This is a genomic window from Brevibacillus sp. Leaf182, from assembly GCF_001423865.2.
Lineage (GTDB): Bacteria > Bacillota > Bacilli > Brevibacillales > Brevibacillaceae > Brevibacillus > Brevibacillus brevis_C.
Map to the genome: position 1 here is coordinate 230,687 of NZ_LMPN02000033.1, position 56,483 is coordinate 287,169.

Below are 56,483 nucleotides of genomic sequence, written 5' to 3' on the forward strand. Positions count from 1 at the left end.
TATTGTTGCCAGATTGTCAAATTTAAGACCTTGCCCCACCCATTTTTCTGTAGTATTACCGGAAAACGCTTTCTCTATTGCGTCTCTTTTCTATCTCAAATTGATTATCCCCGCCCGTTTTGCCACAGCTTGATGACCTCTTTGTACAGCACATCCACAGTCACTTCAAAACGCAAAGAAGATTCCAGATCTTCATCCCCTACCAATAAGGTCAGCACGCCTTCTTCCGCTCGGTCCTTTAATTGAATCTGTTCTCCGCGAAAATGAAGCAGTACTTTATAGGGGAATTCCGCCGGCGTTCGTTGATCTAGCTGCTCTTCTCCGATTTGATAGCTTAACGGAAATAGCAGAACGCGTCCCTTCAGTCGCTGCTCAATCCCGGCCGCTACATTTAATAAGTAGTTCATGCGTACAACATGCTCTTCTACTTTTCTGTCCGAGTTGTACAAATAAAGAGGGAGCAGCGCGGTATCCACAAAGGACCGCAACTCCTCCCAGTTTTCAAAATCATTCAAGTTCCACTGCATAGAGCCGTCTCCTCATTTCCTTGTTCATTTCTGGAAACAAGCGTACCATGAATGGTTGGAGACTCGCAATAACGCAGACGATTATGTATTTAGGCTTGCTCGTAAGCCATGATTTCTTTTAATTCGTCTGTCAAGCGCAAAAACAGCTCTTTGTTTTTTGATGCAAGTGCCTCATCAATCTCCTGGATTAGCGTGCGCTTGCGGTATTGACGCATTTGCTCGTCGATTACCATTTCAGATAACAAACCGGAAACCATTTGATTGTTCGTTCCGTACGCGTTGGAATAGAAATTCGGCCACTCCATACCCATCCCTCACTTCAATAAAATAGTCGTTTCGGTAAAACCATTGTATTTTCGAAGCCAAGTCTGGCTCGCATACGTTGCGGTATATAACCACTGCCCCTGTTCGTCTTGGCCGACGCGCAACAACCCTAGATGTACCATCATTTTGCATACCCGATTCACCAAGATATCAGTAGGCGAATCGTAGTAAAACTCTTTCATCCAATGGAGCAGCGTGTCCATTAGCGATTGCTGACTTACCCAGCCACCCGACGCGATCAACGGAATGAGCTGAACCAGCATTGGCAAGTTCGGGACAGCCCGTTTGTACAGCCTCATCCAGAAGCGAATGACATCATGGTACAATTGATCGTTATACGGTTGCTCCAGTCGCTCCCTCCCTGCATCCGTTACTGCTACCTTGCCGTCCACTTCTACAATCCATCGGTGATAGTAGCAGAAATCGTAGAGCAAGGAAAAACGGTCAGGGTATAAATCAAAATGCAGACCGTACCCAAAGCGCCATTTTTGCGGCAATAGCGGCTCTTCTTTTACGTACAAAAATTGAAAAAGCTGCTGCTGGTGACGTTTGTACATGCCACCTTCTGCGGTGAGCCGTACTGGCTCCTGCTGGAGAAATTGTAAAAATTGCATGATATCATCGCATAGTGCTGTTCCTTCATCCCTGTAAGCTTGCGGACCGGGATGAAGCAGTGCGTTTGACTCACGCCACTTTGTCAGCCACGCTTGCAAGTACGGCTCACGGATATCCAGCGGAATTTGATACTGCCCTACGGTTTTACTTTTCGCTGGAAAAATCCATCCTCGCTTCATTGCAGCTGCGACAAACTTCCGTCCTTCCTCCTGCTTTTTTTCCTTTTCACACTCCAGTGCCACCCCGGCTTTCGCCAACAAATCCTCAAGTGACATGACCGTACGCTTGTCCAGGAACAATTGGAGCAAAAAATGGGTTTCTGCACTGCTAAGCTGCTCAACTTCTTGAGAGATTGTCAACCTGTGCCTCAAGCTAGACAACAGCGACGTAATCAATTCGTTTTTGGAATGAGGGTTGCATTCGCATCCGTAATGGTTGGCAATCTGATGGAGCTGCCGGATATCGGTGTACACCAAGATCTCAGCCAAGTTCATCTGTGCATCCCTTCTTTACGATGGCTTACTTGTCTCTCATTCTTGCCAAAATGCGGAAAAATAAACAGGAAGCCACCGAAGTGACTTCCTGTTTGTCTATTTTTTATTGTTCCTCGTCGGATTCATGGTCCCACAGATCATGGAGCTGCTGGTATTCTTTCGCTTCGTCATAACGTCCCGCTTGCGTCAAAAGGGCAATCAGCCTGCGAATTTGATCCAAATCGAATCCGGACAAAGACACATATTGCTTCAAAGCCTCAATGGCGGCTTCTGTTTTCCCCATCGAAAGATTCACATCAGCGGCTAATGGGTAAGCAGCTACATACTCCTCGTCGACCGCTTGCAAGCTGCTGACCAGTTCTGCTGCTTCATCTAGTCGTCCTACGTGGAATGCCATCAGTGCGCATCCGTAGAGTACTTCTGGCGAACGATCCATGACCAGCGCCTGACGGAATACGTGGTACGCCTGTTCGAATTGACCGCTTTGAGCGTACGAGCGCCCCTTTGTCAAAAGCATGGACAAACTTTCATCCCCGGCTTGTTCCAGGAGCTTCATTGCTTTCTCGTCTTCTCCAATACGGAAATACAAGTTACCCAGCGCAGCCATAATATCTTGGTTGTCTGGCTCCTTTAGTCTTGCTTGCTCCAAATACTTGACCGCTACTTCATCCAAATCTTGGAGTGAATACAGATCCGCTAACAACAAGTCAAGCTGGATGCTTTCGAAGCCAGATTCTTTACATTCATAGAGAAGGTGTTGCGCCGTCTCAAAATCACCGGAATCCAAAGCAATCTCCGCTAACAGCAGCTGGCATTCTCTGCGCAAAGAGGAATCCATTTGCGGATTTTTAGCCATGACATCTGTCAGCAATTGACTCGCCTCTTCCAAATGACCGAGTCGATACCAGACCTCTGCCAAATACATCATGACATCCGGCAAATCCTTTCCATGCTCCTGAACCTTTTGTAGAGCGGTCAAGCCCAACTCCACTTCATCGTTTTCGATCCGCTTGATCGCTTCGTCTATGACATACAGCCACTTTTTCGGCATTTCTTTCACCTCATATGTATTTTGCGTGGCCTTGTTGCTCTACGTGCTTGCTGAACAACCACTCTAATAAAATAGCCACAAAAGACCGTCCGAAGACGGTCTTTTCTTTTACTCTTGATCATATACCATTATGCGCGCGTTAGCCAGCTCATTGTAAGAACAGTAATAAGGATTCCAAAAATACTAAGTACAACGCTGTAATTCGGCTTGGCTAATTCAGTAGAAGTCGGCTTTCCATCGAGCGGTACGATCGAAGCAGTAGCATGTTCCAGAGTGTCTCCTTGCGACGTATATGGCTGTGCTTCAACCACGTATGTACCGTCGTCTGTTTGCATGGAAGAAGAAATGACTTGCGCTTTTGGCGTATTAATCTCCATGACTTCTCCATTAATAACGAGCGAATTTGCATGCTCTGTAGTGCTTGTATTCACGTATAAAGTGAACGAAAAGACCATCAGCAACAAAACAGCTACACTCGCACCCATGCGTCGCATTCTCGCTGTCACGCTGAAAATTTTTCTGCCAATCGGGATCGCCCACTGCTCTTCCGATAAAATACGGGCCATCACCGCGTCTACAATGGAACGTGATGGAGTTACAGAATGGTATTCTTCTTTATCCATTTCCATCCACTCACCACTGTCCGACCAAATCTCATAGTCGGAACGACAGGCATAGCATGCAGCCATATGGTGATCAACCCGGCGTTGGGTCACCTCAGGCAACAGATTTTCGGCGTATTCAGGCAGTATTTCCTGAACTTCTTCACATCTCATCATCGATTCATCCCTTCAGCTTCATCCAAATGAGGGTCCAGGATGTAGTTTTCCAACTGTCCACGAATACTTTGCCGCGCTCGAAACAGTAGAGACTTCACAGAGCTCACTGTTAAATCCAGAATCGTAGCGATTTCTGTGTAATCCATTTGTTCGTACTCGCGTAATATCAGTGCTGAGCGTTGCTTCTCTGGCAAACTGTTGATTGCCAGTCTTACCATGCTCTCCCGTTCATTCCGGAGCAGAACTTGCTCAGGCAGTGTCTTGGGAGATGCCATAGGCACTTGCAACGTATCATCCAGATACACATCAGAATTGCGACTCTTGCGCAATTCACTAAGTACGGAGTTGCGTGCAATCGTATAGAGCCAGGTGGAGAATGTAGCTTCTACATCTCGGAAAGAATGAATGCTCTTATACGCCTTGTAAAACGTCTCCTGACATATATCCTCCGCTATATGCTCTAAATGTGCCTGACGCAAAAGATGAGTGACAAATGAGAGGATCTTTTTTTCATATCGACGAATCAGTTCAGCATAGCATTCCAGATTACCTTCTTTAATCTCTCGGATAAGCTGGGAATCGGTCATGATCAGAGATTACCTCCTTGCGATTCCGATCCCTCAGCGGCCTTTTGCATAATTAGACTGCTGGGGATGTAAAAAGTTGCGCGACCTTACGATTCTTTTTCTCGTCTGTCTGCTGGAAACCATTCACGAAAAAACCCCCAAACTGGGGTTATATGACATAAGCGTAGGGCTTCGTGTTGATTAAACACTTACCCATACCAATCAAAGAGATAAATCGCATATTTCGATATATCCATTTACCGTTCGACATAACAGATGTTGGAAGATGCATTTCACTAAAATTGAGAATAGTGGAAAGATCATTCTTTGTCAACCAGTTTTCCTTTTTCAGGAAAACGATATCAGCGTCTGCGCCAGTTGTCAAGCTTCCTTTTCGCGGATACAGTCCAATTGCTTTTGCAACATTTGTCGAAGTGAGCCTGACTAATAAGCAAAGCAATTCTTCAGGCGTACACCAGCTCTTTCGTGTATCAATCCGTACATCGTGAATCGGAGAGGCTACTTGCCAGCTCCCAAACCAATGACGATGTAATTGACGAAGACCTTGATCCGTCACTTCAGCAGGTAAACGAAAGATATGCAGGTACGGGTCATTATCTTCAAAATGAAAGGCCGCTTGCGAATCTGTAATGACTGTGCGTAACCGCCAATAACGAGTAGCGTCCATCCAAATCTGTCGAATGAGTTCCCGTTGTTCTTTTTTCAAAAACGGATCATTTTGTACCTGCATGTGCAGGATCGTATGTTTAGACGTATGAAGTTGCAAAAGCGTTTCCCATTTTATTGTGGAAATTTCTTCTGGATTTCGAATCGTGACATGAAACGAAGAATAACCATGGTTCACCCACTCCGCTAAGCGGTCACCGTGAAGATCGGCGACATCGATTTCCACGTGCCAAACATAATCCAACAAGCTGTTGAAATGCTGGGTTTGTTGATAGTGAATTTGCGGTCTGCTCATCCAACGCTCAGGCCGGAAGACATCTACCAGGCTTGTACATCCCGATCTGATGAGATTTCGCATGGTTTCTATATAAACATCTACCTCTTTGATTTTATACAACGAATGTGTCGGGAGTGCGACGAAACCGGGCAAAAGATACATACCGGTAGCATCAATTTCTTCATATAAATCGTTGAAGGGGGTTTTCGTCAAGGTATCTTTGGCAATTCGTACAATTTTCCCATGACGGATCCAAATATCTGCTTCTTTTATTCCTAGTGCTGTAACAATCGTTCCCCCACGTATGACCATCCCTCGCTCCAGCATAGCTCGTCCCCCTCCCGCTTCTCATGCACACACTACCCTTGTACGAGCTTATGCACAGAAAGGGAAAAAATTACTCATTCGAGCCTAAATGCTTTTTAAACAAAAAAAGACCGCCGTTGATGTAAGCGCATTCAAACGACGGTAGCACACACGTGCTTTCTTATATTGGATAGGAGTGGAGAGAAACCATACTGTAGTTTTATAATAAACGGAATGTAAGCGCTTGTCAAATCATTTTTGCTAAAATTCGGAACGCTTGTCTTTGCACCAAAAAAGAAGCCTGCTACCCTATAAAGGCGCAGACTTCTCTTTCATTCTTTATGATTGGCTGATTTTCACAAGCAAGTCATGGAAGCCAGGGAACGATACATCAATCGCCTCATCATTTTCGATTTTCGTCTCACCCTCGGCAACGAGACCCGCGATCGCCATCGCCATGCCAATTCGGTGATCCCCCATGCTATCGATGACTGCTCCTGTCAATCCAGCCTTTCCTTCGATGATCATTCCGTCCTCTGTAGGTGTGACCCTAGCACCGAATTTGGACAGTTGACTAACCACCGTGGCAATACGGTCTGTCTCCTTAACTTTCAGTTCTTCGGCATCACGGATAACGGTTTGTCCTTTGGCCTGTGTTGCCATGACCGCAATCACAGGAATTTCGTCAATCAGACGCGGAATGGTATCTCCGGCAATTTCAATACCGTGCAACTCCGAATGAGTCACGAGGAGGTCTGCAACCGGCTCTTCATTTACGACTCGCTCATTCAAAAGCTCCAGGCTTCCCCCCATCGCCTTGACAACATCGATAATTCCCGTACGGCTTGGGTTGATTCCGACATTTTCAATCAGAAGAGAGCTGCCTGGTACGACCATTACAGCAGCAATCAAAAAGGCAGCGGAAGAAATGTCACCAGGAACAGAGATGGCACGGCCCTTCAGCTTTTGTCCGCCTTCTACTGAAACGGTCAAGCCATCACGCACAACTTGCACACCAAATGCTTGCAGCATACGCTCTGTATGATCACGAGATAAATGCGGCTCTGTTACACTCGTCACACCTTTTGCCTGCAACCCTGCCAGCATAATCGCAGACTTTACTTGTGCACTTGCAACTGGAGATTGATACGCGATCCCTTGAAGATCCCCGCCTCGAATGGATAACGGTGTGTACTCGCCGTCTTTTCTTCCATCGATTTTAGCACCCATTTGACGGAGCGGTCCGATCACACGGCGCATTGGTCTTTTGGCAATCGACTCATCACCTTCCATCACCACATGGAAAGGCTGCGTTGCCATGATCCCTGCCATTAAGCGAATGGTCGTACCGGAGTTCCCTACATCCAAATGTTGAGATGGTTCCTGCAAGCCATACCAGCCTTTTCCTTGTACGGTTACGGCATCTCCCTGTTGTTCAATCTCGATCCCCATTCGACGAAAGCAGCTAATCGTGCTCAAGCAATCGGCACCCGGCAAAAAGCCTTCAATGGTTGTCGTTCCTTCTGCTAGAGCTCCAAACATAACTGCACGATGGGAAATGGACTTATCTCCTGGCACACGAACGGTACCTTTGATTTGTTTGGCTTGTTGTACGCGAAGCATTGCTTCCACTCCTTCTCTCTCACGCTCTCCCAGATCATCAGTCGTACTGTGAAGCGTCTTCGTTGTAAAGTGTGTTTGCATAAAAAAACTTATGTGCGCTTGTATACATTGTAATCGAAAAAGCGAAGAACTTCCTCTCCCTTTTCCAACTCTTGTTGCGAATGGAACGTAATCCGTAGCACCCCATATACGTCTTCTCGTGTCTCTCTGATTTGAAGATTCGTGATGTTGATATCTCTTGCTCCCAATAGTGTCGTAATTCGGCCAATTTCACCCGGGTTGTCGGGGATATCGATATACAAATCGTTCAATGGAGGCAATGCACCCGTTTTGCGCTCAGGCAAGCTGTCGCGGAATTCTCGTGCCGTTTTGAAGAAATGCTCGATCCCTTCTGGATCTCCCTGTTCTACAAGGTGAACGACATCTTCCAATGCGTTGGCCCAATCTTTTGCAATTTTCAGGATCGGATCACGGTTTTGCAGCAAAATGTCACGCCACATTTGAGGATTGCTCGATGCAATGCGCGTAATGTCTCGGAAACCACCAGCAGCAAGCGTTGCATGCCAAGCATTTTCCTCTTCGTACCCTGCCACCAGATTGACCAGAGCAGAAGCGAGAATGTGCGGGAAATGGCTGACGGCACCCACGACCTGATCATGCGAAGCCGCGTCCATTTGCACGACTTTTGCGCGCGTCAGTGTAAGGAGTTCAGACAATTGTTTTACTTTTTCTTCAGGTGTTCCCGGCGCTGGTGTCAAAACATAATAGGCGTTTTCCATAAGACGGTCTGAAGCAGCTTCCACGCCGGATTTATGCGAGCCAGCCATCGGATGTCCACCAATAAACGTAACATGATCGGGAATGACATCCACCGCTTGTTTGACAATACCTGCTTTTGTACTGCCAACATCCGTAATGATGACACCTGGCTGCAGCTCCATTTCCACTAACGAGCGGATGGTTGCAACGATTTGCTCTACAGGTGATGCGAGGAAAATGACATTTGCTTCTCGAACGGCGGTCTGCAAATCAGTTGTGCCGGCATGAATGACGCCAAGAGTCAGTGCTTTATCCAAACAATCCTGACGTAGATCGTAGCCGACTACCCGAATATTTGGATCACGTCGCATGGACAGCGCGATTGAGCCGCCAATCAACCCGACGCCGATTACAGTAATGGTGGTTTTTTTCATCTCCACTCTCTATCCTTCCTTCATCTCTCTTAGACAAAGATGCCGAGGCATGCCCGGCATCTTCGTCCTCTATTTCAATGCTCCAGTCACGATTTCTTTTAAGACAGAAAGGATCTTATCATTTTGCTCTTTGGTCCCGATCGTAATACGTTGAAAACCTGGGAAGCCTAGTGCATTACCAGAGCGAACGATGATGCCTTGAGAGAGCAGCTTTTTGAATACCTCGTCGGAATCCTTTTTCAAATCAACCAAGATGAAGTTGGTTTGTGATGGATAGTAGGAAAGCCCCCACTCGTCAAAGGAATCGGTAAACTGCTTCATGCCTTCACGGTTACGATCGCGGCATGATTTCACAAATTCCTGGTCTTGTAACGCAGCACGTGCAGCTACTTGGCCAAGTGTGCCTGTATTGAACGGCTCACGCACATGTTCCAGAGAGGAAATGAGCTCTTCTGACGCAATCCCGTAGCCAATACGAAGCGCAGCCAGACCGTAGATTTTGGAGAACGTACGCAAAATAATCAGGTTTGGATACTCCGCGAGCATCGGTACTGTTTGTGGATATTCTGGATCAACCACATACTCGTAGTAAGCCTCATCCAAAACGACGAGCACATTTTTAGGAACCTTTTTCATAAAAGCTTCCAACTCGGCTGTCGTTACAATCGTCCCAGACGGATTGTTCGGGTTACATACCCATACGACCTTTGTTTGCTCGTTGACGGCAGCCGCCATCGCTTCGAGATCGTGAACGCCAGCTTTCAACGGCACCTCAATCAAGTCTGCTCCTTCAATAATCCCATTTGAGCGATATTGCGAGAACGTTTGCGTCGCCATGACTGCATTTGTTCCTTCACTCAAAAATGCACGAGAGATCATCAACAGAATTTCATCAGACCCGTTGCCGAAAAACAATTGGCCTGGTTTGACCCCAAGGAAGTCAGCAAGATCCCAGCGTAGATTAAGGCTTGCACCGTCTGGATAAAGGGCCAAATTGTCCAACTGTTCCGCAATGGCGGCTTTGGCCTTCGGTGAGGAACCAAAAGGATTTTCGTTGGACGCCAGCTTGATGACTTCAGTCAAACCATATTCACGTTTCACATCATCAATAGGCTTGCCAGGTTGATATACCGGGGCATTGAGTATGCGTTGTTTCGGTTGCATCCACGTTCACTCCAGTCACATTTTTCCCACTATTGTAGCGCACTGGCTAACTGATGTACAAAGGTTTTTATTTTTTCTACAGCTTGTGGCATCTGTTTTGGGTCTTTCAGCTGCTCAGCATGTTCCTCGATTTGCTGAACAATGGCACTTCCCACAATGACACCATTCGTATGGGCGGCTACTGCTCGTACCTGATCCGGCGTGGATATTCCGAAGCCTACCGCCGTAGGAACCGATGTGCTGGCCTTTACTCGTTCCAGAAAATCTGCCAAATCCTCTCGCAGGTCCGCGCGGGCACCCGTCACACCGAGCGACGATACACAATAAAGAAATCCGGTTGCTTGCTCGCCGATCGTATTGATTCTGGAACTCGAAGTTGGGGCCACGAGCGAAATGACATGAATGCCATGCTGTTTTGCCGCGGTTACTGCTGGACCATTTTCCTCAATCGGCAAATCAGGAATGACAACACCGTCAGCACCATAAGCAGCGAGATCGGCAAAAAAGCGCTCGATACCATATTGTAAAACTGGATTGAAGTAGGTAAACAGGACAACGGAAGCCTCCATACCTGATTCGCGGAGCCTTTTGACCAATTGCAAGGCATCCCCGATCGTCACGCCATTTTTCAGTGCGCGCTCAGAAGCCCGTTGAATCGTTGGGCCATCTGCCAAAGGATCGGAGTAAGGGACGCCGAGCTCGATAAGATCTGCTCCTGCTTCGACCATCGCTTTTACGAGTTGGAAAGTTGCTTCTATGGAAGGATCGCCTACCGTTAGAAATGGAATGAATCGTTTGCGATCACGATCCGCGAATAATTGATCGATTCTATTTAGAGCTGTCGCCATGATTACTCGCTCCCTTCTGCTGTCAGCGCTTCTTGAATAGTCAGTACATCCTTGTCGCCTCGACCAGATAAACAGATAACCAGTATTTTGTCTGAAGACATCTCTTTCGCCCGTTTTATCGCTTCAGCTATCGCATGTGCGCTCTCCAACGCTGGAATGATGCCTTCCGTTTGGCAAAGCACTTGTACTGCCTCGAGCGCTTCCGCATCTGTTACGGATGTATAGGTCACTCTTCCACTGTCTTTTAGATAGGCGTGCTCGGGTCCTACCCCTGGATAATCCAAGCCAGCCGAAATCGAATGCGCTTCTTGCACCTGTCCGCATTCATCCTGCAACAAGTAAGTTAAGGAACCGTGGATGACTCCCGGGCGTCCAAGCGTTAGCGTTGCCGCATGCTTTTCGGTATCGATTCCTTTCCCTGCCGCTTCTACCCCTCTGAGCGCAACAGACTCATCCTGAATGAACGGATAAAACATGCCAATCGCATTACTACCGCCACCGACGCAAGCAACAACCTCATCTGGAAGCCTTCTGAGCATTTGCAGAACTTGACTGCGCGTCTCTTCTCCAATAATTTTTTGGAATTCCCGAACCATGTACGGGTATGGATGTGGACCGACAACAGATCCGATGACATAAAACGTTTCATCTACGTGAGAAACCCAATGACGAATCGCTTCATTTGTCGCATCCTTAAGTGTACGAGAGCCGGATACCGCAGGGATAACTTCGGCACCAAGAAGCTTCATCCGAAAAACATTCAACGACTGGCGACGAATATCTTCTTCCCCCATGAACACCTTGCAAGAGAGTCCGAGCTTTGCCGCAACGGTTGCGCTTGCCACTCCGTGCTGACCAGCGCCTGTTTCAGCAATAATTGATTTTTTGCCCATGCGCTTGGCAAGCAATGCTTGGCCCAAAGCATTGTTCAATTTATGTGCTCCCGTATGGTTGAGATCTTCTCTTTTCAAATAGATTTGGGCGCCGCCGACCTCATTCGTCAAACGCTCTGCATAGGTGAGCGGGGTTGGGCGTCCAGCATACTCGCTGAGTAGTCCATTCAATTCTTGAACAAATGCAGGGTCACGACGTGCTTCTTCAAAAGCGATCTCGAGCTCTGTCACCGCGTTCATCAAGGTTTCCGGAATAAACTTGCCTCCAAAGGCACCAAATCGTCCGTTTTCGTCAGGCACGACTCGCGTAGTTGTTTGAATGTTGTTCATGCGCCTTCACCCTCTCTACCAATGTTTTAATTTTCTCGGCGTCTTTTTCGCCATCTGTCTCTACTCCACTGGACACATCGACTATCCCTGCTCGATATTGTCTCGTTAATTCTCCGACATTCTCCGCATGAATCCCTCCAGCAATAATGCAGTCTGCTTCCTCGCATGCTGCTTGCAAAGTCGGGATTTGCTCCCACGAAAACTTTTTCCCTGTGCCACCTGCTTGACCAGGGTCATACGTATCAAATAAAAAGGCACTGACAATGCCTCGATAGGTTTGGATCTCTTGAGCAGCATCCGCTTCACCGCCAACTGCCAACGCCTTCCACACCGGTATAGCAAACCGCTCCCGAACTTGCTGGCAAAATTGTGGCGTCTCCTGTCCATGCAATTGGATCACAGATAACGGTGCCTCGCTAAGCACTTTCTCCAGCTCTTCCATCGTCGGATTAACGAACACACCAACAGCAGGAGGATGGCCCGGTACGGCTGCAAGCAATTGCCCAGCAGTTTGTGCATCTACTTGTCGCTTGCTTGGGGCAAAAACAAGGCCTACGTAATCGACTTCCAGCTCTTTTAACAGCGCAAGTGTTTCTGCTCGCTTAATCCCACATATTTTCAAACGAGTCATACACTCACCCCCGGTGCTGCTTCTCCCACGAGATCAATGACTGCGCGCTCTACGTCTGTTTGGCGCATGAAATGCTCTCCAACCAGCACAGCCCGGGCACCTGCACTTCGTACATTCTCAATATCCGCTGGCGTCGAAATCCCACTTTCGCTCACAATTGTCAATGACGCAGGCAGTTCTGCAATCAATTCATGCGTAACGGCCAGGTCAGTCTGAAACGTATTTAAGTTTCGATTGTTGATCCCGAGCAATTTGGGTTCCATGGCTTGAAAAACAAGCTCGCACTCTCGTTTGTCATGGACCTCAATCAGTACATCCATGCCTAGCTCCTCGGCAGTTTGGTTCAGGTGGCGAAGCGTTTCCCGATCGAGAATAGCAGCAATGAGCAACACGCAATCAGCGCCTGCTGCTCTTGCTTCCACGACTTGAATTTCATCCAGAAGAAAGTCTTTTCTGAGTAACGGACGATCAATTGCTTCGTGAATTTGCCGTAGATAGCTCAAGCTCCCTTGGAAAAAGGACTCGTCTGTCAAAACAGACAAGCATTCTGCGCGAGCGGCCTGATAAGCCTTCGCGATGGTTACTGCCTGGAAATCAGGTCGGATTAACCCTTTTGAGGGGGATGCTTTTTTCACTTCGGCAATCACGCTTACAGGCCGTACACTCGTCTCCAATGCTTGACGAAATCCGCGTGGACGCTGGACTTCCTTCGTTGCCAATAGTAATGCTGAAACCGTTGTTTCTGTATAAAGACGTGCGATCTCTTCGCGTTTCTTTTCTACGATTTTACGAAGCATGAATCATACCTCCTGCAATGTGACGAACGTGCTCGAGCTTTCGCATGACCAGTCCGCCGTCGATCAGTTCCGCTGCGCGTATAACCCCTGTTTCAATCGAGCTAACTCGATCTGCGAGGTAGAGGATCGCACCCGCATTCAGCAAAACGATATCGCGTGCTGCTCCACGTACGCCGGAAAACACGTCGTGAATGATCTTCGCATTCTCATTGGCATCACCGCCGCGCAACGCATCCTTTTCATGTCTGCGCAGACCGAACTGCTCTGGCTCGATTTCATATGTCAAAATTCGCCCATCCCGCAACTCGGCAATATGGCTCGTTCCCGTGACAGTCAATTCATCCAGTCCATCCGAGCCTGCTACAACGAGCGCTCTGTTCACATCGAGCTCGTGCAAGACTGCGGCTACACTTGGAAGCAGCTTGGCATCGTACACGCCCATTAGCTGATGGCTGGCGCCTGCTGGATTCGTCAATGGTCCCAGTAAATTAAACACCGTACGAATCGCCAATTCTTTTCGCGGTCCAGCCGCATGCTTCATCGCTTGGTGGTACAGGGGAGCGAACAGGAAGCAGAGATTGGTCACACGCAGGCAATCTGCGGCGTCTTTTGGAGATAAATTGACGGGCACTCCCAACGCTTCCAACACATCCGCACTACCGCTTTTACTGGAAACGGCACGATTCCCGTGCTTGGCGATGCGTACACCGTCCGCTGCTGCGACAATTGCACTCGCCGTCGAAATGTTAAAGGTATGACTTCCGTCTCCACCTGTACCGCAAGTGTCTACCAGACCTGGCAGATCGATCGGAAAACTCATCGCCCGTGCTCTCATAGCTTTGGCAAAACCGATAATCTCTTCTACTTGCTCGCCCTTCAAGCGAAGACTCGCTAAAAATGCACCAATCTGCGCCGGAGTTGCCTTTCCGTCCATAATCTCGCCCATGGCCTCTTCTGCAACCGTCCGTGTTAAGTGCTTCCCAAGCAGAATTTGTTCCAGCGCGTATGTTAGCATGACAACTCCACCTTTCTGACAAACAACTGTTCCGCTCTTTCTAACGCAGAGAGCATCGCTGCTGCTTTGTTCACCGTCTCTTGATATTCACTCGCAGGGACCGAATCCGCTACGATGCCTGCACCTGCCTGTACGTGTGCGTAGCCATCCTGAAAGAACAACGTTCGAATCGTGATGCAGCTATCGAGTGAACCATCAAACGAAATGTAGCCAATTGCTCCCGCATACAGATGGCGTGCATCAGGCTCGAGCTCTGCAATAATTTCCATCGCCCGCAGCTTGGGAGAACCAGATACTGTACCAGCCGGAAAAGCACTCAGCAATGCATCGAAAGCGTGCAGTCCCTCACGAAGCTTGCCGGTCACATGCGAAACCATATGCATCACATGGGAGTAGTTTTCAATCACCAATGCTTCTTCCACTTTTACGCTTCCGTATGCAGAGACCTTTCCTACATCGTTGCGTCCTAGATCCAGCAGCATGTAGTGCTCGGCTCTCTCCTTTTTATCTGCCAAAAGATCAGCCGCCAGCGCAGCATCTTCTTGTGGGGTTGCCCCTCTTTTCCGCGTTCCTGCAATCGGCCGCATCTCTACTTTTTCATCTTCCACACGCACGAGTAGTTCTGGTGAAGTCCCGACGACTGTCTCGCCCTCGTATTCGAGATAGTACATGTATGGGGAAGGATTCAACGTACGCAGCAATCGATATACCGCAAAAGGATCGACATCTGTCTTTACGGAAAAACGTTGGGACAACACGACTTGAAAAATGTCGCCGGCTGCGATGTATTCTTTCGCTTGCACGACTAGCTGCTCGTATTGCTCACGCGTCATATTTGGCTGTACTGTCAATGGCGCTGGTGTATCTGCTGCTACTTGAATGCGTTGATCCATTTCAAGCGGAGCCGAAACTTTGGTAGCCATCTCCTCGATTCGTTCGCAAACTTGCTTGTATTTTTCGCCAATAATGTCTTCGGTGTCACCTGGCTCCACATGGAGGTTCACAATCAATTGAATTTCTTGCTTCAAATGATCAAAGGCGATCATCTCATCAACAAACAGAAAGCGCATATCCGGCACTTCTACAGCTTCCTTGCGATGTGCTGGCAAATTTTCGAAGTAGCGCAGCGTATTGTAACCGAAAAAGCCTACCGCACCACCACTGAGACGAGGCAGTCCGGGTAGCTTCGGGCTTTTGTAGCGATCGGTTTCTTCACGCAAAAAGGAGACGGGATTTCCTGTCTGGACAAGTTTTTCACCTGTGCGATAGGAAACGGTGATTTCTTCACCCTTTGCTTCTACGATTTGAAAAGGATTCATGCCAATGAACGAAAAACGCGCCCAACGCGCACCACCTTCTACGCTCTCCAGCAAAAAGGAATCACTTTTACGAATCTTCTGATACAAGCGAATCGGTGTCTCCTGATCCGCTAACAGTTTCATGCTTACAGGAATAAGGGAATACGACGCCGAGAGGGTCTTAACCTCGGCAAGGGAAGGGAAATACATGGACTCTCATCTCCTCAATTAGTGGGAGAGAAAAGGGAATGAGGCATCCACCTTTTCTACACCCGCTTCTAGAGCGAGAGGTAGGGGGGAGAAATTTTTGTATGCAAAAAAATCCAGACAAAGAGACCTGGATTGGGTGTCAATATGTACCCAGCCTTCTCTTCTCTCCTCAACCTAACTCATCTCAACTCTGCTCAACTCATTCTCTGCTCTCAGCCGGCTTTTGCTTATTACCGGAAAAAACGAGGCGCTCTCGTTTCACTTATGGTAAAAGAGAGCGCCCTAATTGTCAACCGCGATTTGTCAAATCCGGACGTAGCTTGACTGCTTCACGCAAAAAGACGTGATGAATGTCTTTTGCTGTCTTGTCCGTATTCACATGCATCATGACACGAATACAAAGTGGCAAGCCACCCGGCACCGGGATTTCTCTTGCGCACATGAGTGGGACGTATTGCCAAGCTTCTCCTTCAAGCAGGCGGGCCGCTTGAGCAGGGAAGGTCGCACAGAGGTCCTCTGTCGTCGTGATAATGATGCTGCCAATGTCTTCGGGGTCTACTTCATTGCGGGCTACCATTTCCTCCAACAACCATTTTGTAGAGGAGACGATCTCTTCGCGCGTATCGGCTTCCACCGTGACCGCGCCTCTGATTCCTCTCATTCCCATCCTTATCCCTCCACTTCTTCTCTCATGACTCCCAGTATGAGTTCATCTTCTATATTTTTGACGACTTCAACCTGCCCGATTGCCCTAGGCAACACAAAGGCCAGCTTTCCGCCTACTGTCTTTTTGTCTCGTTTCATGGCTTCCATCACAGCTTCTGGCGAGAGATTACCTGGCCATGCCGTCGGCAGGTGGAACAGTTCCAGCATCCGTTTCGTGCGATTGTATACACCAGTCTCGGCAAAACCAATCCGTTCCGCTACCTTGGCAGCCAAACACATCCCAATTGAGATGGCTTCCCCATGATTCAGGGTCGAGTAAGCAGACAGCGCCTCAAACGCATGACCAAACGTATGACCCAAATTAAGCAATGCACGCTGCCCTTGCTCTGTCTCGTCTTGAGAAACAATAGCCGCTTTGACTGCGCAACCTTTTTCGATGGCTTTCCCTAATAATTCTGAATCGAGTTGCCATAACAAATCAGCGTTGTCTTCTAGCCAATCGACAAAGGCAGCGTCGGCGATAAGTCCATGCTTAACAACTTCTGCAAAACCTGCTGCGATTTCCCGCTTCGGTAAGCTATGCAATGCTTTCGTGTCGTAAATAACAACTTTGGGCTGATGGAAAGCACCAATGAGATTTTTGCCGAGCGGATGATTGATCGCTACTTTTCCACCAACCGAGCTGTCATGTGCGAGCAAGGTAGTTGGCATTTGAATGAAATCAATACCTCGCATGTACGTGGCAGCCACAAATCCAGCCAAGTCTCCGACGACTCCTCCACCGAGAGCCACTACAGCAGACTTTCTGTCCAGTCCGGCATCAATTGCCTCTGTCATCAATCGCTCGTAGACAGTCAGGCTCTTCGATTTTTCCCCAGCAGCGATCACAGCTGAGTGGATCTGATACCCATGCTGCCGCAAAACTTCGAGTAAAGGCTCTAAGTAATGAATGGCTACATTCTCATCTGTGACAATCATCAGCTTGCTAGTAGAAGCAATTCCTGCCTCTACTAGCAACGCTGCTGCCTCGTTCAAAAGACCCTCGCCTATTACAATCTGGTAGGAACGCTCCCCCAGCTCAACAGTCAGCTTCTCTATACTCATTAGAATTTCTCCGTGTACGCACGGTATTGACGTACGTTTTCTTCCATGTCGTCAAGAGAATCAGAAGGGAATTTTTCGCACATGGCACTTGCGATCTCCCATGCTACCACTGCCTCCGCGACGACACTTGCCGCTGGAACAGCACAACTATCGGAACGCTCAATGCTCGCTGAGAATGGCTCTCTCGAGTCGATATCCACACTCATCAACGGTTTGTACAGGGTAGGGATCGGTTTCATGACACCGCGAACCACTACAGGCATTCCTGTCGTCATACCGCCTTCGAGTCCACCTGCACGATTTGTTTTACGGCTGTAGCCAGTTTCTTCGTTCCAAATAATTTCGTCATGAACCTGCGAGCCTTTCAGACCGGCTGCCTCGAACCCGATACCGATTTCGACACCTTTGAAGGCCTGAATGCTCATCATCGCTTGTGCAAGACGTCCATCCAGCTTGCGGTCCCATTGCACATGGCTACCCAAACCAATCGGTACGCCTTCCACGATAACTTCTACAGTGCCACCGAGGGAATCCCCGTCTTCTTTTGCTTTGTCAATCGCCGCCATCATCAGTGGTTCTGCTTCTTTATCCAAACAGCGTACTGGCGATTCTTCTGTACGCGCAATCAGCTCGTCCAGACTTACTTCTTGTCGCTTCGCCACGATCTCGTTGATCTGGAGCACCTGGCCGCCAATACGGATGCCAAATTGTTTCAGCAATTGACGTGCGACTGCACCAACAGCTACACGGACTGTAGTCTCACGAGCGCTAGAACGCTCCAGAATATTGCGCATATCGCGTTGATGATACTTAATAGCCCCGTTTAAATCAGCATGTCCAGGGCGTGGACGGGAAACGCGACGCTTTTCTTCAGCGCCTTCCTCTACAGGCTCAGCACTCATGATTCCTTGCCAATGCGTCCAATCATTATTTTCAACGACCAGTGTGATAGGAGCTCCGGTTGTATATCCATGACGGACACCAGAAAGAATTTTCACCTGATCCTTTTCAATCTGCATTCTTCTGCCGCGGCCATGGCCTTTCTGACGACGTGCCAACTGCTCATTAATTTCCTCAATGGAAATCGGCAGGTTGCTCGGTACGCCCTCGATGATAGCTGTTAATTGCGGCCCGTGGGATTCCCCTGCTGTCAAGTAACGCATCTCTATCCTTCCTCCATCCTCCTGGCAGCCTGTATCCCCTTAAGGTTCTCTTTTCGGGGCGCTGTCCTTTATCACTTTTAAGCGCTATAATATCATACCTAGTACGCCGTGGAAATACAAAAGTGGGAAACGTCTGCGAAAAACCTTTTCTTCTTACAGGAAAACGCCCCTCCGTATTGGGAGAAGCGCTCTCTTTACGCTATCGCGAATGAATCAGGATTGACATACCTACACGTTAAGGAAACCTCTATCGTTGATATCTCACGGAGGAGCGAACGCGTTTTAGCGGAAAGTTTCCATGCATTCCGGAGTATATAAGCGAAGCGTTTATATATTCCTACACGTTGAAAAAAGGATTGGGGCTCAGCGGCTTGCGAGTGTGATCCACGCGTATCAAATCATCTAGTTGTGTCCTCTCCGCCCCTAATATCTGACCACATTCCTGCAGTGTGATCAGCCCTCGACGGTATGCTTCGATGACCTTGTGTTTATCCATCTGCTGCCTCCTCTTGCAAAGTAGGTATTCCTAGTCTTGGAAAAAAACAGCAGAGATATACCAAGGCCAACATGAATCAACCCATTTTTCGATAGAAGAATGTATCCTCTGTCTCCAGTTGATATTGTTGCGGCTGAAAAATTTGTTCCGTGCTGCCTACAAAGAGTACGCCGCCAGGTTTCAGCGCCCGGCTAAACTTATGATACAGCTCATGCTTTGCTTCTTCGGTAAAGTATATCATCACGTTCCGGCAAATAATCAAATCAAATTGAGAATCAAATGAGTCCGCCAATAAATTATGTTTTTTGAACGTCACTTTTCTCTTCACTTCGTCCGTGATGCGATAGCTGAGTGTATCTTTTTCAAAATACTTCGCTACGAGGTCTTTCGGACAATCTTGCAGGGAGCGGTCCGTGTATACCCCTTGCTTTGCTTTTGCTAGTGCACCCTCATCAATATCGGAAGCGAGCACGGTGGCATCCATCTTCTTGCGTAGCAAGATCAGCGAGAGAGTGTACGGCTCCTCCCCTGTTGAGCATGCCGCACTCCAGCATTTCACCCGCGGCGATTGCTTCGCCAAGCGTGGCAAAATTTTATTCTCGAGAACTTCCCATCGGCCTGGATTGCGGAAAAATTCCGATACGTTGATGGTCATCCTGTCGAGGAACTCATAGAAAAGCTCCTTGTCTTTAGCGATGGCATCGAAATACTCGGCAAATGTGTTGTACCCCCGCTTTTGTCTCAACGAGGTTAGACGGCGCTTCATCTGTGCTTCCTTGTAGAGGGCAAGATCAATTCCAGTCATTTTCTTCACACTAGCAATAAATTGGAGAAAGTCCTTATCTTCCATGCTGAATCGTACCCCCTTTGCAAACTCCCTAACTTCATTCGCTATATTTCGTCATTATCCTATCAGTTTTGACAAAGATTTTGACAAAAAAAAGAAAACCCCAATAAATGGGGTCTTCTCGATCAGTCTTAGATCCAGCGTTGGATTGTTTTCTCGAAGGAGAGAACTTCTTCAGCGGAGAACCACAGGCCGATTTCACGCTCAGCGCTCTCAGGAGAGTCAGAACCGTGGATGATGTTCATGCCAACGGAAGTTGCGAAATCGCCACGGATCGTACCGGAAGCAGCGTCTACTGGGTTTGTTTTGCCCATCATAGCGCGAGCAGTTGTGATTACGTTGTTACCTTGCCATACCATAGCGAATACTGGTCCGGAAGTGATGAAGTCTACCAGTTCACCGAAGAATGGGCGCTCTTTGTGCTCTGCATAGTGTTCTTCAGCCAGTTCGCGGCTTACTGTCATCAGCTTAGCACCTACGAGTTGGTAGCCTTTTTTCTCAAAACGGGATACGATTTCCCCGATCAGGTTGCGTTGTACACCATCTGGTTTTACCATAAGGAATGTTTTTTCCATTGTAAGTATGCCTCCATTAGAGCTATGTATTGGTGCATAGGACACCAACGAAAATTTTATCAAAAGTAGAGTGGTCAAGCAACAGGCAGACGGTCAAAATATCATTAAAATTTGCGATCAATAATATAATTGGCGATACCTGTCAAGGATGTCTTAGCTTGGTTGTTAGGCAAATCTGCGAGAATCGCATGGGCACGGCTGATATAGCGTTCAGCAAGGCGCTGCGAAAAGGCAATACCCTCATCTTCTCGCACCATACGAACCGCTTCATCCGTATGATCCCAAAACGTATTTTGCGCGATCCATTCCTGGAATTGCGCACGTGCTTTTCCATGATGAGCGGAATAAAGCGCAGGCAACGTAATGTTTCCATGCACCAAGTCGCTTCCAGCAGGCTTTCCTAACTGCTTCTCAGTCCCTGTAAAGTCCAAAATGTCATCGGTAATTTGAAAAGCCATCCCCACGTTGTAGCCGTACCAGTACATTTTGCGAATCATATCAGCTGACGCTCCGCTGGCCACTGCTCCTAATTGACAGCTAATGGCAATTAAAAGCGCAGTTTTTCGTTTGATTCTGCGCAAATACGTACGGAAGTTTTGGTCCCAGTTATTCAAATCCTTTACTTGCTCGATCTCTCCCTTGCAAACCTCAACGATTGCATTCGAGAGAATTTGGTGCAACTGCGGGATCGGAAGCTGAGAAGCAATGGCCAATGCCCGCGCAAAAATATAGTCGCCGGCGTACATGGCTACTTTGTTATCCCACTTCATCCGAACGGTATCTTTTCCGCGACGCTTATCCGCATCATCAATGACATCATCATGCACCAGGGAAGCCATGTGAATCAGTTCGAGAGGAACAGCCACATGCTTTAGCTTTTTGACATCGTAATTGCCCCACTTACCGCCAAGCAAAACAAAAACGGGACGAATCCGCTTTCCTCCTGCCTTGAGTAAGTGGGTCGAAGATAGATACAGCTCTCGAACCGGCGTATCAATTGCTTTTTCCAGTTCATCTTCTATGTATTGGACATCTTTTTTCATCTTGAAGTAAATATCGACTAGATTCATCCGTTCCACCTATCTCGTCAACGTAGTATTGGTCTGTCGGCCGCCGGCTTGCCACAGATCGACGGTTGCAGGTGCCGATAGAAGTCCCAGCTCCGCTGCGCATCGGTAATAGTACTCCAGTCCAATCCGCTGAACGTCACCGAAATCGTGCTGTAATCCTTGGAAATAGTGGATCCATTGCTCTTTCTCTCCACCGAAATGTGTGTGAACGTAGTCAATCAATGGGGCTGTATTCGCTCTTGTCTTCCTTTTGCTCTCTAAAAAAGCGGCATGGACGTCCGCGATCAAATCATAATGATCGGCAATAACCGCTCGACGAAGAGCCCAAATGGCAAAGGTCATGGAATACCCCGTAAATTGATGCCACAGCTCTCCCAAGTCATAGACATGCAGGTCTTTAGCCGTGCGCTCAGCCGCAATGGCGTCATCCCCGATCAAGAGCGCTGCATCAGCGTCCTCCAACATTTCTTGCAAAATGGGTTCCTGTGTAACGTAGGAAATCTCATAATCGTAAAACTTATGGAGAATGATTTTTAAGAGGTTCACTGTGGTAGCCGATGTGTTGGTCAAGGCTATTTTGGCACCGTTTACTTGTTCAATCGGCTTTTTGCTGAACAAGAAAAGGGAGCCTACCCTTCCTTTGGCACTGACAGACAGGTCTGCCAATGCCACGTATTCGGAGGCATGCTCTGCATAACTAAACGAAGAAATCGGTCCCAAGTCAATCGCGCCATTCGCCATTGCAGTGTTTAACTGGGCAGGAACTTGGCGGATGAATTCGATTCGGTCTTCGAATTTCGCCTGATCAAAATAGAAGTAAACCGGCAATACATTGGTATACAAAATTTGTCCAACACGCAAAGACTTTTGCATGCGTTTATTCCCCCCAACGCCGGAACAGCGAATGTGGTACATCAATTGCATCCAAAGTTTTCCCTACCACAAAATTGATCAGATCATCCATGGTTTGCGGTTTCTGATAGTAGCCTGGCATAGCAGGCAGAATCTTGACTCCCAGACGGCTTAATTTGAGCATGTTCTCGAGCTGAATCGCATTGAGCGGCGTCTCTCTCGGAACAATGACCAAGCGCCGACCTTCCTTGATCATGACATCAGCAACGCGCTCCAGCAAATTCCCTGATGCGCCATGTGCGATGCCAGAAACAGTCCCCATCGAGCACGGTACAACGATCATACCGTCACAGCGATAGGAACCACTGGCTGCGGGACAATTGAAATCTCGCAGTCCCCAATAATGTAGCTCACCCGAAAAGTCTAGTTGCAGCTTCTCCTGCAACAGAGCCTCTCTGTCATCCGTGTGCCAATCCAGTTCATCACGAAATACTTGCCAGCCGGCTTCTGTAATCATCAAGTGAACGATATGTCCAGCACGTAAAAGCTCCTGGACGACTCGAACACCATAGATAGCACCACTTGCACCCGTTATCCCGACAGCCCACTTTTGCTTGTTCATGCAATCACCAAATCAATCATCGTAAAGGTAAACATCACGACACTCAAGATTCCGTTCATATTGAAGAATGCCATATCCAGCTTGGACAGGTCTGTTGGCTTCACCAGCGTGTGTTCATAGATTAAAATTGCACCAGAAATGAGCACACCTACCAGGAACCAAATAGACAAGTCTGCGACTACATACAATGACATCAGACCAACGAAAGTAAGAACGTGGCATATGCGGGCAACCAGAAGTGCATTGGCAATTCCGAAGCGGCTCGGCATGGAATAAAGTCCTTCTTTTCGGTCAAAATCGGCGTCCTGGCACGCATAAATGATATCAAATCCTGCTGTCCAGAACATAACGGATGCAAACAATAGAAGGCCGATGCCATCTACTTGACCCGTTGTCGCTACCCAGCCACCCAACGGACCAAACCCGATGGCAACCCCGAGAACAAAGTGGCAAAGCCAAGTAAAGCGTTTCGTATAGGAATAAAGCACAAGAACAAACACAGCGAGCGGCAACAATTTCACAGCCAAATCATTTAACTGGTATGCAGCAATAAATAACACCGCGAAGGACACCACGATAAACAAAATGACTTCCACAATCGAAATGAGGCCAGCAGGAATCGCTCGTGTGACTGTCCGAGGATTTTTCGCATCAATCACCCGGTCGATGACACGGTTTAAGGACATCGCTGCACTGCGAGCGCCCACCATAGCTACCGTCACCCAAAAAATTTCCGACCAGGTAGGCCATGCATTCTCTACCACAATACTTCCCAAAACAGCTCCCATAAAAGCAAAAGGCAAGGCAAAAAGGGAGTGCTCAAATTTAATCATTTCCAAGATGATTTTTAATTTACGTAGACCCATCTATGACACTTCCTATCTAGTGAAGAAATACCGGTTTACTCCCCATATACGCGTTTGGCGCCATCGTATTCGTCAACTTATGGCTTTGTGCCCATATGCAAAGCGGATACGCCGCCCATAAACAATTTGACCTGAACCGGGTCCAAGCCTGCTTTCTGAAACATGCTTGCCAGCTCGCGACTGTCCGGAAAATTGGTCAGGGATTGTGGCAGCCATGCATACTCTTCGTACTTGTTGACTGTCAGCTTCGCGATAAATGGCAAGATTTTGTAGAAGTATAAGTAAAATAGCTTCCGGTACGGAATGAATGGGGGCTTGGACACTTCCAGAGAAACGACTTTACCGCCCGGTTTCACAACACGTGCCATTTCATTCAAAACCTGCTGAACATCGGGTACATTGCGCAAGGCAAAACCGATTGTCACAAAGTCGAATGTATTATCCTCGTAAGGCAGATTCATTGCATCTGCGTTCACTAACTTTACGTTGTTGCCAACACCTGCGTTCGCCACTTTATATGCCCCTACATCCAGCATATTTTGGCTGAAATCAAGACCAACAACACTGCCTTCTTTACCGACTGCCTTGGCCAATGCAATGGTCCAGTCTGCTGTACCACAAGCAACATCCAACGCCGTATGCCCTGGCTGGATATTCATCTGCTTCATCGTGTAATTACGCCAAGCAATATGACTGCCAAAGCTGATTACATTATTCATTTTATCGTAATCGTTTGCAATGCTCTCGAAAACGGAGTGAACGTACTCTGCTTTCTCATTCATCTGTGTCTGGTTCACTTGGCTACATCTCCTCAATTACCTTCTTCAAGCGACTGATCCGATGGGAGTACCGTGCCGTAATGGATGCAAGCATGTTTCGCGTCTCTGCCGGATGCAGCGTACGCACCATTTGCTCACACAATCCGATTAATTCGATAGCTTTCCCCTCAACGCCAGACAAAACTTGCGCGAGTGTAGCCCCGGGTTTTTGCAACAAAAAACGGGCAAAACCAAAAGGGACTTGTTCTTGCCATTTGAGCTGCTCCCATTCTCCGATTACACTCTCTACTTTGGCTGTCTCCTTCATCAGATCGCTCCAGAAACGACGGCGATCAGCGGAATCGGCATACTCCTCTACAACAGCCACGTATAAGCCCGTATCAATCGTATTTCGCAGTTCCCAGTACTCTTCATCTGATAAAATCTTGCTATCTCGCCCAGCGATGTAGAGTCTCATTTTCGCTTCGTTCACTCGTTGAATGGCTGCCGACAACACTTGAATGGCTTGGATTTCACCTGCTGAAGCCAGAAGGTGATAATAGCGACTGCTGTAATAATCACCCGCAAGTACGGTCAACTGTCGGTTTCGCTCCGCGCTCTGCGAGGAGTCGTACTCATTTTTCACGAGCTCATGCGTGTCCAGTCCCAATTGGACAAGTCCTGTTGCTGTACATAAAACCGAAGCCTTTTCCTTCGGCATACCTTGTTCCAGCAAAAAAAGGTACAACAGCTCTAGACGATTTTCCGCCATGGAAGGAACGTCAACATAATGTTCTACATAGGAATGGGTGATTCTCTTGTAGATTTGTTCGATAATGGACCGAACCTCTTCTACATTCGGGGAAAGTTCTTTGCTCATGCGTCCTCCTCCACAAGCTGCACAACCTATAGATGTCTGCCTGTTCCGTACTGTTCCTTACTCTTCGGTCTTCCTCTGCCGTCCGGTCAAAAGGCCGTCTCTACTATCATACCATACTTCTTCCATCAGGGACTAATTCGCTCATAAAAATACGACTCGATTCGAATGGGAAATGTACTGCTTACAAAGGACTGGATATCTGAGGGATCGGTCAATGGTTTGTCATGTCCTACGAGATTTCCGGTTGTCGATTGTATGGCAATCAATAATCTTGATTCTTTTGGTGGATCCGTTTCCTCCAACAAGCGATAGTACACGGGCCCGACATTGTCTGCATAGGTACGCAAGTCGTATGTCAAACGGTAAAAATCTTGATAGACGGTGTTTAACTCTACTTTTTCGGCTGGTTTCACCGCAAAATCGACATAGATCGATGGGTTTTCCCATTTTATACGCTTAATATTATAATGTGTCGACATCCTTGTAAACAAATCAAGGGCATTTTGCTCGCTTAAGTGAATGGCACGTGCCGACTGAAATGTCGGTATATCCGCTTGCATCCACTGATTTGTGGGAACGAGCGACAGCATCAGAGCCAAGAAAGTGGAAACAGCAATCGCCATCAGCAATTGGCGCGGCATAGACATCCCTCCTCTCCTCCATTGTACAAACAAAAAAAGCAGGCTATGCCTGCTTCTTAGTAAAACGACTTGTTCTTTAATCGGTCGTATCCACGACGCCATGCTGCGAGTAAATCACTGCTTTCCCTCGCACCTTAATCGCAGAGGTGTGCTCCGTAAATTGAAAAATCATGACTTCGCCTTTATCGAGCTTCTCTGTATGATGAAAGCGCGTATCAGAGCCTCTTGTTAACCCGATCACATGAACGCCATTTTCCTTCGCTTTGACTACGAAATAATCCTGATTGAATCCCGATGGTTGTGCCAATGTGTTTCCTCCTGACCAATACGGTATGCGCGTACGTCTAGTATGATGCCCCTTCTGACTCCAGTCGGCTCATGATCTTGTCTACATAGCGCTGTGTCTCTTGCGGCAATTGGTCAAACTTCGCTTCAAGCTCGTCATCACTGCTGATTCCCAGACGACTCATCCGACCTGGACCAGCATTGTAAGCGGCAAGTGCTACTTTTACATCTCCATCATAACGATCCAAAAGCGACTTCAAATATTTTGTTCCACCTTCAAGGTTTTCATCAGGGTCGTATACATTGCGGACTTGCATGGCTTTTGCCGTATTGTCCATCAGTTGCATCAAGCCCTTCGCCCCTGCGTGAGATTCTACATTCGGATTGAAATTGGATTCGGCCCTGACGACCTCTCGCACCAGATCAGCGTCCACTCCGATCGCTTTCGCTGTCTCATCAATCTTGCCCAAGATTTCCGGTGTAGGAATAGATGGCCCTTTTGCAAAAGACAGGGACTGCTCATTTTGAATACGGGTAGGGATCTTCCAGTTCCTGGAACCGTCTAGCTTGGCCAAAATCTCCTGCGAACTGATAACCCGCTGGCCGTTTGTTTCTAACTGGGACTGCAGGATGTCCGAGAAGAGCCCCTCGTCTCCATACGAAAGCGAAGAGGCGTCATAGGTTTGCGGCAATGTTTGCAAATATGGTTGAAGTGATACAGGCACCTTCATAGCTTTGAACAACCCTTCCCTAGCATGTCTACCTATCATTATAAAAAAGAAAGATCAGGAAGCCAATAGCAAAATGGCACTACTTGGGAGAGTAGGCATTTTACATTAAAAAAGAAGCCTTTGCTCAAGGCTTCTAATCGTTATATGCAGATGGTCGGAATGCAGGGATTCGAACCCTGGACCTCACCCACCCCAAGGGTGCGCGCTACCGGGCTGCGCCACATCCCGACTGTACATCCGTACTATACAATATTTTACCTATAGAGTCAATATAATTTCCTTATTCTTGCATTTTTATCAGCGAATCAAGCTAAATACTTCTGCACGGGCAGCCGCATCTTTCTCAAACATCCCACGAACAGCAGAAGTGATTGTTTTCGAGCCTGGCTTTTTCACACCACGCATCGTCATGCACATGTGCTCTGCTTCTACAACCACCACCACGCCATGTGGATCGAGCTTGCGCATAATCGCGTCAGCTACTGTTGCGGTAATTCGTTCTTGCAACTGGGGACGTTTTGCTACGGTATCAACCGCACGCGCCAGCTTACTCAGTCCTACTACACGGCCTCCACGCGGTACATAAGCGACATGCGCTTTTCCGAAGAAGGGAACCAAGTGATGCTCACACATGGAGTAAAACGGAATGTCCTTCACTAGAACCATTTCCTCATGATCTTCACTAAAGACAGTCTCGAAATACTGCTCTTCGTCTATATGCATGCCCTCAAATACTTCAGCGTACATTTTCGCAACTCGCTTAGGTGTATCCAGCACTCCTTCACGATTAGGATCATCGCCTACTGCCTCTAGGATCATGCGAACAGCTTGCTGTATTTTATCTAAGTCGACGTTCATCATTGTACCTCCTACGTAACGGCATATGCCTTGTTTCTCATCACTAAGGTCTGCCTGCTCGCAATCAAAGCCAATCTTACCATATCGTTTAAAAAAAGACAAAAAGATATACCAGAATTTCCATAGGCAAACTGTATATACACAGAAAAAAACCCACATTTTAGCAATGTGGATTTTTTTATGTAAGTGCTTCGTTCTCAAAAGAAACAACTACTTGATGGAGTCTTTGAGTTGTTTACCTGGTTTAAACGCAGGTACTTTGCTGGAAGCGATTTCGATCTCTTCACCAGTTTGTGGGTTACGACCTTTACGAGCCGCACGTTCACGAACTTCGAAGTTACCAAAGCCGATCAGTTGGACTTTATCACCAGTTTTCAATGCATCTGCAATTGCGTCAAGAACTGCATCAACTGCTTTTGTTGCATCTTTCTTGGTGAGTTCTGTGGTTTCAGCCACTTTTGCAATCAGTTCTGTTTTGTTCATTTTATTCACCTCCCCTCAAAGAACACCAAGTCCTAGCTATTATTTTTCTTAACCGAAACGAAGCGTTTTATACACGAATGGTTGTTTTTACCGATCTGACAAGCTTATAGTAATACACCGATTTCTTAAATTCAAGCCCCTCCTGTCGAAATTGAACGAAATACAAGAAAAAAAGGCATCTCGTCATGTCAGATGCCTTCCCTATATTTGTTGTTTATAGGACTTCAGAACTATTTATTAGAGTATGATCGCTATCAGGCCACCCGATCCCTCGTTGATGATTCGACCCAAAGTCTCCTGTAATTTGTATCTGGCGTTGTCTGGCATCATGGTAATTTTTGCCTGAATACCCTCTCTTACGATGGAATGGAGCGAGCGTCCAAAAATATCGGAGTTCCAGATGGAAAGCGGATCTTTGTCAAAATCTTGCATCAGATAACGGACAAGCTCCTCACTCTGCTTCTCTGTTCCGATAATCGGGGCGAATTCAGACTCGACATCCACCCGAATCATGTGAATAGACGGTGCTGTTGCTTTGAGCCTGACTCCAAAGCGCGGTCCCTGGCGGATTAGTTCAGGTTCGTCCAAGGTCATTTCATGCAACGACGGGGCTGCTATACCGTAGCCCGTACTTCGGACCATGTGCAATGCTTCCGCTACCTGATCAAACTCGCGCTTGGCGTGTGCGAATTCCTGCATGATTTTCAGCAAGTGATCCTTGCCATTTATCTCTACACCGACAATTTCCATCAAGATGCGGTCATACAGTTCATCTGGCGCGTAGAGATCAATCTCTGCAATCCCTTGCCCCATGTGCATACCAGCAAGGGAGGCTTTCTCTACAAAGTCATAGTCATTGAAGAAGCCAACGACACGGTCCACATCGCGTAACCGGCGGATGTCCTGCACGGTCTCTCGTACAGCTTCCTCGTAGTTCTGACGCAGCCAGTGCCCGTTTTCCAGCACCATTACCCAGCTCGGCAGATTTACATTTACTTCATGAACGGGGAATTCAAACAGGACCTCTCTCATGAGGAGCAAGATTTCCTGCTCTGTCATATGATCAACCGACAAGGCAACGACTGGTACATCGTATTTTTCCTGGAGCTGCACACGCAGGTTTTGTGCTTCGTCGGAGCGCGGACGCGTCGAGTTTACAACGATCACGAACGGTTTTCCGACTTCCTTCAGCTCGTTTACAACCCGCTCCTCTGCATCGATGTATCCTACACGCGGGATTTCCGCGATGCTGCCATCCGTTGTCACAACGATCCCGATGGTTGAGTGTTCCTGGATAACCTTGCGTGTCCCGACTTCGGCCGCTTCCTCAAATGGTACAGGCTCTTCATACCAAGGTGTATTTACCATTCTTGGGCCATTGTCGTCTTCAAAGCCCTTTGCCCCTTGCACCGTATAGCCAACGCAGTCAACGAGGCGGACATTGATGCTGAGTCCTTCTGTCACATGTACGTTTACGGCCTGATTCGGAACAAATTTGGGTTCGGTTGTCATGATTGTTCGTCCTGAAGCGCTCTGCGGCAACTCGTCTGTCGCTCGTATCCGCTCCGCTTCAGAGTTGATATTCGGAATGACAACTTGCTCCATAAACCGCTTGATAAAGGTCGACTTTCCCGTACGAACAGGGCCTACCACTCCGAGGTAGATGTCTCCGCCCGTCCGTTCGGCAATGTCTTTAAAGATGTCGACTCGTTCCACCATCGATGACCTCCTTCTATTTGTCTATTTTTACACTATGACCGATTTTCCGAATTATCCCTGACCGCCAGTATTTTCGTAGGGAATCTCGTACTAGTTTTGTGGACAGTACAAATATATGTATTTTTGCGTTAACTAGAACAAAAAAAACGACCCTGCGCAGAGTCGTTTTTCGTGAAGTTAATTTAGTTTGAGAAGCTTCGGTTCACCATCGACCATTTCATAGGGAAACGATTTCGCGGGTACGAACATGGAATTGCGTGCCAGCACGTATCTCGGGTCTGTTTTTTCTGGCACGGTTACTTTTGTATCCCGAAGCAATTGCGCGATATCCGAAGCATAATCAATCCCGACTTGTCCTTCAGCGTTCATGACCAGTGGTAATAAGTAAGTCCCCATCGTGGACGGCACCTGCCACGCTTTTAACCCGAGCCGCTCATGATCGATGGAATAGTATCCATTCCCCAGGTCAGCGAGAACAGGCAGCTTTTCGAAATGTCCCTTGTAACGGTCTACCTCGCTCTGTACATCCGCTACTGTACTGACAGCAGTCAAATGAATGAGCTTCACTGTCGGCTTTGTATCTACGTCAATCAGGACGTACTTGTATACGCCGCCTTTTTCAAATGCGTTCCCAGGTACATCCGGCATGTATTTAGGTATCATCTTGCGGAAATCAATCTCGTATTTCTCAAAAATAGGAGTATCGAGGGATTTCGTTACGATTGGCAACACTGCTGTGTCTTTTTGGAATTGCTCAATCGCTTTTTGTGTTGCTTCTACAAAAAAGGTACTAGGAATTTGATTTTCTGCTCTGCGCTCATCCGGGTACAAGCATCCGGATAAAAGGGAAGACAGAATCGTCAAACTGATCACAAGCTTGAACGATTTTCGCCACGATTGCCACATCTTATGTATACACCTCTTACATTCCATCTTCATTTTCTTTGCGTTGTCGCTCGAGTGCAGCCGCTACGACTGATTTCAGCTTGCTTTCTGGAATCCTGACCGTACAATCCTTTTCCGTCGTTTTTGCCTGACAGGCCAAACGAATCCCATTGGCGAGATCCTTTTCAGGCAGCTTGCGCTTTTCCAGCACCGTTGGCGGGCACAGCAGGCCATTCTCAACGACTACGCGGCACATCAGACAAGATGCGTGCCCACCGCATCTCTGCGGGATTACGACACGAGCTGACGAAGCTACACCGACCAAGGTTTGCCCTGTGCGTGTCTTCACACTCTTCTTGCTCGGGAGAAAGGTTACTTTCCCCATATTGTCACTTCCTTTACTAGTACGGCCGATGAGCTACCTTGACTGCTCCTTCTGAAACAATCTTCGTCTGGCAGCCTAATCTGTAGCCTTCTGCGCGTTCAGCCTTGCGCAATCGCAGTTTTTCTTCTGGTGTCACTTCGTTTAAGTACGCTGCCCCTTCTACAACAAGTGTACGGCATTGTGCACATACACCTCTTTGGCATGCATGGCCCCACACGACGTTGTTCTTTTTCGCAAGAGCAACAATGGATTGATCCATCTCGATCGAGACTTCATGACTGCCTGCACGAGTAAGTAGTGTGATCGTTGACATCAATAATCCTCCCTAGACAAAAATCACAATCAAAATCATGACAAGCACGACGAGTAATAGTAAGAATGCGAAGGTCTTCACAAGGAACCGCAAAAACCCATTGGATATTTTTCTGGCAAAGATCATAACTAAATTGCAGACGAACATGAGTCCAATAGCGATTAAGGAAATGTTCATCTTTGTCATAGGATCAATATACATCGGGACTGCAGCATCCTTTGCATTTTTTGCTTTATTATACCATAAATCCCCCTCTTCGTCTGACGCTTGCGAACCTAATACTAGACATTCGCATAGACTATCGTGATGAATGCGCCCATTGGAGGGATGAAACGTTGAGTAATAAAGTAAATAATCGAAAATGGCGGAATCCATATGCACCTATACCCAGCAAAAAATTAAGCGACCAAGTCGAAAATGTCTCCCTTTCCATTTCACCGAAAAGAATCCTGCCCGCGGTTGATTTGCGTACCTCTGTTACGAAAATGCGCCATAACATCAAAGGAATCGGCAGCACGATTCGGCAGGTAGAGGACACGATGGATTCGTTGTACGGGGCGATGGAGATGATTGAGAACCTCGGAAAACGCACACCCGAGCCTGAGGTCGTTGCCGAAAAGCCTGCTGCTGCTGGTAAACGCAAAGCTGCTCCAGAGCCACAAAAGGTAGCTGAAACACCACCGCAGGAATCAGGTCTAGGTAGTCTTTTGGCCAATATAGATATCGGGCAATTACTCGGTCTCCTGCAATCCCCTTTGGTCCAAAACCTGATTACCCAGGTAAGCAGCAACTCCAAGGAACGAAAAAAAGAGGGATGAGATCCCTCTTTTTTTCTTGCAATCTGTAGGTCAGCCATGTCCCTGTAGAGCCATGATTGTTCCTAGTCTTACTGTATGACGGTTTTTGTTGCAGGTAACGGGCATAATCGCCCATTTCTCTTATTTGAGCAGCTTGGTCAAGGTGGACATGTCACCTAGATTGATTTCCTGATTGCGAAACATTTCAATGACCTTATCCTCTTTTTCAGGGGTTAATTGCTTGCCGCTAAGGGTAGCAAGTGTGCGAATGATTTGACGTAGCTTGGTCTCGTCTTCAAAATCACTGCGCTTGACCTGACCCGCTAGTGAACGAAGCTTTTCTTCATCGACATTTTCCGTTGCTTTCCCTTGCAAGCGCTCAAAAAGTCGTTTGGACATATTATTCATGTGAACTCTCCTCCTGCACATGGGCTTTCACCCTATCGTATGTGCAGAAGCCTAAATCGGTGATACTTCATTCATGACTTATTCCGCATCGGGATTGAGGTACGCCATTTCAAAGGTTTTTCCGCGCCCCATCAGTTCTTCCACGCCTTGACGAGCTTCTTTTCCTTCAAACAGCATGCCATACAGAACAGAAGTGATTGGCATTTCAACCTGCTCGCGTTGCGATAAGGAAAACGCTGCATTTGTCGTGCGAACACCTTCGACGACCATCCCCATCTGTGCCAGTACGTCATCGAGTTTTTTTCCTTGTCCGAGCATATAGCCTGCACGCCAGTTTCGGCTGTGTTTACTCGTACATGTGGCAATCAAATCGCCAACACCAGCCAGACCTGAAAACGTAAGCGGCTTAGCACCGAGCTTGATGCCCAGACGGCTAATTTCCGCCAATCCACGGGTCAACAGGGCTGCCTTGGCGTTGTCTCCATACCCTAAGCCATCAGACATCCCTGCTCCAAGTGCAATGATGTTCTTTAACGCTCCAGCGATCTCAGCGCCAATCAAATCCGGGTTAGTATACACACGAAAATTCGTATTCATCAGCAAATCTTGAGAGCGCAGCATGCTTTCTTCCGAATCAGACGCCATTACCACTGTCGTTGGTTGCCTTTTGACTACTTCCTCTGCATGGCTTGGTCCTGACAACACAGCCAATCTGGACGCAATCTCTTTCGGCACTTCTTCCGCAATGACTTCTGACATTCGCTTCAGACTTTCCAGTTCAAAGCCTTTTGTCGCATGAATCAAAAGGACATCCGGTTCTAAGTACGGAGCTACTTGCTGACAGATTTGGCGCATGGCATGGGAAGGAACAACGAGAAGAACGATTCGCTTGCCTATTACAGCCTCTTGAATGTTGGTCGTTGCCACTATGTTTGCTGAAAGCGTTTCTCCCGGCAGGTACTTTTCATTCACATGCTTGCTGTTTATTTCTTCTGCCAGCTTGGTATCCCGTACCCAAAGCGTAACCTGATGCCCGTTGTCCGCCAAAACTGTAGCAAGTGCCGTTCCCCAGCTTCCAGCACCAATCACCGTAACATTTTGAATCAATACGTCCCCCTCCACTTTTCTCATGTCCGTTCGTACATTATCCCAGCTTTCGGTTGGACTTATCTCCTAGTTTCCGTTCGTTTCCTGAAAGAAGATTGCGGATATTATTATAATGACGAATGTATGCAAAGATTGCGATCGCCAAGCTCGCCCAAATAAAGGAAACAGGTTTGTCCAACAAGTAAAGGCTAAATGGAATAACCGTTACGATAACCAATGATCCTAATGAAACAAAGCGAGTGATCGCAATGACTATGATAGCCAACACGGCAGCGATCAAAAATGCCAAGGGAGAAAACCCTAACACGACACCTAGTGTAGTCGCAATGCCTTTCCCTCCGCGGAATCCAAAAAAGATCGGCCAATTGTGACCGGCGATAACAAACAAGCCTGCCACTGCATACGCTGCCGGGTCCCCTGTCATCAGGTGAGTCAGTCCCATCGCAGCTATTCCTTTTAGTGCATCAAGAAGGAGAACGGCAATGCCGGGGCCTTTTCCTAACACCCTTAGGGTATTGGTTGCACCGGCATTTCCGCTGCCATGAGAACGTATGTCAATTCCTGCGACTTTTTTGGCGATAAGATAGCTAAAGCTAATTGAACCGATTAAATAGCTAAGCACCCAGGATAATAACACCATGGCGTTTTTCTCTCCCTACGTTTTTTTCCGTGTCCAGATTCTAACTGGTGTGCCTTCAAACACAAAAGCTTCACGGATCTTGTTCTCTATGTAACGTTCATAGGAGAAGTGCATTAGTTCTGGATCGTTCACAAACAGAATGAACGTCGGTGGTTTCACTGTTGCTTGTGTCGCATAGTTGATCTTCAAGCGTTTGCCGCGATCAGATGGTGGAGGCGTGCGGATCGTCGCATCTGTTACCAAATCATTAAGAACCGCGGTAGGAATGCGCATCGCATGTGCTTGAGCTACTTCATTGACCTTCGGTAGAATCGTATGGACACGTTGCTTCGATTTTGCTGACACATACATGATCGGAGCGTAATCCAGGTATTTAAATTCTTCGCGAATCAATTCTGTAAAGCGTTGCATCGTTTTGTCGTCTTTTTCAATCGCATCCCATTTGTTCACGATAATAATGACACCACGGCCAGCCTCATGTGCGTAACCCGCGATCTTCTTGTCCTGCTCAATAATGCCCTCTTCCCCGTTAATGACAACAAGCACGACATCGGAATCTTCAATGGAACGCATCGCACGCATCACACTGTATTTTTCCGTTGTTTCATACACTTTACCACGCTTGCGCATACCTGCCGTATCTACGAGAATGTAGCTTTGGTCATCACGCTCGAATGGCGTATCGATCGCATCACGGGTCGTGCCGGCAACATCACTGACAATGACTCGCTCTTCACCGAGAATCGCATTCGTCAAAGAAGACTTCCCGACGTTTGGACGGCCGATGATGGATACACGAATAACATCGTCTCTTTTTTCTTCGTCATCCTGTGCTGGGAAATGCTGAACCACTTCTTCCAGCATATCGCCCAAGCCAAGACCGTGGCTACCCGAGACAGGGAATGGCTCGCCCAAGCCCAAGGAATAAAAATCGTAAATATCCGCACGCATTTCCGGATTATCCGCTTTGTTCACCGCGAGTACGACAGGTTTTCCTGTCCGATTCAGCATCCGTGACAGTTCAACGTCCGCATCTGTCACCCCTGTACGGCTATCTGCAATCATAATGATGACATCTGCTTCGTCAATCGCAAGCTCTGCCTGGTAACGCATCTGTGTAAGAATCTCGTCGGTCTCGCCAAACTCAATTCCACCGGTATCAATCACATGGAAAGTATGAGTTAACCATTCACCTTTCCCGTACAGGCGGTCACGGGTTACTCCCGGCATATCCTCCACGATCGCGACTCGTTCGCCAATCAATCTGTTAAAAATCGTGGACTTCCCCACGTTGGGTCTCCCCACAATGGCTACCACTGGTAATCCCATAATCAACAACACTCTCTCTCATTTTACGTTTTGACTAGCTAATCATACCATACACTACTTATGCCGAACAATGATAAGGGTATCGTCACTCACTTCATGCACCATCGCGTCCAGTATCTTTTCGAGCGTAAAAGCTGTTTGCTGCATCTTCTCCGTAGTAGACTCGATAAAAATCGGGACACCACCCGCTATCCTGTCTTTGTTCGTCGTAATCACCGCCAAGATTAATCCTCTCATGACCTACAGCTCCTTTTTCACGATTCTAGTCTTCGTTGGCATACGGAAGACGCTTTCGAGAATCGGGACTGCACGAATGACTGACGTTGCTCGTTCCAGATCTTTTTCTTGCGGCAATAAAAATACACCCAGTCTCCCTGACTGTATATCACGTTTTACCAATGGTGTTAGCGATGGCTCTCCCGTATCTGTATATACCCCGAGCTGCGTCGCGACATCGTGCAATATCGCTTGTCGCTGTCCTGGATGGGCAATCGTGACCTTGGCATTGGCATCCCTCGGTGTCAGAATAAAACCCACACCTTGCTCACGTATGATCTCTTGGGCATCTGCCAACCCGACGTTCATGATGTAAATGTCGTTCACATACAAGTCTCTTCCTTCTACTCTCACTTCCCCCGGCTCAATCTCTGCAATCAGCGACAGTGTTTTTCCAGATCGCAGCTTGCGAGAAATCAACAAGGCGATGACACCTGCAATGACACCCCCCCACCAATGAAAAAGAATGGTAGCCGTCGTTGTCACCAACGAGGTAAACATGACCATGTAATTGCGTCCTTCAAACACCATTGCAATTCCTTCGATGTAGGGACCACCACGGGGTACCAGCTCCTTCTTATCGATCTCCGTGAGCGTAGTTCGTTCCATGTTCCTAACATCGCGGAATTGCTGCGCAGCCACCGTCAAAAATGTGACTGCCGTGTAATTCTCTTTGAGCAGAGCGGGAATCGCTAACGCTCCGAGTGCGGACGCGATCACCCCAAGTGAAACGTGAATAATTTTTCCGTGGGGGTACGTTGGATATTGACGATAATCTGTTCGCAAAAGATGAATCCGACACATAATGCCGAATACGAAGCCCATAACTAACGGAAAAACATATTCATATGCTAGCAATTCCTTCAACACTCTAGCGTCACCTGCCCGTATCGGAATGAGAAGACTCTGTTTCTGTTCTACCGAGGATACGACGAATCGCAGACCAGACTATGCTGACGAGAGCCCATAGTGATATACCACTCCACAGCAAATCTTGCGCATACTCCGATCCCCAATGACAGGAACCCGACAATTTCCAAAAATATAGCGAATGTATCGCATCTGCAAGTGGCAAGGCGAGCGTGAGCTGAAACAGTTGTCCCAGATTCGTTCTGCTCATCAAAAAAATCGTACAGACTCCAACAGCGGGTACGATGATCCGCTCATCCCAAAACAGCAAGATCGGATCGGTAAAAAACAGCCAGCGCAGCCAAAATAGCAAAAGGGCCGTTGCCAGCGCACTCAGCAAGTACAATCTACGTATTTTGGTCATGAGCTTGGTGTAAAGGACAATGCTTGCGATCAGTGGCAATATCGTTCCACTTAGACTAACTTGAATGGGGGCAAAATAGATTTCCCAGTTAACAAACGTACAAATTAAAAATGCGCTGATCACTGCGAGCACTCGTCTGCGTTCCATTTTCATGTTTCGCAGCTGCAAGTCAAAGCTTCCCATCCAGACAAGACAAAGCAAAGACCACTGGATGAGGATCGCAACGGTTCCCTCGTTCATGTTCATCTCCTCAAAATGATGGTTGTCTCCCCCAAAAGTATGCCTCAACCAAGGAAATTTCATGAATCGAATGCTCGTCCACTAACTAGCGTTGCGCCAGTCTCTCCAATTGCATGTGACGAAGCCTTGCTCTCTCCGCTGTTTTTCCCGTGATCATAACAGGAGTACAAACCGCATCTGCCAGACCTTTCAATCCTAGTGCCGTCATCGCCACGCGAATTTGATGATGCCATTTGTCGACGGTAGACAAGCATTCTTCCAGAGATTCGCGCTGAACCAGACGCAGCATTGCCCCAGCCATCCCGACAGCAGACGCACCTAAAGAAGCGGCTTTGACTACATCTAGTCCATGACGAACACCCCCTGTTGCTATGTACGACATTCCCGGATGACCGACAGTACTCGCTTCTAGCAAGCTCTCCACCGTCGTGAATCCCCAATCCTCGAACATGGCGTGAGGATGATCACTTCGCATATTTTCGACTTGAGCAAAATTTGTTCCGCCTCTTCCACCCACATCGATTGTTCTGATCCCGATTTCCATTAGCTTCTCGATTGATTCCTTTGCCATGCCAAAACCGACTTCTTTGACAAGAACCGGCACATCCAGGGTCTCGCTGATTGCTTGAATTCGCTCGAGATAGCCGCGAAAATCCCGATCTCCCTCAGGCATCAACAGTTCTTGCATGACATTCAGATGGATTTGCAGTCCGTTCGCTTCTATCATCTCCACTGCTGCTGTTGCCTGCTCCACTGTCGCCTCCGCCCCAACATTAGCAAACAGGATTCCCTGTGGATGTTCCTTTCTGACAATCCGATAGCTATCCGTAACATCCGGATCACGCAGAGCGGCCATTTGTGAGCCAACTGCCATAGCCAGATTGCGTTCCCTCGCAATGATCGCCAGTTTTTGATTAATCTGCGTTGTCCCACCAGCTCCACCCGTCATCGCATTAATCATAATCGGTGAGGAAAGTCGCAAGGATGCGATCTCGGTGTCCAGTGAGGATTCAGCAAACGCAGTATTCGGCAAGCTATTCGGAACAAAACTAACATCATCAAAGCTATTCGCAGCATCTTCCCCAGTGACAAGAGCATTTCGAATATGGTCCAGTTTTCTAATCGAGCGACGATCCATTGTACCCCTCCTAGACTTTCACTCCCAGAAAAAAGGGATACGCCAGAGCGTATCCCCATGAATCCTACTTTTTAGCTTACTTGAACTTGTCTTTCAGGTCACCGAACAACTCACCCAATGTCACGCCCATTGGTTGGTTGTTTTCTTGCGTGAATTGTTGCTGTTCACGCTTGCTCGCACGTTCTGCCTGCTCCACACGGTCTTCTTCTACTGCACGGATGCTGAGGCTAATGCGTTGTTCTTGTGGAACAACATCCAAAACTTTTACCTGTACTTCTTGGCCCTCTTTCAACACCTCACCCGGTGTATTCACCCGGCGATTTGCGATTTGGGAGATGTGTACGAGGCCTTCGATTCCAGGAGCAAGCTCAATAAATGCACCGAAGGATACCAAACGTTTAACCGTTCCGTTCAAAATAGAGCCCGCTTTGAAATCTTCTGCTACGTTCGCCCATGGACCTGCTTGCGTTTCCTTAATGCTAAGGCCAATGCGCTCGTTTTCACGGTCAATTTTGAGGACCTTCACTTGTACTTTGTCGCCTTCCTTCACGACATCGGACGGCTTATCTACACGGTTCCAAGCAAGTTCGGATACGTGAACCAATCCATCAACTCCACCGATATCCACGAATACGCCGAAATCAGTCATGCGCTGAACCGTTCCTTCCAATACTTGACCCACTTGGATTTTATCCATAATGGATTGCTTTTGCACTTTCACTTCATCTTCCAAAACCGCTTTGTGGGACAGGATAACTTTATTCTTTTCCTTATCCATTTCTACTACTTTTAAAGCCAATGTTTTGCCTTTGTAATCAGAGAAATCTTCAACAAAATGACGCTCTACCATAGAAGCCGGAATGAAGCCGCGAACGCCTACATCAACAACCAGGCCGCCCTTCACTACTTCTTTTACAGTCGCTTCGATGATTTCACCCGCTTGCATTTTCTGCTCAAGATCAGACCAAGAGGATTCCATCGCTACGGCTTTCTTGGAAACAACGAGCTCTTCTTTCTCGTCGTTTAGCTTGATGACTTTCACTTCGAAAGTATCACCAACCGCTACTACATCAGATACCTTTTCAACATGCAGTGGAGACAGTTCGCTGATAGGAATCAGACCATCGTACTTGTAACCTAGATCTACAAGCGCTTGTTTGTCCTCAACTTTTGTTACGGTTGCTTTTACAACATCTCCTACGGAAATGGTTGTTGCATCCGTCAAGCTTACGTTCGTTTCTTCCATCATTCAAAAGACCTCCTTAATACCATCCAGTCCCAAACGTCTATGTACAGGTTGTGAACAACCTCTCTACATGAAGCGGGAGCATGTATATTTTTAACTGTCGCCTGATGGCTGGCAGTTAGTACTGATGAAGCCAGTAAGTTCCAGCAGATTTAGTATTCGTCCCTTTAGCAATTCTATACCGTTTGCTAAGAGAGATGCTGGTTCCGTAATTGCTTGATGTTCTCCATAATCAGATCGCTCGCTTCCTTCAACGTATCAGCGCTTGCTTTGGCCTCGCGCAGTTGAGTCAGATCGATCGGTTTACCGTAAACGATCTTAATGGAACGAAACGGTCGATATGGCCCGATAATGGCTACCGGAATGACCGCAGCTTCTGACTTGAGAGCGAACATCGCTACACCCGGCATCGCTTCTCCTGGTTCCCCTGTTTTGCTGCGGGTTCCCTCAGGAAAGATTCCAAAGATTTTTCCATCTTCCAGCAGTTTGAGAGTCGTGCGAATCGCCGCACGATCTCCTGCACCCCGTTTGACCGGAAATGCACCGAATTTGGTAATGAGAAAGGATAAGACCGGAATTTTGAAAAGCTCTTCTTTGGCCATGAAATGAACCTGACGCTCAATACCACTCCCGAGAAGAGGTGGGTCCCACAAAGAAATGTGGTTGGCACAAAGGATCACTGGGCCTTCCTTAGGTATATGTTCACGCCCGATCACTTGCCAACGAAAGACAAGCGAAAAAATGATGCGAAAAAAACCTCTGAATAAACGATAGTAACTCAATGGGTTGACTCTCCCGTTCGCTCGCAGATTTGCAAGATGCGATCGACCACCTGATCAATGGTCATTCCTGTTGTGTCTACCAAAACGGCATCTTCCGCCTGGCGCAACGGTGCGACTTCTCTCTGCATGTCCCGTCGATCTCGCTCTTCAATTTCTTTTTCCAGCTCTGCCAAGTCTGTCTGGGTACCTTTTGCGAGAAGTTCCTTCCAGCGGCGTTCTGCACGCTCTTGGATGGAGGCAGTCAGAAAAATCTTCACATCTGCATCAGGCAAAACATGAGTACCGATATCTCTGCCGTCCATGACGACATTACCTTGAGTAGCCAATCGCCGCTGTAGCACAAGCATTTGTTCACGTACGGAACCGTAGCTCGCTACAATGGAGGCGTACTGGCTCACTTCTGTGGAACGTATCCAGCTCGTGACATCGATTTCATTCCAGTATACATGTTGCTGTCCGTTTTCCCGAACCAGTTGAATCTTGTTTTTTTGCAAAAGTTCGGAAACTGCAGACTCATCGTTGATAGGGAGCTGATGATGGTGGACTGCCCAAGCGAGGGCACGATACATGGCACCTGTGTCAATGTACACGTATTCCAGTTGTCCCGCTACTTTTTGGGCGACAGTGCTTTTGCCTGCTCCCGCTGGTCCATCAATGGCAATGTTCATTACTTCTCACCTGCTATGTACGTTAGTTCGGATGGGAATAAAACAAGAAAAGCTTCTGTCGAAGCCCTTTCCCATTCTTTGTGTGATGAAAAACGATATAGCGTTTTTCGCATTTGGCTGTGACCACTAGCGGTCTACAAAAAACGATTCAAGACCGTTTTCTATGTTATCTATAATAGTACCATAGTATGGAAGCATGCGCAAACCTTTAGGGCTCACTTGACACGCCTTCCAAGCGCTCTGTTTCAATTAATACTAGTCTTGCGGGTACGTACTGAATGAGAACTTCGCCTATAGTCAGTACAATCGCACATACGACAATTCCAATCATGATGCCTTTTTCTACCCGTTTGGAAAAGCTGCAAAAACGATCATTGTACTGGCTGGTCAATAGGGTCACTTCCTCAGATGAAGCGTCAATCCACAACGCCTTTTTTGCGAAGCTCTAGCTGTCTCTCGTAACACGCTCTAACCACTTTTGCCCGATCTTGCTCACTGATTTGGGTGAACTTACCCGAAATCCATTGGTGCAAACCTTTTTCTTCCGCCGGTTTTTGTCTGACGATTTCCATCTCTACAAAAGCATGTTGAACCTGTCCATTTTTGCTTGGAAGGGAAATCCAGACGTGCAAGTTGTCTTTTTCCTTCAAATGATAGCTTTCCTCACAGCTAAAAGACAGCCCTCCACCGCTGATATCCAGCGTTCGTGCTAGAAAATGATAGCGTCGAATCGGATCGTCCAGTTTGACTGCGATGTCTACCGTAGTGTCAATTCTTAAGTAGTTTCGTCGCTGTGTGCGCACAATCTCCTCTTTCGCCGGCAGTTGCAAAAGCAGAACAGGAATGTGATTGTTTTGCCTGCCGACAATCGCAGAGCGGAATTCATAGCGTGAGCCATCCTCGCCAACATACCAAACCAAGCATTCTGTCCCTGGTTGAAATACCCCAGTGCGTCCAGTGTTTTCGCTGGTTGGCAACTCGATGGAAGCTACATCGTCCTTCAAATCAGCCACACGGCTTTTGAAAGTTTGCAGCTCCGTTTCTTCTGAGGAACTCGTGAAGTTTAGTCTTATTGTTTGTCCTATTCGTGGAAGCATCATAATGTAACTGTTCCTCCCCTTCCCTATCACCCTTTCCATTATATACCCTTTTGTTTCGAATCAGCAAATAGGGAAAGCCGCTAAAAAACTAGCTTTCCCCATGATTTTTTAAACTTTATTGTCCTTCGTTCTGTCCTGATCCTGTTTCCATTTTCACAACCTCTTCTTCTTCTCCATTCATGGCGTTGATGTAGACCATGTACGAATTTCCTTCAAAGCTGCCCGTCATTTCCCACGTCAGTACTTCTTTTCCATCGTTTTTCCCTTCGATGAGGGCAAGGCGCTGATCCGTCACTTTTACACTCGGATTGACTTTTTTCCTTGCTTCTTCTTTTGAGAGACGGGGCTCGGAGATCATTCTCTTTTTGTGATTAAACAGATACTCCGTCGAGTTAAAAGCAGTAACATCACCGTTGTCCAACGCAATCTCTACAACCACCCCGTCCGGATAAATTCTGACGCCATCCTGAACAGGCACAAACGTAAAGAGTGCGTTGCGGTCGTAGCTGTCAATCTCGGAGACCTGCATATTGTCAAAGCCATGGTCGCGCAAGAACACTCGACCTTTTTCTTCTGCCTGCTTCATGTCCAGCTTTTCCTCGCCAATTGCACGTTCGTTCATCATCCAAACCACTTTACCGCCGCGTTTGGTGACATCGAGGTTAATGCCTGTCTTGTGTCCATTTGGCGTGACATGTACGCTATACGCCGAGTATTCCTGCCCCTTACCGTTCTCGTTTACTTGTACTTTCGCATCTCCTGGCTTCAACCCGAGAAACGCAAGTGCATTCTTCTCTGCTTCCTCTTTGGTGGCTGGATTGCCATCGATCCCTTTGATTCGCTGCTGCTTTTTCTTATCGAGACTCTGTATCCCGACGCCCCAGTCTAAATCAGGGTATTCCTGCACTTTTTTCTCAATGGTTTGGAAGCCATCGATGATCGAATTGTCCTCTTTGTTTTTATTGGTGGCCAATGCCGTCTCGACATCCATCCACCTCAATTGTTTGTCCATCGCGAGGGTTTGTACCTTGCGCAGATCATCCTGGATATCCTTTGCTTGGGTGTGCAGACTCTTCAATGTCTTGTATTCACTCTGACTCAATGGCTGCTTGTCCAGGTCACGCACAGCGACACGATAGGAAAAATCTGCGACCCTCGACAGCATTTCTTCGGTTTTGTTAAACGCCATCAAAGTCAGCGGAAGTTGTCCGACATCCGCTTGTGCCGCATAGGAAAGCCGCCAAACATTCGTCAGAATTGGTGTCATTTGTCTGCGCGAGTTGACCACCAGCGATTTGCCAAGCTCATCGTGCAGCTTATCCACGTGATAGGTGAGATCGTGAAAAGCCCGTTGATATGAGTTTTCTGCTTTGATTAGGACCGAGTTCTTTTCATTGTGCTCCTGATATCCCCACACGCCAGCGCCTATTAAAGCGACCAAGGCAACGGGAAATAACACGCGTGCTGTTGCTCCATATACCATCCCTTGCCACTCCTCCTTTGGTTACGCATCCATCATCTGCAAAAGATGTGTTTCCCGATCTTTTTAACCTGCGGTCTGGTCCAAATCCAACCGGATGTTGCTGTATCTGGATTAAAATAGTACGTGCACCCTCCTGTCGGATCCCAGCCGTTTAGTGCATTCTTCACTGCTTTCGTCGCGCTTTCATTCGGTGTAAGCCATATTTGACCATCAGCAACTGCTGTAAAAGCGCGTGGTTCAAATATCACAGCCGAGGGCGTATCAGGAAACGTAGGGCTCTTGACGCGGTTCAAAATAACGGCTGCGACAGCTACTTGCCCTTCAAACGGCTCTCCTCTCGCCTCCCCGTAAACAGCATTCGCCATGATTTTCAAATCATTGTCAGAAACCCGTGAAGGATGAAAGCTGGCTTTGGTTTTGGCCGTATTTTTCTTTGCAGCAAGTGCAGCTATCTGCTCTTTTTGCACGGCCGCTACATTCTTTTCTTTCCAGACAACCTTGTATCCACTCAAACCCACTGCTACCAACATCACCAACACACCTGCGATCCAGATTGTACGCACGGCTGAATCCTCCTTGGCATGTATTGAAATCTTTGCATAGTGTTGGTGGAGGAAGAATGGATTATGCATGTAAATCTGGATATAGAAAAAGACCGATGCTATTTGCATCGGCCCACCTAGATTTGTTACGCTTTTTTAGTTGGGAAAGGAAAAGATCAGGACTCGTCAATCCGAAAATGCTTATCGTTGTCACACAGGCATTGCTTGAACCCTGTTTCTATTTGCCCCCCAGGTTCTCGATGACCACGAAGTGTAAACTTTTCTCCACATACATTGCATTGAATTGTGACTTTTGCTCGTTCGGTTTTTAGCACGTACGTCTCCTCCTTACCGTCTATTGTGGACGTGAAGAGAGATTTTTAGAACCGAAATCGTGTGCTCTTTGTACCTTTTTTAAGCCCTGCCACCACAAGACGAGCATGAATGGCACAATCACTACCAACCAGTTTTGCACTGCCAAAAAAATCACGTTGTACAAGGCATGCAAGGCAATCGGCAAGGTAATCGACATCCATAAAAAAAGCCGCTCATGTTTGGCGTCCTTGGAAAACTTGGCCCGTCCGAGATAATAGCCCATCCACACTGCAAACAACGCATGGCTGGATACCGGCAGAAAAGCTCGCCAGATGGCGATATTCGTTCCGTTGATAATAAGGTAGAACAAATTCTCCAACGTAGCAAAACCAAGTGACACCGCAACCGCATAAACAATACCATCGTATGGTTCATCAAATTCCAAATGTTTATAAACCGTAAAATAGATGACCATCCATTTAAAAAATTCTTCCACGACAGCGGATTGGAAAACTTCCGCGACAATGCCATCCCGCCAGTTCCATTCATTCTGCATGATGTACTGGAGCACCATAATCGGTACGACCAGCAGCATACCAAAGATAAACGACCGGATCACCATCGAAATCGGTTCCGGTTCGAGACTGTCACGCAGGTAAAAGTAACTTAAGATGGCGATACCGGGGGCAACTGCCGCGCCGATCAAAGCAATCATCTTTTATTACTCCTTTACACAAGACTATTGTTCATCGTACCATGAATACTGGTTGATGAAAACCCGCTACAGGAGAGAGATCATGTCAAAAAAAATTTTGGTAGTGAATACAGGCGGCACGATTGCCATGTCTGTCGATGACTCAGAAGGCGTAAAGCCATTGGATGATCAAGCAGTCAACAAAATTCTTCCTTTTTTAGAAAAATACGCGGAAGTCACCATGAAAAATGTACTCAACCTGCCTAGCCCTCACATGACACCTGCGATCATGAATCAACTGCGACTCGATATTGAGGAAGCCTTTCAACATGATCACTACGATGGCATTGTCATTACGCATGGGACTGATACGTTGGAAGAGACCGCATACTTTCTCGACTTGACTTTATCGGTTCACGTCCCAATTGTCGTTACCGGAGCCATGCGCAGCAGCAATGAGCTCGGGGCTGATGGTCCGGTCAATCTTATTTCTTCCGTTCGTGCAGCCGCTGACCCCGCAAGCCTGAACAAAGGCGTTATCGTTGTTTTTAATGACGAAATTCACGCAGCACGTCACGTAACCAAGACACATACAAGCAATGTCGCTACCTTCCAATCCCCACAATACGGTCCGATTGGAACCATTGCCAAAAAAAGTGTGCAGTATCACCATTCTCCATTGGATCGTGAGCACTATGCGATTTCCAATGCTGATGCGAATGTACCTTTGATCAAGGCCGTTGCAGGTATGGACCCTTCCTGGCTTCAATTTTTGCTGGAGCAATCGATTGACGGACTGGTTGTAGAGGCGTTTGGTTTAGGAAATCTTCCTCCCGCTATCATCCCTACCCTGCAGCAACTACTCGACAAAGGCGTACCCATCGTTCTTGTCTCCCGCTGCTACAACGGCCAGGTGCAGGATATCTATGATTACGAGGGTGGAGGCCGCAAACTAAAAGAAATGGGCATCATCTTCTCCAATGGCTTAAATGGGCAAAAAGCTCGTCTCAAGTTAATTGTAACACTGCAAAAAACTCGGACTTTCAAGGAGTTACAGCAGTTGTTCGACCATTAAAAAATGACGAAAACCTCCTGACCATCAGGAGGTTTTTTCGTACGATGCTGTTGTGGTGGGGAGGAAACAGGAGAAAACGCTCAGATTCTAGGGCCCCCTGTGGGTTTGCCTGCACGACTCCATGCAAAAAGCGAAACCGCGGCCAAAGTTGCCCCTTCAGGATGTTTTTCAGAGGTGGCCGCTTAAGAGCGTGTTTCGCTTTTTGCATTGCGTCTCGGTCGGTGTCCCTAAGATCTTCGCTTATTTCTCCTGTTTCCTCTTCGAGCTGTCAGTGTTACCCCTATCATTAAAGCTTTAAAAGATTGAAGAAATGTCACCTGTTACGCTAGAGAAGAATATTTCCAGGCGTAGCGACTTGTGGAGTCCTACCGAGCGGAGAAGGGATTCGTGGGCAAAAGAAACGCAACGTGCCCAGTCTACGAAGCGGCTACCACTTTTGCGTTTCCCCACGAATCCCTTCGGAGCGGGCAGTCTCAGCCCCCAGCAGGACGAAGCCTGGAGCCTAGCCTGGAAATATTCTTCTCTCCACTTCAGCCACATTACAAGCCAATAAAAAAGGCCCCGCCAAAACGGCGAAGCCATGTTTTCTCAATATATGGAGGGTTGTTTGAAAAATTATACCCAACCGCGGAAGCGAGAAGCCTCAGCCATTTTGCGGGCACCAACCATGTAAGCAGACAGACGCATGTCAATGCGACGAGTTTGAGACATGGAGTATACATTTTCAAACGAACGAACCATTACTTTTTCCAGCTTCTCTTCTACTTCTTCTTCAGACCAGTAGTAGCCTTGGTTGTTTTGTACCCACTCGAAGTAGGAAACAGTCACACCACCAGCACTAGCAAGTACGTCTGGAACCAGAAGAATTCCCCGCTCAGTCAAAATCTTGGTCGCTTCCAGTGTAGTTGGGCCGTTTGCCGCTTCTACTACGATTGACGCCTTGATGTTGTGAGCATTTGCAGCTGTGATTTGGTTTTCGATTGCTGCCGGAACCAAAATGTCGCATTCCAGTTCAAGAAGCTCTTTGTTGGAAATCGTGTTGTTGAACAGTTTTGTAACTGTACCAAAGGAATCACGACGATCCAACAAGTAGTCGATATCCAAACCGTTTGGATCATGCAGCGCACCGTATGCATCAGAGATACCTACAACTTTAGCACCTGCATCATGCATGAATTTTGCCAAGTAGCTACCAGCGTTACCAAAGCCTTGTACGACTACGCGAGCACCTTTTACGTCGATGTTGCGACGCTTCGCTGCTTCACGGATGCAAATGGTTACACCTTTTGCAGTAGCTGTTTCGCGGCCATGAGAACCACCCAGCGCAATTGGTTTACCCGTAATGAAACCAGGCGAGTCAAATTCACGGATACGGCTATATTCGTCCATCATCCATGCCATGATCTGTGAGTTCGTAAAGACGTCCGGAGCTGGAATATCTTTAGTAGGGCCCACAAGCTGGCTGATTGCGCGAACGTAACCGCGGCTCAGTCTTTCCAATTCGCGGAAGGACATTTCACGCGGGTCGCAAATGATACCGCCTTTACCACCGCCATATGGCAGATCGACGATACCTGCTTTGAGGCTCATCCAGATAGAAAGTGCTTTAACTTCATCCTCAGTAACTTCCGGGTGGAAACGAATGCCCCCCTTGGTCGGACCTACTGCATCGTTGTGCTGTGCACGATAGCCCGTAAATACCTTTACTTCGCCATTATCCATGCGAACCGGAATACGTACAGTCAAAACGCGTAGCGGTTCCTTCAAGAGTTCAAACATCGATTCTTGGTAACCTAGTTTCTCCAGTGCTTCCTTGATCACCGTTTGAGTTGAATGGAGCAAGTTCAATGATTCTTGCTTTTCTTTCCCTTCGGTGCTTTCGGTTACCACGTCTTGATTACCCATTACTTACCACCTCAAAAATGTTTTCGGTCAATGCCGCCTTTAGTATACACGCTTGTATCATTTATGAGAAGCTTAAAAATGTTTTTTTTCCATTTCGAAAACGTTTTCGTGCCTTGTTTTGCATAATCATTCAATTATTTACCAATCATTTCTGAAACCGCTTTTTCGGCTTCATTTTTTACAAACAGCTCCAAATGCACGTCCCATCATGCTTGTATTGTCCCCAAACTTGTTTCTTTCATTACGGAATTAGTGGATTTATGCCATAATGGATAAAGTAAAGGTGGAAGTTTATTCATGGAGGTGTTTTTATGAAAAAAAAGTCTATTTTGTTTGTTTTTGCTCATCCCGATGACGAAACGTTTGCTTGTGGGATTTCCATTTCCAAATATAGTAAAACAAAAAAGGCCAGCACTCATTTATTGTGTGCAACAAAAGGGCAAGCAGGGAAAGCTGGTGAACCACCTTTATGCACACTGGAAGAACTCCCTCGTTTTCGCGAGCAAGAGCTTCGCGACGCTTGCGCCATACTCGGTTTCGATCAGGTAGAAGTCTGGGAGTACCAGGATAAGTACCTAAACACAGTGCCCGTAGATGAGCTTGTTACTCGAATCCACCAAGCCATTCAGCAGACTCAACCAGAGATCGTCGTCACGTTTGCACCACATGGCATCTCCGGACATCCTGACCATTTGGCGATTAGTCATGCTACCACTCAGGCTGTCCTTTCTTTAGGCCCAGATACGAGCGTGCGAAAGTTTTACTATGCGACTCGTTCATCCGAGGAAGGATTTGGTACGATAAAGCCTCCGTTTACCGATCCACTCGAGAGCATTACGACCATCATTCACGGTCCTGAATACATGCCACAAGTAGCAGATGCCTTGCGGGCGCACAGAACACAGCACCTTTCAGTAGAGCGTGTTTTCCCAGGTGTAACAAAAGGCGAGCACCATTCTGTTCCGCCAAACAATCATTACATCTTGGCTTGGCACAGCCTTCCGAACTATACCATTCACGGTAAAGAGGCTGATTTTTTTGATGGCCTAGCATAATCTGTACAGACAGCAACAGCACCTAGTTGGTTGACTAGGTGCTGTTTTATATTCCCAGACATTTCTTTTTCGATTACGTGAAATGCCTGCATATTTCTTTTACAGCATCGTCGGCAACGATCACTTTCCCATATTCTTCCAACACATAAATCGTTATCGGCGTCGCTTCTCCGTACTCAGAGAGGATCGCAATTAACTTGTGATAACGCTCCTGATCCAAGTCGACTTCCTCTAGCACCAGATGATATTTCCCCTGGTAGAAGTAGGCAGCTCCGCCATTGGTCAAAAGGGCGTTAATGCGATGGGCGGCTTCAACCATATGCTCAAAGTCCCGGAAGGCATACATGATCAAGTCGCTTTCTTCCAATGTGACCTCTAGCTCGTATACATCCTCGTCTTCGAATTCTTCCTCTTTGCCGTCCTTTGAGCCCGTCTTGCCACGCGTTACGATTACGACCATTCCCTGAGCTGGCAAGGCGAACACTTCAACTGCAACAGGCCCTGATACCTCAAACCCTAATTCGTGATAAGCCTGTTCCATCATGTCGTTGAACAGTTCATGAACTTTAGGAATGTCACGCCACATGTCTTCTTTTTCTATCCCGCGCTCTGAGAGGTCGTCAAAAGTTAAAAAGATTCGTATTTTATCTTGACCAAGGCGTTCAACACGCATGACTGTCCCTCCTCGCCATCCAGTCGTACTACAAAATATGATGGTAAGCCTGTAAGAGTTCTCCACATTCTCCGGCGAATACCTGTTGGCATTCATCCATTTTTTGATGGACTGGAAAATACGGGGTAGTCCTATCATATCACATTTAGTTACTGGAACAAAGCTACCATGACACCTACGCAACATTCGCCTATCAATGTCGAATCCACTCACGAAAAAAGAAACTTTGTTGTTGCCTGTCATTTTCTGCGCTTTCCCAGGAAAAGTTCCCCTTCATGCTTCTTCTTATGTATTTATATTTGGCTCTGCTAGTTCGGGTTCCTTCTCATTCATAAAGGTTTGTACATGAAAAAACGCCCAGAATCAGGCGTTTTTCTAGGTCTCATATTCACGCAGCCGCTTTTGAATCCAAATGGCCGCCTGTGTTCCATCCCCCATGGCAATCGACACTTGTTGAGAATGCTCATTAATATCGCCAACAGCCCATATGTTGGGATGATCGGTTTCTTTTGTTCGTGGATTCGAATGGATGTGGCCCTTTTCATGAATTTGCACGGAAAAACCACGCAAAAGCTCTGTCAAAGCGTGAGCACCCGGAAAGGCAAGAAATGCTCGTTCTGCATACAAGCGTTCACCTGATGAGAGCTCGATTTCTTGCAATTGTCCACCTGTATGGTGAAGGGTACATACTTTTTCCTCTCGATATATAATCCCTCGCTGGCTCAGTCCAGAGACAACCTGCATATCCACCTTCACTTGTGCATGGTTAATGACTGTTAAGCTGTTTGTATAATAAATAAGTTCGTCTGCCATCGAAACAGCGTGCGGCCCTGCTCCAATGATTGCCGTGTCTTTCCCGACTGTTTCATAGCCGTCACAGTCAGGACACAAGAAAATCGATATCCCTACACAATCGGAGAAGCCAGGGATTGTTGGAAACGGGTCGCGAATGCCGGTTGCCAATACCAGCGTTCGCGAAGTAAGCGTATGAATGCTACTTTTCGTACCTATCATAAATAAGCCGCTTGGGTCAGTAGCAAGCTTTGTTACCTCATCTGTTATCAAGATTGCGCCGTATTTTTGTGCTTGTTCCCTACCCGCTTGACGCAAAAAATCGCCACTAACCCCCTCCGAAAATCCGAGAATGTTTCGGTAGGCTTTGGCGACTGTTGACCGACCACCCGGCATGTCAATGACTGCTACGCGTCGAAGGCATCTAGCTAATTGGATTGCAGTTTGAAGCCCTGCAATCCCGCCGCCGACAATGACCGTATCATACTCCACTTACATCCACCTGCTTATCTTTTTCCCGATAGCATTGCCAGTGGAGCACGATCTCATTACTGAACGAGGGGAACCAACACAATTTTCCCTTCAACGAGCCCTGCTTCTGAATGAAGTCCGTTATATCTTGCAATTCTTCCTACGTTCGAATTATTTCCAAAGTACTTTCGTGACAGCATAAACAACGTTTCACCCTTCTTCACCACATGCTTGACGACCTTCGATTTTGGTGTAGGCGGTGTTGAAGCTTGTTTGTCTGGTGTAGCTACTTTGCTAGTAGAAGTTTGGGCTGGGACTGTGCTCACAGCAGGTGTCTGTACGCTTGTGGACGCCTTTACTACAGGCTCAACTGGTTTTGATTCGGTCGTTTTCGCCTTGGCAGGTGGGTTGGTCACGCTTGCATTCGGATCAGGGGTAGCAGCAAGAACGACGGATACAGGCTCCTTTTCTCCTGCCTTGCTTCCTGGCGCAATCGTACCCACTTTACTAACTTCTTTCACTTCAACACTACCAGAAGTGGCTGACTCGTGTAGGACATTGGCCCTATACAACTCGAGACCAATCAACCCGAAAAATACGAATCCAAACAAGTACAATCCCGGTTGAATCCACTTTTTAAACGAGAACGACGCTTTAGGGCGAGTATGTCGGGAGCGTCGGGGTGGTAATGGATTTTGCTCGAGATTCACTCTTCCTCCCCCTTTTTCTTGATCGTTTTTTGTAAATAAAATGCTAACATGACGTCAATAAGGATATGAGCCACAATCGAGGGCCAAAGGGACTGATAGTGGGAAAACAAGAGTCCCAAGATCCAGCTTGTACCAAATACACTTATGACCATAAGCGGCTTTTTCAAATAACGTATGTGGATCAGTGTAAAAATAAGACTGCTCCAAAAATTCCCGGTAAGCGATTGAATGACTCCACGGAATAGCCACTCCTCTGCCACCCCTACTATCATACAGACGAGAATCGTAGTGGATGGTAACATGGCCCCAAAAACTTTCTCATTGATACTGCCATCATCTTGCCATCTCTTAGGCAAGTACCGATCCATTGCAATACTCGCGATAATAATACCTGCGGCTACAAACACGGCCCACAGCACGGCATTCCAGCCTGGCCATGTAAACAAGAACAGAGTAGCATCCCAGCCCAGCAGCCATAAGCTACCAGCAGCAGCCACTGCCATCACGATTCCTTGTGTCAACCATAGATTCAGCCGAAGAGTGGCTTCATCCACCTCTAGCCGATCTTCCCTCACTTGATGTTTCTCTCCTTTATTTGTTCGGCAAAAGAGTGTCTAACGCCTGCCGCAAATTCCATTTGATTTGTTCATTCTTAACGATTGCATTATCATTCGTTTGGAAATATGCATCCTTAGTTAGACCACATTTCTTACAGCAGTACAGATCATATTGATGATCATTTTCTTTGAAATACGTATTGATGCTCACACGCAAACAGTTTTCTCCTCTTACGTAAGACACCATTTCTGCCAGCTTTTTTTGCTTAAAGCTTTTTCTTTTTTCCGTTTCCTGCCAAATGATTTGTGCCTTCGGATACGATGATTCTCCCGCAGCGGCAGCTTCGTATGAGGACAGCACTCTTTCCGCATAAAAGGCAAGAAGTGCTCCCATTTCTTCGGATATGTCCATCATCGCCAAGGCCTCGTTCGTCAAGGGTACTCCGGTTTTGCATAACTGCTCATATTTTTGAACTTGCGCTTGTGTCGGGTACTCCTTCTCCAGCATGTGCTGATGAATCTGCCAATCGTCCCACGAAAATAAAAGCAGCGCATACCCAGGCTTTCCGTCACGGCCGATCCGCCCGATTTCTTGTGCGTATGCCTCCAAACTAGCTGGCATTTGATAATGGATGACGTAACGAATATCTGGCTTGTCGATTCCCATGCCAAACGCATTCGTTGCAATAATAACATCCAGCTCTCCCGCGAGAAATTGGGATTGGATCAGCATTCTCTCCATGCTGTTCATGCCCCCGTGGTAGCCGTGCACACGCTTTTTCCCATCGAGTTGATAAGAAGCTGCCAATACATCTACCGCTTGTCGCGTGCTGCAGTAAACGATCCCAGGCCCCTGCAAACGATCCATCTGATCAAATACATACGAACGCCTGTCACTTTCCTCCGCAACTTCAACCAAATCATAGGCGATATTCGCCCGATTAAGAGACTGCAACACGATGTCTTCTTTTTCAATAGAAAATAAGCTGCAAATTTCTTCACGAACAGTCGCCGTAGCGGTTGCCGTCACAGCCAGAACAGGAGGTGCTCCCAATTGTTTCACGACTTTTGGCAATCGCAAGTAATCTGTGCGAAAGTCATGTCCCCATTGCGAGATGCAATGCGCTTCATCAATAGCGATCAGAGACACCCTCGCCCGCTTTAACACTTGTTGGACATAGGGCTGTTGAAGCTTTTCCGGAGAAACATATAACAGCTTGTACGCACCTTCTGAGAGACCTTTTAAGATTTCGCGGGATTCAGTCGGGTCCTGCATGCTGTTCAAATAGGTAGCTGGAATTTTTTTTCGCGCTCGAAGCTGCTGCACCTGATCGACCATCAAAGAGATCAACGGGGAAACCACGACGGTCAGACCTGGCAAAAGCATTGCTGGCAACTGATACGTCACTGATTTCCCGCCACCTGTTGCTAATAACCCGAGAACACTTCTTCCATGCAATAGACGTTCTATAATGGACTCCTGACCGGGGCGGAATGAGTCGTATCCAAAATGCAGCTTTAATCTGTCGTACATGAGCTGTTTATTCATTTTGTCCCCCTTGTCGCTCGTGCCAGTGCCAATCGGATTTGCAAATACGTTACGGACGCTTCCAATTGATCCTTGATGAGCCGGAGTCTGCTTGTATCGAGGCGTTCACTCGTTTCCACGATCTCTTTAGCTAGCTCATTCGGCAAATATGTTGTCATGTCCCATTCCGGACAGCGCAAGGCAATCTCTACCAAATGATCTTCTATCGTGCTTTCTTTCATTTGTCGTTTCTTCGCTATTTCTTTTTTGTCACAGCCAGTTTGAAGCAGTGTGTACGTTCGAGCAGCACTTTCGGTTAGACGTGGATCAAGCTTGTGTGATTCTGTAACAAGTTTTGATAAAAAAGGATAATGATTGCTCTCTGCAAGCAGCGTTTGAATCGACGCGGCAAGCCCGTATCGAAATTGCAGCGTGAGATAGCTACGACTCGTTTGGCGAATCTCTGCTACTTGTCCCATGGTCTTGCCGACTTGGCCTGCTCCAGACAGTTGACAAAACAAAAGCTCCTGCACACTTTCATCCAAAGGCTCCCACAGTCGATACAGCTCGTCAGACAATTGCTGTTTCCAGGCATTTCGCATAGCCGCATCAGCCAATTGGTTTTTTACCCAACGCTGTGTCGTCTTGTCCGAAACGACCGGAATAAAACCAAGATCACCATGCTTCATTTGCGAGATCGTTTGCACCATAAGATGAAGCCTGCTCCAAAATGGCTCGATTCTCTCCGCCAAGTCAGACTGGGTAAAAGGTGCGAACCATCTGTCAAAGCGATATTTTTTGTACGTATGTTTGGCATGCTCCAATCCTGTATCAGAAAAGGTAAACGTCGGCTTCGAGTTCGTTCCACCTGCATCAACAGGTAAAATCCAGCCCGCCTGAAATAAAGTTGAAACTATTTTCTCCCAATCCTCTCTTGGAAAACGAGAAAACATCCGATAATACGGATAAAGGGTATACAAATGTACATCTTGCAGTGTCTGATTGGCTTTTCTGCCACGCAGTATGTAGTAGGCTGATTGCAGCGTTCGTTCATTGGCCAGAGGTAACATGGCATTCAAGGCGACCGCACATAAAAGGTCCTGCTCCTCTGCCGCACTGTTCCGACTGTTCATTGGTACTCCTTACATCATTCTATATTTTTCAAAGCTCAAAGTAAGCGAAGTAAACTGCATCATTGTATTTGGAGGATAGTATGACAAAACGATTGAAAAGAACTGAATTTATGATGGCGTACATGATCATCATAACACTTGCATGCACAGTTGGTGGATTTTTTTTCGGGGCCCATTATATGAAGACACAATTGGAGTCGGAACAAGCCGCCGTACTCGAAGCAGAGAAAAAGGAAGCCGAAAAAGAAAAACTGCTGCGTGAGCAAAAGCTGTACAACGAACAGGACTTTATCCGATTTTACTATGCCGTTTATGCACCGCTGCTTGATCTGAAACAAGCACATTTTGATACGATGGATAAATGGAATCAAATGAATGAAAATGAACGGACGGATGGCTTGAAGCAACTCAGCAAATTGGCTGAACAGACAAGGAAAGAACTGGAGAAAAACGTTCCCTTGCCGACGTCACCCATGCTGAGACAAGCTCATGCCACTTTTACGAACAGTGTACGGGCGTATTTGGATAGTATGGAGCAGATTCGTTCCGATCAAAATAATGCTACGCCTGCTTCCATTGGGGCTAGCCTGACGCTTTTTCAAAATAACTGGCTAACCGCACAGGAAATGGTCTATCACTCCATTGCTTCTTGGGAATCGGCTTATGTGGTGAAGCAAGCCATGCCGAAGCAATTACCTGGAACCGTTAACACCGCGCAG

General features: G+C 47.3%; 65 protein-coding genes and 1 tRNA gene (1 of these 66 cut by a window edge). 4 read left to right on the plus strand and 62 right to left on the minus strand.

The genetic code is table 11. From position 1 onward, the window contains the following. Positions 1-104: 104 nt before the first annotated feature. The 39 genes from ASG16_RS24965 to ASG16_RS31685 form a co-directional block, all read right to left on the minus strand. The gene (locus ASG16_RS24965) at positions 105-527 is read right to left on the minus strand and encodes a DUF2487 family protein (RefSeq protein WP_048032655.1); all 423 of its coding nucleotides are present in this window, start codon (positions 525-527) and stop codon (positions 105-107) included. Between the two features lie 89 nt (positions 528-616). Next, positions 617-832 (minus strand): IDEAL domain-containing protein, encoded by a 216-nt coding sequence (locus tag ASG16_RS24970; protein WP_007716588.1) that lies wholly within the window; start codon positions 830-832, stop codon positions 617-619. A gap of 9 nt (positions 833-841) precedes the next feature. Then, positions 842-1,960, minus strand: coding sequence for a hypothetical protein (locus ASG16_RS24975; RefSeq protein WP_056492832.1), 1,119 nt, complete (start codon positions 1,958-1,960; stop codon positions 842-844). Between the two features lie 103 nt (positions 1,961-2,063). Further along, entirely contained in the window at positions 2,064-3,011 is a 948-nt protein-coding gene (locus ASG16_RS24980) for a tetratricopeptide repeat protein (RefSeq protein WP_056492829.1), read from the minus strand. A gap of 128 nt (positions 3,012-3,139) precedes the next feature. Then, positions 3,140-3,790: a zf-HC2 domain-containing protein gene (locus ASG16_RS24985; RefSeq protein WP_056492826.1), complete on the minus strand. Its 651-nt coding sequence runs from the start codon at positions 3,788-3,790 to the stop codon at positions 3,140-3,142. Beyond that, positions 3,787-4,377, minus strand: a complete 591-nt coding sequence (locus ASG16_RS24990; protein WP_007716581.1) for an RNA polymerase sigma factor — start codon at positions 4,375-4,377, stop codon at positions 3,787-3,789. Before ASG16_RS24990 ends, ASG16_RS24985 begins: the two co-directional genes overlap by 4 nt. Before the next feature lie 148 nt (positions 4,378-4,525). After that, a complete protein-coding gene (locus tag ASG16_RS24995) occupies positions 4,526-5,647 on the minus strand; it encodes an amidohydrolase family protein (RefSeq protein WP_056492823.1) in 1,122 nt (373 codons plus the stop codon). Between the two features lie 318 nt (positions 5,648-5,965). Then, positions 5,966-7,249 (minus strand): 3-phosphoshikimate 1-carboxyvinyltransferase, encoded by a 1,284-nt coding sequence (gene aroA / locus ASG16_RS25000; RefSeq protein WP_056492820.1) that lies wholly within the window; start codon positions 7,247-7,249, stop codon positions 5,966-5,968. An 89-nt stretch (positions 7,250-7,338) separates the two neighbouring features. Beyond that, positions 7,339-8,442, minus strand: coding sequence for a prephenate dehydrogenase (locus ASG16_RS25005; protein WP_056493343.1), 1,104 nt, complete (start codon positions 8,440-8,442; stop codon positions 7,339-7,341). A 69-nt stretch (positions 8,443-8,511) separates the two neighbouring features. Beyond that, on the minus strand, positions 8,512-9,606 hold the full coding sequence (hisC, locus tag ASG16_RS25010; RefSeq protein WP_056492817.1) for a histidinol-phosphate transaminase: 1,095 nt from the start codon (positions 9,604-9,606) through the stop codon (positions 8,512-8,514). Between the two features lie 29 nt (positions 9,607-9,635). Then, on the minus strand, positions 9,636-10,454 hold the full coding sequence (gene trpA, locus ASG16_RS25015) for a tryptophan synthase subunit alpha (RefSeq protein ID WP_056492814.1): 819 nt from the start codon (positions 10,452-10,454) through the stop codon (positions 9,636-9,638). Between the two features lie 2 nt (positions 10,455-10,456). Beyond that, positions 10,457-11,677, minus strand: a complete 1,221-nt coding sequence (gene trpB, locus ASG16_RS25020; protein ID WP_056492811.1) for a tryptophan synthase subunit beta — start codon at positions 11,675-11,677, stop codon at positions 10,457-10,459. Continuing rightward, the gene (locus tag ASG16_RS25025) at positions 11,640-12,308 is read right to left on the minus strand and encodes a phosphoribosylanthranilate isomerase (RefSeq protein ID WP_056492808.1); all 669 of its coding nucleotides are present in this window, start codon (positions 12,306-12,308) and stop codon (positions 11,640-11,642) included. The genes trpB and ASG16_RS25025 overlap by 38 nt, the downstream gene beginning before the upstream one ends. Continuing rightward, positions 12,305-13,105, minus strand: a complete 801-nt coding sequence (gene trpC, locus ASG16_RS25030) for an indole-3-glycerol phosphate synthase TrpC (protein WP_056492805.1) — start codon at positions 13,103-13,105, stop codon at positions 12,305-12,307. Before trpC ends, ASG16_RS25025 begins: the two co-directional genes overlap by 4 nt. Continuing rightward, positions 13,095-14,120 (minus strand): anthranilate phosphoribosyltransferase, encoded by a 1,026-nt coding sequence (gene trpD / locus ASG16_RS25035; protein ID WP_056492802.1) that lies wholly within the window; start codon positions 14,118-14,120, stop codon positions 13,095-13,097. The genes trpC and trpD overlap by 11 nt, the downstream gene beginning before the upstream one ends. Next, entirely contained in the window at positions 14,114-15,628 is a 1,515-nt protein-coding gene (gene trpE / locus ASG16_RS25040) for an anthranilate synthase component I (protein ID WP_056492799.1), read from the minus strand. The genes trpD and trpE overlap by 7 nt, the downstream gene beginning before the upstream one ends. A gap of 289 nt (positions 15,629-15,917) precedes the next feature. Beyond that, on the minus strand, positions 15,918-16,295 hold the full coding sequence (aroH, locus tag ASG16_RS25045) for a chorismate mutase (RefSeq protein ID WP_056492796.1): 378 nt from the start codon (positions 16,293-16,295) through the stop codon (positions 15,918-15,920). A 2-nt stretch (positions 16,296-16,297) separates the two neighbouring features. Beyond that, positions 16,298-17,398: a 3-dehydroquinate synthase gene (gene aroB, locus ASG16_RS25050; RefSeq protein ID WP_056492793.1), complete on the minus strand. Its 1,101-nt coding sequence runs from the start codon at positions 17,396-17,398 to the stop codon at positions 16,298-16,300. After that, the gene (gene aroC, locus ASG16_RS25055; RefSeq protein WP_056492790.1) at positions 17,398-18,561 is read right to left on the minus strand and encodes a chorismate synthase; all 1,164 of its coding nucleotides are present in this window, start codon (positions 18,559-18,561) and stop codon (positions 17,398-17,400) included. The genes aroB and aroC overlap by 1 nt, the downstream gene beginning before the upstream one ends. 337 nt (positions 18,562-18,898) lie before the next feature. Beyond that, the gene (locus ASG16_RS31075) at positions 18,899-19,057 is read right to left on the minus strand and encodes a hypothetical protein (protein ID WP_007716564.1); all 159 of its coding nucleotides are present in this window, start codon (positions 19,055-19,057) and stop codon (positions 18,899-18,901) included. A gap of 76 nt (positions 19,058-19,133) precedes the next feature. After that, a complete protein-coding gene (locus ASG16_RS25060) occupies positions 19,134-19,907 on the minus strand; it encodes a CheR family methyltransferase (RefSeq protein WP_056492787.1) in 774 nt (257 codons plus the stop codon). A 128-nt stretch (positions 19,908-20,035) separates the two neighbouring features. Continuing rightward, positions 20,036-20,479 carry a nucleoside-diphosphate kinase gene (gene ndk / locus ASG16_RS25065; protein WP_007716560.1) on the minus strand — a complete coding sequence of 148 codons (444 nt, stop codon included), beginning with the start codon at positions 20,477-20,479 and terminating at the stop codon, positions 20,036-20,038. A 104-nt stretch (positions 20,480-20,583) separates the two neighbouring features. Continuing rightward, positions 20,584-21,549, minus strand: a complete 966-nt coding sequence (locus tag ASG16_RS25070; RefSeq protein WP_048032638.1) for a polyprenyl synthetase family protein — start codon at positions 21,547-21,549, stop codon at positions 20,584-20,586. 9 nt (positions 21,550-21,558) lie between these two features. Then, the gene (locus tag ASG16_RS25075; protein WP_048032637.1) at positions 21,559-22,422 is read right to left on the minus strand and encodes a menaquinone biosynthesis protein; all 864 of its coding nucleotides are present in this window, start codon (positions 22,420-22,422) and stop codon (positions 21,559-21,561) included. 4 nt (positions 22,423-22,426) lie between these two features. Then, a complete protein-coding gene (locus tag ASG16_RS25080; RefSeq protein ID WP_007716550.1) occupies positions 22,427-23,023 on the minus strand; it encodes a UbiX family flavin prenyltransferase in 597 nt (198 codons plus the stop codon). Continuing rightward, the gene (locus tag ASG16_RS25085; RefSeq protein WP_056492783.1) at positions 23,020-23,889 is read right to left on the minus strand and encodes a UbiA-like polyprenyltransferase; all 870 of its coding nucleotides are present in this window, start codon (positions 23,887-23,889) and stop codon (positions 23,020-23,022) included. Before ASG16_RS25085 ends, ASG16_RS25080 begins: the two co-directional genes overlap by 4 nt. Positions 23,890-23,966: 77 nt before the next feature. Then, positions 23,967-24,686, minus strand: coding sequence for a demethylmenaquinone methyltransferase (locus ASG16_RS25090; RefSeq protein WP_048032635.1), 720 nt, complete (start codon positions 24,684-24,686; stop codon positions 23,967-23,969). 4 nt (positions 24,687-24,690) lie between these two features. Further along, complete coding sequence (locus tag ASG16_RS25095; RefSeq protein ID WP_017248112.1) at positions 24,691-25,527, minus strand: heptaprenyl diphosphate synthase component 1; 837 nt, start codon at positions 25,525-25,527, stop codon at positions 24,691-24,693. A gap of 125 nt (positions 25,528-25,652) precedes the next feature. Then, complete coding sequence (locus ASG16_RS25100; protein WP_056492780.1) at positions 25,653-26,168, minus strand: hypothetical protein; 516 nt, start codon at positions 26,166-26,168, stop codon at positions 25,653-25,655. 76 nt (positions 26,169-26,244) lie between these two features. After that, positions 26,245-26,475, minus strand: a complete 231-nt coding sequence (gene mtrB, locus ASG16_RS25105; RefSeq protein ID WP_056492776.1) for a trp RNA-binding attenuation protein MtrB — start codon at positions 26,473-26,475, stop codon at positions 26,245-26,247. A gap of 37 nt (positions 26,476-26,512) precedes the next feature. Then, positions 26,513-27,223, minus strand: coding sequence for a lytic transglycosylase domain-containing protein (locus ASG16_RS25110; protein WP_056492773.1), 711 nt, complete (start codon positions 27,221-27,223; stop codon positions 26,513-26,515). A gap of 112 nt (positions 27,224-27,335) precedes the next feature. Beyond that, positions 27,336-27,412: transfer RNA gene (locus ASG16_RS25115), tRNA-Pro, on the minus strand. A gap of 69 nt (positions 27,413-27,481) precedes the next feature. Further along, positions 27,482-28,045: a GTP cyclohydrolase I FolE gene (gene folE / locus ASG16_RS25120; protein ID WP_173629482.1), complete on the minus strand. Its 564-nt coding sequence runs from the start codon at positions 28,043-28,045 to the stop codon at positions 27,482-27,484. Positions 28,046-28,252: 207 nt separating this feature from the next. Next, the gene (gene hbs / locus ASG16_RS25125; RefSeq protein WP_005831316.1) at positions 28,253-28,525 is read right to left on the minus strand and encodes a non-specific DNA-binding protein Hbs; all 273 of its coding nucleotides are present in this window, start codon (positions 28,523-28,525) and stop codon (positions 28,253-28,255) included. Between the two features lie 237 nt (positions 28,526-28,762). Then, a complete protein-coding gene (spoIVA, locus tag ASG16_RS25130) occupies positions 28,763-30,241 on the minus strand; it encodes a stage IV sporulation protein A (protein WP_039960052.1) in 1,479 nt (492 codons plus the stop codon). 180 nt (positions 30,242-30,421) lie between these two features. Beyond that, positions 30,422-31,150 (minus strand): YphF family lipoprotein, encoded by a 729-nt coding sequence (locus tag ASG16_RS25135; protein ID WP_056492770.1) that lies wholly within the window; start codon positions 31,148-31,150, stop codon positions 30,422-30,424. Positions 31,151-31,166: 16 nt separating this feature from the next. Next, positions 31,167-31,514, minus strand: a complete 348-nt coding sequence (locus tag ASG16_RS25140; protein ID WP_056492767.1) for a 2Fe-2S iron-sulfur cluster-binding protein — start codon at positions 31,512-31,514, stop codon at positions 31,167-31,169. A 16-nt stretch (positions 31,515-31,530) separates the two neighbouring features. Next, positions 31,531-31,827 (minus strand): 2Fe-2S iron-sulfur cluster-binding protein, encoded by a 297-nt coding sequence (locus ASG16_RS25145; RefSeq protein ID WP_048032630.1) that lies wholly within the window; start codon positions 31,825-31,827, stop codon positions 31,531-31,533. Positions 31,828-31,839: 12 nt separating this feature from the next. Continuing rightward, positions 31,840-32,202, minus strand: coding sequence for a DUF2768 domain-containing protein (locus ASG16_RS31685; protein WP_370444415.1), 363 nt, complete (start codon positions 32,200-32,202; stop codon positions 31,840-31,842). Here ASG16_RS31685 and ASG16_RS25155 point away from each other — a divergent pair. Then, positions 32,163-32,645 (plus strand): hypothetical protein, encoded by a 483-nt coding sequence (locus tag ASG16_RS25155; RefSeq protein ID WP_056492764.1) that lies wholly within the window; start codon positions 32,163-32,165, stop codon positions 32,643-32,645. The two genes, ASG16_RS31685 and ASG16_RS25155, sit on opposite strands and share 40 nt — an antisense overlap. A gap of 120 nt (positions 32,646-32,765) precedes the next feature. Here the strand turns inward: ASG16_RS25155 and ASG16_RS25160 are convergent, their stop codons facing one another. From ASG16_RS25160 to prsW, 16 genes are all read right to left on the minus strand, one after another. Continuing rightward, positions 32,766-33,032, minus strand: a complete 267-nt coding sequence (locus ASG16_RS25160; protein WP_007716506.1) for a stage VI sporulation protein F — start codon at positions 33,030-33,032, stop codon at positions 32,766-32,768. A gap of 78 nt (positions 33,033-33,110) precedes the next feature. Next, positions 33,111-34,163, minus strand: coding sequence for an NAD(P)H-dependent glycerol-3-phosphate dehydrogenase (locus tag ASG16_RS25165; RefSeq protein WP_056492761.1), 1,053 nt, complete (start codon positions 34,161-34,163; stop codon positions 33,111-33,113). 13 nt (positions 34,164-34,176) lie between these two features. Continuing rightward, entirely contained in the window at positions 34,177-34,779 is a 603-nt protein-coding gene (gene plsY / locus ASG16_RS25170; protein WP_048032627.1) for a glycerol-3-phosphate 1-O-acyltransferase PlsY, read from the minus strand. A gap of 15 nt (positions 34,780-34,794) precedes the next feature. After that, on the minus strand, positions 34,795-36,108 hold the full coding sequence (gene der / locus ASG16_RS25175) for a ribosome biogenesis GTPase Der (RefSeq protein WP_056492758.1): 1,314 nt from the start codon (positions 36,106-36,108) through the stop codon (positions 34,795-34,797). A gap of 54 nt (positions 36,109-36,162) precedes the next feature. Next, a complete protein-coding gene (locus ASG16_RS25180) occupies positions 36,163-36,345 on the minus strand; it encodes a capping complex subunit for YIEGIA (protein ID WP_056492755.1) in 183 nt (60 codons plus the stop codon). Positions 36,346-36,348: 3 nt separating this feature from the next. After that, on the minus strand, positions 36,349-37,254 hold the full coding sequence (locus tag ASG16_RS25185; RefSeq protein WP_056492752.1) for a YIEGIA family protein: 906 nt from the start codon (positions 37,252-37,254) through the stop codon (positions 36,349-36,351). Positions 37,255-37,261: 7 nt separating this feature from the next. Next, on the minus strand, positions 37,262-37,897 hold the full coding sequence (locus ASG16_RS25190) for a YphA family membrane protein (RefSeq protein ID WP_056492749.1): 636 nt from the start codon (positions 37,895-37,897) through the stop codon (positions 37,262-37,264). Between the two features lie 85 nt (positions 37,898-37,982). Next, on the minus strand, positions 37,983-39,035 hold the full coding sequence (gene fni, locus ASG16_RS25195; protein ID WP_056492746.1) for a type 2 isopentenyl-diphosphate Delta-isomerase: 1,053 nt from the start codon (positions 39,033-39,035) through the stop codon (positions 37,983-37,985). Positions 39,036-39,111: 76 nt separating this feature from the next. Continuing rightward, positions 39,112-40,284 (minus strand): 30S ribosomal protein S1, encoded by a 1,173-nt coding sequence (rpsA, locus tag ASG16_RS25200; RefSeq protein WP_048032621.1) that lies wholly within the window; start codon positions 40,282-40,284, stop codon positions 39,112-39,114. A 185-nt stretch (positions 40,285-40,469) separates the two neighbouring features. After that, positions 40,470-41,063 (minus strand): lysophospholipid acyltransferase family protein, encoded by a 594-nt coding sequence (locus ASG16_RS25205; protein WP_048032620.1) that lies wholly within the window; start codon positions 41,061-41,063, stop codon positions 40,470-40,472. Beyond that, entirely contained in the window at positions 41,060-41,731 is a 672-nt protein-coding gene (gene cmk, locus ASG16_RS25210; protein ID WP_007716486.1) for a (d)CMP kinase, read from the minus strand. Before cmk ends, ASG16_RS25205 begins: the two co-directional genes overlap by 4 nt. A 208-nt stretch (positions 41,732-41,939) precedes the next feature. Beyond that, positions 41,940-42,122, minus strand: coding sequence for a hypothetical protein (locus ASG16_RS25215; protein ID WP_048032619.1), 183 nt, complete (start codon positions 42,120-42,122; stop codon positions 41,940-41,942). Positions 42,123-42,147: 25 nt separating this feature from the next. Beyond that, complete coding sequence (locus ASG16_RS25220; protein ID WP_048032618.1) at positions 42,148-42,831, minus strand: flagellar brake protein; 684 nt, start codon at positions 42,829-42,831, stop codon at positions 42,148-42,150. A gap of 115 nt (positions 42,832-42,946) precedes the next feature. Further along, complete coding sequence (ypeB, locus tag ASG16_RS25225; protein ID WP_056492743.1) at positions 42,947-44,314, minus strand: germination protein YpeB; 1,368 nt, start codon at positions 44,312-44,314, stop codon at positions 42,947-42,949. Positions 44,315-44,346: 32 nt separating this feature from the next. Then, positions 44,347-44,985 carry a cell wall hydrolase gene (locus tag ASG16_RS25230; RefSeq protein ID WP_056492739.1) on the minus strand — a complete coding sequence of 213 codons (639 nt, stop codon included), beginning with the start codon at positions 44,983-44,985 and terminating at the stop codon, positions 44,347-44,349. Positions 44,986-45,211: 226 nt separating this feature from the next. Beyond that, positions 45,212-45,886: a glutamic-type intramembrane protease PrsW gene (gene prsW, locus ASG16_RS25235; RefSeq protein ID WP_048032615.1), complete on the minus strand. Its 675-nt coding sequence runs from the start codon at positions 45,884-45,886 to the stop codon at positions 45,212-45,214. A gap of 82 nt (positions 45,887-45,968) precedes the next feature. On the opposite strand from prsW, the gene ASG16_RS25240 reads away from it, so the two are divergent. Continuing rightward, complete coding sequence (locus ASG16_RS25240) at positions 45,969-46,940, plus strand: asparaginase (RefSeq protein ID WP_056492737.1); 972 nt, start codon at positions 45,969-45,971, stop codon at positions 46,938-46,940. A 615-nt stretch (positions 46,941-47,555) separates the two neighbouring features. On the opposite strand, the gene ASG16_RS25250 is transcribed toward ASG16_RS25240, so the two are convergent. Then, a complete protein-coding gene (locus ASG16_RS25250; protein WP_048032613.1) occupies positions 47,556-48,845 on the minus strand; it encodes a Glu/Leu/Phe/Val family dehydrogenase in 1,290 nt (429 codons plus the stop codon). A 311-nt stretch (positions 48,846-49,156) separates the two neighbouring features. Here ASG16_RS25250 and ASG16_RS25255 point away from each other — a divergent pair, with 311 nt between their 5' ends. Continuing rightward, positions 49,157-49,900 (plus strand): PIG-L deacetylase family protein, encoded by a 744-nt coding sequence (locus tag ASG16_RS25255; RefSeq protein ID WP_056492733.1) that lies wholly within the window; start codon positions 49,157-49,159, stop codon positions 49,898-49,900. A gap of 73 nt (positions 49,901-49,973) precedes the next feature. Here ASG16_RS25255 and ASG16_RS25260 read toward each other — a convergent pair whose 3' ends face one another. From ASG16_RS25260 to ASG16_RS25285, 6 genes are all read right to left on the minus strand, one after another. Further along, the gene (locus ASG16_RS25260; protein ID WP_007723994.1) at positions 49,974-50,573 is read right to left on the minus strand and encodes a genetic competence negative regulator; all 600 of its coding nucleotides are present in this window, start codon (positions 50,571-50,573) and stop codon (positions 49,974-49,976) included. Positions 50,574-50,948: 375 nt separating this feature from the next. After that, the gene (locus ASG16_RS25265; RefSeq protein WP_056492730.1) at positions 50,949-51,857 is read right to left on the minus strand and encodes an NAD(P)/FAD-dependent oxidoreductase; all 909 of its coding nucleotides are present in this window, start codon (positions 51,855-51,857) and stop codon (positions 50,949-50,951) included. 56 nt (positions 51,858-51,913) lie between these two features. Next, positions 51,914-52,546 (minus strand): LysM peptidoglycan-binding domain-containing protein, encoded by a 633-nt coding sequence (locus ASG16_RS25270; RefSeq protein ID WP_056492726.1) that lies wholly within the window; start codon positions 52,544-52,546, stop codon positions 51,914-51,916. Beyond that, entirely contained in the window at positions 52,543-53,121 is a 579-nt protein-coding gene (locus ASG16_RS25275) for a CPBP family intramembrane glutamic endopeptidase (protein WP_056492723.1), read from the minus strand. Before ASG16_RS25275 ends, ASG16_RS25270 begins: the two co-directional genes overlap by 4 nt. A gap of 16 nt (positions 53,122-53,137) precedes the next feature. Next, the gene (locus tag ASG16_RS25280) at positions 53,138-54,652 is read right to left on the minus strand and encodes a RecQ family ATP-dependent DNA helicase (RefSeq protein WP_056492721.1); all 1,515 of its coding nucleotides are present in this window, start codon (positions 54,650-54,652) and stop codon (positions 53,138-53,140) included. Then, complete coding sequence (locus ASG16_RS25285) at positions 54,649-55,764, minus strand: YpbB family protein (protein ID WP_056492718.1); 1,116 nt, start codon at positions 55,762-55,764, stop codon at positions 54,649-54,651. Before ASG16_RS25285 ends, ASG16_RS25280 begins: the two co-directional genes overlap by 4 nt. Before the next feature lie 80 nt (positions 55,765-55,844). Here ASG16_RS25285 and ASG16_RS25290 point away from each other — a divergent pair, with 80 nt between their 5' ends. Continuing rightward, positions 55,845-56,483, plus strand: the 5' portion of a protein-coding gene (locus ASG16_RS25290) for a hypothetical protein (protein ID WP_056492715.1). 273 nt of this gene lie beyond the right edge of the window; only the first 639 of its 912 coding nucleotides appear in the window; the start codon lies at positions 55,845-55,847; its stop codon lies beyond the right edge, outside the window.

What these genes read in the sequence shown, in the direction of transcription:
- ASG16_RS24980 (WP_056492829.1), bottom strand. Translation starts at nt 3,011, where the DNA reads ATGCCGAAAAAGTGGCTGTATGTCATAGACGAAGCGATCAAGCGGATC.
- prsW (WP_048032615.1), bottom strand. Translation starts at nt 45,886, where the DNA reads ATGATTGCTTTGATCGGCGCGGCAGTTGCCCCCGGTATCGCCATCTTA.
- ASG16_RS25230 (WP_056492739.1), bottom strand. Translation starts at nt 44,985, where the DNA reads ATGCAAATAGCATCGGTCTTTTTCTATATCCAGATTTACATGCATAAT.
- ASG16_RS25160 (WP_007716506.1), bottom strand. Translation starts at nt 33,032, where the DNA reads ATGAATAATATGTCCAAACGACTTTTTGAGCGCTTGCAAGGGAAAGCA.
- ASG16_RS25240 (WP_056492737.1), top strand. Translation starts at nt 45,969, where the DNA reads ATGTCAAAAAAAATTTTGGTAGTGAATACAGGCGGCACGATTGCCATG.
- aroA (WP_056492820.1), bottom strand. Translation starts at nt 7,249, where the DNA reads ATGCTTCGCGTACAACAAGCCAAACAAATCAAAGGTACCGTTCGTGTG.
- fni (WP_056492746.1), bottom strand. Translation starts at nt 39,035, where the DNA reads ATGGATCGTCGCTCGATTAGAAAACTGGACCATATTCGAAATGCTCTT.
- trpE (WP_056492799.1), bottom strand. Translation starts at nt 15,628, where the DNA reads ATGTATTTCCCTTCCCTTGCCGAGGTTAAGACCCTCTCGGCGTCGTAT.
- rpsA (WP_048032621.1), bottom strand. Translation starts at nt 40,284, where the DNA reads ATGATGGAAGAAACGAACGTAAGCTTGACGGATGCAACAACCATTTCC.
- ASG16_RS25060 (WP_056492787.1), bottom strand. Translation starts at nt 19,907, where the DNA reads ATGGAAGATAAGGACTTTCTCCAATTTATTGCTAGTGTGAAGAAAATG.
- ASG16_RS25220 (WP_048032618.1), bottom strand. Translation starts at nt 42,831, where the DNA reads ATGATGCTTCCACGAATAGGACAAACAATAAGACTAAACTTCACGAGT.
- ASG16_RS25095 (WP_017248112.1), bottom strand. Translation starts at nt 25,527, where the DNA reads ATGAGCAAAGAACTTTCCCCGAATGTAGAAGAGGTTCGGTCCATTATC.
- ASG16_RS25260 (WP_007723994.1), bottom strand. Translation starts at nt 50,573, where the DNA reads ATGCGTGTTGAACGCCTTGGTCAAGATAAAATACGAATCTTTTTAACT.
- ASG16_RS25025 (WP_056492808.1), bottom strand. Translation starts at nt 12,308, where the DNA reads ATGACTCGTTTGAAAATATGTGGGATTAAGCGAGCAGAAACACTTGCG.
- cmk (WP_007716486.1), bottom strand. Translation starts at nt 41,731, where the DNA reads ATGAACATTGCCATTGATGGACCAGCGGGAGCAGGCAAAAGCACTGTC.
- ypeB (WP_056492743.1), bottom strand. Translation starts at nt 44,314, where the DNA reads ATGGTATATGGAGCAACAGCACGCGTGTTATTTCCCGTTGCCTTGGTC.
- ASG16_RS31685 (WP_370444415.1), bottom strand. Translation starts at nt 32,202, where the DNA reads ATGGATTCCGCCATTTTCGATTATTTACTTTATTACTCAACGTTTCAT.
- ASG16_RS24990 (WP_007716581.1), bottom strand. Translation starts at nt 4,377, where the DNA reads ATGACCGATTCCCAGCTTATCCGAGAGATTAAAGAAGGTAATCTGGAA.
- folE (WP_173629482.1), bottom strand. Translation starts at nt 28,045, where the DNA reads ATGATGAACGTCGACTTAGATAAAATACAGCAAGCTGTTCGCATGATC.
- der (WP_056492758.1), bottom strand. Translation starts at nt 36,108, where the DNA reads ATGGGATTACCAGTGGTAGCCATTGTGGGGAGACCCAACGTGGGGAAG.
- ASG16_RS25070 (WP_048032638.1), bottom strand. Translation starts at nt 21,549, where the DNA reads ATGAATCTAGTCGATATTTACTTCAAGATGAAAAAAGATGTCCAATAC.
- trpD (WP_056492802.1), bottom strand. Translation starts at nt 14,120, where the DNA reads ATGCTAACATACGCGCTGGAACAAATTCTGCTTGGGAAGCACTTAACA.
- ASG16_RS25140 (WP_056492767.1), bottom strand. Translation starts at nt 31,514, where the DNA reads ATGGGGAAAGTAACCTTTCTCCCGAGCAAGAAGAGTGTGAAGACACGC.
- ASG16_RS24965 (WP_048032655.1), bottom strand. Translation starts at nt 527, where the DNA reads ATGCAGTGGAACTTGAATGATTTTGAAAACTGGGAGGAGTTGCGGTCC.
- ASG16_RS25085 (WP_056492783.1), bottom strand. Translation starts at nt 23,889, where the DNA reads ATGGGTCTACGTAAATTAAAAATCATCTTGGAAATGATTAAATTTGAG.
- trpA (WP_056492814.1), bottom strand. Translation starts at nt 10,454, where the DNA reads ATGGCGACAGCTCTAAATAGAATCGATCAATTATTCGCGGATCGTGAT.
- ASG16_RS25165 (WP_056492761.1), bottom strand. Translation starts at nt 34,163, where the DNA reads ATGAGAAAAGTGGAGGGGGACGTATTGATTCAAAATGTTACGGTGATT.
- ASG16_RS25180 (WP_056492755.1), bottom strand. Translation starts at nt 36,345, where the DNA reads ATGAGAGGATTAATCTTGGCGGTGATTACGACGAACAAAGACAGGATA.
- ASG16_RS24995 (WP_056492823.1), bottom strand. Translation starts at nt 5,647, where the DNA reads ATGCTGGAGCGAGGGATGGTCATACGTGGGGGAACGATTGTTACAGCA.
- ASG16_RS25135 (WP_056492770.1), bottom strand. Translation starts at nt 31,150, where the DNA reads ATGTGGCAATCGTGGCGAAAATCGTTCAAGCTTGTGATCAGTTTGACG.
- ASG16_RS25110 (WP_056492773.1), bottom strand. Translation starts at nt 27,223, where the DNA reads ATGATAGGTAGACATGCTAGGGAAGGGTTGTTCAAAGCTATGAAGGTG.
- trpC (WP_056492805.1), bottom strand. Translation starts at nt 13,105, where the DNA reads ATGCTTCGTAAAATCGTAGAAAAGAAACGCGAAGAGATCGCACGTCTT.
- ASG16_RS24985 (WP_056492826.1), bottom strand. Translation starts at nt 3,790, where the DNA reads ATGATGAGATGTGAAGAAGTTCAGGAAATACTGCCTGAATACGCCGAA.
- ASG16_RS25145 (WP_048032630.1), bottom strand. Translation starts at nt 31,827, where the DNA reads ATGTCAACGATCACACTACTTACTCGTGCAGGCAGTCATGAAGTCTCG.
- trpB (WP_056492811.1), bottom strand. Translation starts at nt 11,677, where the DNA reads ATGAACAACATTCAAACAACTACGCGAGTCGTGCCTGACGAAAACGGA.
- hbs (WP_005831316.1), bottom strand. Translation starts at nt 28,525, where the DNA reads ATGAACAAAACAGAACTGATTGCAAAAGTGGCTGAAACCACAGAACTC.
- aroC (WP_056492790.1), bottom strand. Translation starts at nt 18,561, where the DNA reads ATGCGTTACTTGACAGCAGGGGAATCCCACGGGCCGCAATTAACAGCT.
- ASG16_RS25080 (WP_007716550.1), bottom strand. Translation starts at nt 23,023, where the DNA reads ATGAACAAGCAAAAGTGGGCTGTCGGGATAACGGGTGCAAGTGGTGCT.
- ndk (WP_007716560.1), bottom strand. Translation starts at nt 20,479, where the DNA reads ATGGAAAAAACATTCCTTATGGTAAAACCAGATGGTGTACAACGCAAC.
- ASG16_RS25190 (WP_056492749.1), bottom strand. Translation starts at nt 37,897, where the DNA reads ATGAACGAGGGAACCGTTGCGATCCTCATCCAGTGGTCTTTGCTTTGT.
- ASG16_RS25280 (WP_056492721.1), bottom strand. Translation starts at nt 54,652, where the DNA reads ATGAATAAACAGCTCATGTACGACAGATTAAAGCTGCATTTTGGATAC.
- aroB (WP_056492793.1), bottom strand. Translation starts at nt 17,398, where the DNA reads ATGAGTATAGAGAAGCTGACTGTTGAGCTGGGGGAGCGTTCCTACCAG.
- ASG16_RS31075 (WP_007716564.1), bottom strand. Translation starts at nt 19,057, where the DNA reads ATGGATAAACACAAGGTCATCGAAGCATACCGTCGAGGGCTGATCACA.
- plsY (WP_048032627.1), bottom strand. Translation starts at nt 34,779, where the DNA reads ATGGTGTTATTATCCTGGGTGCTTAGCTATTTAATCGGTTCAATTAGC.
- ASG16_RS25255 (WP_056492733.1), top strand. Translation starts at nt 49,157, where the DNA reads ATGAAAAAAAAGTCTATTTTGTTTGTTTTTGCTCATCCCGATGACGAA.
- ASG16_RS25250 (WP_048032613.1), bottom strand. Translation starts at nt 48,845, where the DNA reads ATGGGTAATCAAGACGTGGTAACCGAAAGCACCGAAGGGAAAGAAAAG.
- aroH (WP_056492796.1), bottom strand. Translation starts at nt 16,295, where the DNA reads ATGGGAATGAGAGGAATCAGAGGCGCGGTCACGGTGGAAGCCGATACG.
- ASG16_RS25075 (WP_048032637.1), bottom strand. Translation starts at nt 22,422, where the DNA reads ATGCAAAAGTCTTTGCGTGTTGGACAAATTTTGTATACCAATGTATTG.
- ASG16_RS25285 (WP_056492718.1), bottom strand. Translation starts at nt 55,764, where the DNA reads ATGAACAGTCGGAACAGTGCGGCAGAGGAGCAGGACCTTTTATGTGCG.
- ASG16_RS24970 (WP_007716588.1), bottom strand. Translation starts at nt 832, where the DNA reads ATGGAGTGGCCGAATTTCTATTCCAACGCGTACGGAACGAACAATCAA.
- ASG16_RS25100 (WP_056492780.1), bottom strand. Translation starts at nt 26,168, where the DNA reads ATGCCGCGCCAATTGCTGATGGCGATTGCTGTTTCCACTTTCTTGGCT.
- hisC (WP_056492817.1), bottom strand. Translation starts at nt 9,606, where the DNA reads ATGCAACCGAAACAACGCATACTCAATGCCCCGGTATATCAACCTGGC.
- ASG16_RS24975 (WP_056492832.1), bottom strand. Translation starts at nt 1,960, where the DNA reads ATGAACTTGGCTGAGATCTTGGTGTACACCGATATCCGGCAGCTCCAT.
- ASG16_RS25005 (WP_056493343.1), bottom strand. Translation starts at nt 8,442, where the DNA reads ATGAAAAAAACCACCATTACTGTAATCGGCGTCGGGTTGATTGGCGGC.